Origin of the sequence: Neisseria sp., assembly GCF_030527965.1 — a bacterium.
GTDB lineage: Bacteria > Pseudomonadota > Gammaproteobacteria > Burkholderiales > Neisseriaceae > Neisseria.
Genome location: NZ_JAUMZU010000001.1, coordinates 57,672 through 113,447 on the forward strand (window position 1 = coordinate 57,672; position 55,776 = coordinate 113,447).

Consider the following 55,776-nt stretch of genomic DNA (forward strand, 5'->3'; position numbering starts at 1 on the left):
CGCATTCGCGTAGCATGTCGGCAAGCACTTGGTGGGCGATGCGTTCGCTATCAACCAAAACGCCGTCGCAGTCGAAAATAACAAGTTGGAAAGGGTGCATAGCTTATCCTTAGTAATTTCAATGAAAAGCCCAAAATGGCCGGCCGTATAACTGCTTAATATTGCCTTTTATGACGGTATTCTAACCTAAATCACGTTTTCTCACGATTAACTCAGTCTGATTCTTAGTTTTTGTTTCAAGATGATGATTAATAGGAAAAAATGTCGGCTGGTGTGCGTAACATACAATTGACTTAACAAAGGGTAACGGCAATGGTAGAGATTTTAGTTTTACTCGCTTTCGGGAGAATGCAAGAGCATTTTTATCAGGAAAATTCACATGCGTGGCATTGGGCACTGGCTTATGCCGCATGTGGTTTTTTATGGTCGTTAGTGAATAGTGGGGAATTTTTTGCGAATTTGATTTCTTCGGCTATTGCGGGGCTTTATGCATGGGTTTACTTTGTTTTGCTGCGCAGAGTGGCGGATAACTTGATGATATGGCTATTAGTTTGGATTATCGGTGCTTTGCTTCCTATTTTTATCGTCTTCCAATTAATATCGGCAATAAAGGTTGTTTGATAGGGCGTTGCTGCCGATTTAGTTACATCGCTTAGCTTAAAGGGTGGGGAAAACCCACCCTTTAACATGCCGAATATATTATGCAACGTCGTCTCTAAAATTATCCTGTTAATTTTTTCAATACGGCTTTTACGGTCTGAATCCGTGTTTCCACTTCTTCCATCACTGCGCTGACCCGCAGCTTGTCAGCACCAGCCATACGGTAGTTTTTATTACTTTGCATCAGCATAATAATGTCGGCCGGGTCGATATTGTGGTGTTTGCCGAAGGTCAGCGTCAACGCTTCCGAGGTGGCGTCCACCGCATCTATGCCCAGCTCTTTGGCCAACAGGCGGATGCGGTGGCTTTCTATCAAGGTTTTGGCAGGTTGCTCCGGTAAGCCGAAGCGGTCGACCAATTCTTCGTGCACCGCATTAATCTGCGCTTCGGTTTCACAAGTGGCGAGGCGTTTGTAAAGTACCAAGCGTTCGTGAATGTCGGGGCAATAGCTTTCAGGCAGCAAAGCAGGGCTGTGCAGTTTGATTTCGGTAGTAACGCCTAAAGGCGCATCCAAATCAGGCTGACGACCTTTTTTCAAATCGCGCACGGCTTGTTTGAGCATTTCGGTGTAAAGCGTGAAACCGACTTGTATCATTTCGCCGCTTTGTCCTTCACCGAGTATTTCGCCGGCGCCGCGTATTTCCAAATCCTGCATTGCCAACGTGAAACCTGCTCCAAGTTCATCGGCCGCCGCAATCGCATCAAGGCGTTTTTCGGCATCTTTGGTGATGTATTCGGGTGTGAGTAGGTAGGCATAGGCTTGGTGGTGGCTGCGTCCGACGCGTCCGCGTAGTTGGTGCAGCTGCGCCAAGCCGAATTTATCGGCGCGGTTGATGATAATGGTGTTGGCGTTCGGAATGTCGATGCCGGTTTCGATGATGGTGGAACACAGCAATACGTTGAATTTCTGTTGTAGGAAATCACGCATCACTTGCTCCAGCTCTCGTTCGCGCAATTGACCGTGCGCCACGCCGATGCGGGCTTCCGGCAACAAGGCTTCCAGCCGTTCGCGCGTGTTTTCGATGGTTTCTACTTCGTTGTGCAGGAAGAATACTTGGCCGCCGCGTTTTAATTCGCGCAGCACAGCTTCACGCACACTGCCTTCGCTGTATGGTTTGACGAAGGTTTTAACCGCTAGGCGACGGCTGGGTGCGGTAGTAATCAGCGAAAAATCGCGTAAACCTTCCAATGCCATGCTGAGCGTGCGCGGAATCGGGGTGGCGGTTAGGGTGAGAATGTCGACGTTGGCACGCAGGCGTTTGAGCTGTTCTTTTTGACGTACGCCGAAGCGGTGTTCTTCATCAATGATGACCAAGCCCAAATTTTTAAATTTGATGTCGTCTTGCACCAATTTGTGCGTGCCGATTACGATATCCACTGTGCCGTCAGCCATACCGGCCAGCGTGGCTTTGGTTTCTTTGCTGCTGTTGAAGCGCGAAAGTTGGGCGGTTTTAACCGGAAAATCGGCGAAGCGGTCGGCAAAATTTTGCGCATGCTGTTCTACCAGCAGAGTGGTGGGGGCAAGCACGGCAACCTGTTTGCCGCTCATGGCGGCAACGAATGCGGCGCGCAAAGCCACTTCGGTTTTGCCGAATCCGACATCACCGCACACCAATCTATCCATCGGTTTGGCTTGAATGAGATCTTGAATCACGGCGGCAATGGCGGCGGCTTGGTCTTCGGTTTCCTCGTAGCCGAAACCATCGGCAAAGGCTTGATAATCCAGCTCGTTGAAGCTGAACTTAAAGCCTTCTTGGGCGGCACGCTGGGCGTAGAGATTGAGCAGCTCGGCAGCCGTATCGCGTGCTTTTTCGGCGGCTTTGTGTTTGGCTTTGTTCCAAGCCGCGCTGCCGAGCTTGTGTAACTGCACGTTTTCATGTGCTTGCCCTGAATAACGGCTGATTAAATGCAGCTGCGAGACAGGTACATAGAGCTGGGCTTCGCCTGAATATTCCAAAAGCATCATCTCATTGACGCCTTCGCCTAAATCCATGCTGACCAAGCCCATATAGCGGCCGATGCCGTGTTCTTCATGCACCACGGGATCGCCGATGTTGATTTCTGCCAAGTCGCGCAGGAGGCCGTCTGAAACCTGAGAGTGTTTCTTGCGCCGTACATTGCGGCTTTTGGCAACGTATTGGTATAGCTCGGATTCGGTAATGACGGCAACAGGCTTTTCAGACAGGCATTGTACGGGTAGCCGAAAGCCGTAAGCCAGTGGCGTAACGGTAATCGCCAAGGGCGTATCGTTTGCCAAAAATACCTGCCAGCCGTCCACGCTTTTCGGTTTTAAGCCGTGCTGAGCGAAAAAACCGAGCATGGTTTCACGGCGGCCGGCGCTTTCAGCGCACAGCAGAATATTGCCGTTGAAGCCTGTCTGAAAACTTTGTAATGCGGCCAGCGGCGTTTCGGATTGGCGGTTGACGGCAACGTCGGGCAAGGTGTGGCTGCTGCCGTTTAAATCAGGCAGAATTTTTGGATAGGGTTTCAGTCCAGCGGCAAATTGGTCTTCATTGAGATACAAATGCTGTGGATGCAAAGGCGGGTAAGTTTCGTCGCCTTGTGCCATTTTGAAGCGGGTTTTGATGTCGGTATAAAAACGGCGTGCCTCGGCGTGGATGTCGCCAACGCAGACCATCAATGCTTCGTTGCCGATATAGTCGAATAATGTTGCCAATTCGTTTTCAAAAAACAACGGCAGATAATATTCAACTCCGGCGCCGAAATGACCGTTGCTGACGGCCTTGTATACGGCGGCAGGTGTGTGGTCGGCATCGATTTCTTCGCGGAAGCGGGTACGAAAGATTTTTTGCGCTTCATCGTCGGTGGGAAATTCGTGCGCCGGCAACAGGCGGATTTCGGATACGGGGGAAAGCGTGCGTTGGCTATCGGGATCGAATGTTTTAATGCTGTCTATTTCGTCGCCGAACAAATCCAAACGATAAGGCCATTCGCTGCCCATCGGGAAAATATCCAGAATACCGCCGCGCACAGCGAATTCGCCCGCTCTGATAACGTTGGATACATGGTCGTAACCGGCTTCAACCAGATTCTCCCGCAGCGCATCGATGTTTAAAGTTTGACCGGTTTTCAGCCAGAAAGTCCGCCCGAGCAGAAAAGAGACAGGAGTAAGGCGCTGCATGGCCGTGGCCACCGGTACGAATACGGCATCGGCCAGCCCTTGCTTGATTTGCCATAAGGCGGCAAGGCGTTCCGATACCAAATCCTGATGCGGAGAAAACCGCTCGTAGGGCAGCGTTTCCCAGTCGGGCAGGAATACGGCAGTATCTTGCGGTCGGAAAAATTGCCATGCGGTTTGCAGCCTCAGCGCCTGTTCGACATCTTGAGTAAGGATGACTTTTAAAGGTTGCTCCGGTAGGTTCTGGGTTAGTGCCCAAGGCAGGCTGCCGGGGCTCAGGTCTTCCCAACGGGATTTTTGCGAAGGAGCGGGAATAGGGTAGGAATTCATAATGTTCAATAACGTTTAGCTGCCGGAAAAAATTTCAGGCAGCTTGAGGAGTTTGGCGTAACTGATATTTTAACAGTAAACCGATTATTTGCTGCGTTGATATTTGAATAATAAAAAGCCTGTCTGAAACGTTCAGACAGGCTTTTTTGAAAAACGTTGCTTCGGAGGTTGGCTTTTATTGTCCGAATTCAAATGCCTGCGGTATAATTAAAAATTCACGCAAATTGTTCGGCAACCATTATGAATACCCAGAAAAAAGGTAATATTTTCATCATATCGGCCGCTTCCGGTACAGGGAAAACCACTTTGGTTTCCCGTTTGCTCCAACACAATCACGATATTCAAGTTTCCGTTTCCCATACCACGCGCCAACCTCGCGAAGGCGAAATTAATGGAAAACATTACCATTTTGTTGATACGGCGCAGTTTGAGCAATTGATTGGCGAAGCCGCGTTTCTGGAATATGCAAACGTATTCGGTAATTATTACGGCACCACTATCCAAGGTGTCAAAACTTTGCAGGAACAAGGCTATGACGTGATTTTAGAGATAGACGTGCAAGGCGCGGAGCAAGTTCGTCGGGCACTTCCCGACGCAGTGAGCATTTTTATTCTGCCGCCTTCTCTTCAGGTTTTGGCCGAACGTTTGCGGGGGCGGGCAACCGACAGCGCCGAAGTCGTGCAAAAACGGCTGAATGAAGCACGCAACGAAATTGAACAATCGCTTTTGTTTGACTATCTGGTTGTTAACGATAAGTTGGAAGAGGCGGAAGCAAATTTATTGCACATTATTAGATCTCATAGATTAAAACAATCGAATCAAAAGCAGTTTATTGAAAACCTATTGGAAAATTCTTGAAATTTAGCGAAAATACCAAGAAATACTATTTTAAACTTTAAATTAAGAAAGAATAAATAAAATGGCACGTATCACCGTAGAAGATTGCATCGGCAAAATCCCCAATCATTTCGACTTAACTTTGACCGCAGCTCTTCGCGCCCGTCAATTGGAAAACGGCACTATTCCGTTGGTTGACGATGTTCGACACAATAAAGCAACCGTAACGGCTTTGCGCGAAATCGCCGCAGGCCAGATTACCGTTGATATTCTGAAGCGTAACAAATAACAGGCCTTTGATCGCTATGCCCGCGCCACTACCTTCCGCTGACTACGATCCGTTAACCGTACAAGCGCGCAGCCTGCTTTTTCGTACCACAACCTATCTTAATCCAGATGAATTGATTCAGCTGGAAAAAGCCTGCGCCTATGCTTTTCATGCGCATGACGGACAAACCCGAAAAAGCGGCGAACCTTATATTACCCATCCGATTGCCGTAGCAACCGAATTGGCAAAATGGCATATGGATATCCAAACCCTGAGCGCGGGTTTGATGCATGATGTGTTAGAGGATACGGGTACCACTAAAGCTGAATTGGCCTCTGAATTCGGTGACACCATCGCCGATATGGTAGATGGCCTGTCTAAATTAGAAAAACTGGAATACGGCAGTGCGGCAGAGCATCAAGCGGAAAGTTTCCGCAAGCTGATTCTGGCTATGACCAAAGATGTGCGCGTGATTATCGTTAAGCTCTCGGATCGCTTGCACAATATGCGCACTTTAGGTTCCATGCGCTTGGAAAAACGCCGCCGTATCGCCAGTGAGACATTGGAAATCTACGCTCCGATTGCCAACCGTATTGGCTTGAATAACGCTTACCGCGAACTACAAGATTTATCTTTCCAGAATATTTATCCTAACCGTTATGAAGCGTTGCGCAAAGCAATGAGCACGTTTCGTCGTGAGCATCATGATGTAGTTGGCAAAGTGTTGGTTGCTTTCAGCCAATGTTTGGTCGGTGCGAGCATTGAAGCGCAAATTAAAGGTCGAGAAAAAAACCTGTACAGCATTTATCAAAAAATGCGCAATAAGAATATCCATTTCGATGAAGTCATGGATATTTATGGCTTCCGCGTGATTGTAAATAATATTCCCGCTTGTTATGCGGCATTGGGCGCACTGCACCAATTGTACAAACCCAAGCCGGGTAAAATCAAAGATTATATCGCCATCCCTAAAAGCAACGGCTACCAAAGCCTGCACACCACTTTAACAGGGCCGTACGGCTTGCCTATTGAAGTACAAATCAGAACGCGCGGCATGGAAGCGGTGGCTGAGGGCGGAGTGGCCAGTCATTGGGCATATAAGTCAGGTGATGACAAGCTGGATCAGGCAACGCTCAATACCAATAATTGGTTACAAAATATTTTGGATATACAGGCTCGTAGCGCCAGTGCGACTGAATTTTTAGAGCATGTTAAAGTCGATTTGTTTCCCAATGAAGTATATATCTTTACGCCTAAGGGTAAGATTTTTGTGTTGCCTAAAGGCGCTACGCCAATTGATTTCGCATACGCCGTCCATACTGATGTCGGGCATAGATGTATTGCCGCGCGTATCAATAAAATCGCCATGCCGTTGCGTACTCAATTGAAAACCGGCGATACGGTGGAAATCATCACTTCTGAACAAGCTCGCCCGAGTGCGGCGTGGCTCAATTTTGCCGTGTCCAGCCGTGCCAGAAGCGCCATCCGGAATTATATTAAGAATATGAACCGTCAAGATGCCATTGTTTTGGGTGAAAACCTGCTGCAAAAGGCATTATCCAGTTTGCTGCCGCAAAACATACTCTTGTCGGAAGAATTGAAAGAAGCTTATTTGGTTGATTTGAACAATCAGCAAACCACGTTTGAAGATGTGCTGTATAACGTAGGTATGGGGCATACATTGCCGGCATCTGTGGCCATGCATATCGCGGAATTGGCAGGCAAACATTTGGGCGATGAAGTTAAACTCAGCCCGATTAAAATCAACGGCAATGAAACAGGCCGCGTGCATTTGGGACAATGTTGCAATCCGATTCCGGGCGATGCCATTCGCGCCGTCATTATCAAAGACCAAGGTATGATTATCCACCGCGATAATTGCCCCAATATTTTGAAAGCTGCACCGGATCAGCAGCTTGATGCCGATTGGGATGCGATTCAGAATCGAACTTACCGTACCAATATTCTGGTGGCCTCAGAAGATACGCATGGATTGCTTGCCGCAATGGCGCAAGCTTTGTCGGGCGAAGGGGCGGATATTGAAGCTGTGGAGACACCATCGCAGAGTCAGGCGGGTAGCGAAGGGTTTATTGAATTTAAATTTTGTATCAAAACCAAAGATTTGGCGCAGCTTAACCGTATTACGCACGCTTTGCACCACATTCCGCAAGTGCGCAGGGTAACGCGGGTTTAATCGGCTGATCCGCTAACGTTTTAAAACGGCAGCCGAATGAGAAGGCTGCCTGAATTTTGTTACAACGCTTTTCAGCGTCATTTATTTGAGAAAAGACAGCTTATGATGTTAACGCATACCGATGCAATGGGTGTTCGCGAGTTAGCAGAGAAAATCCGTAAAATTCCGAATTGGCCGGAACCCGGGATTTTATTTCATGATATAACGCCGGTTTTGCAAAGCCCGCAGTATTTCCGTTTGCTGGTTGATTTGCTGGTCTATCGCTATATGGGGCAGAGAATTGATATTGTGGCAGGGCTGGATGCGCGCGGTTTCATTATCGGCGCAGCGCTGGCTTATCAGTTGAATGTCGGATTCGTGCCTATCCGTAAAAAAGGTAAATTGCCTTATGAAACGGTTTCACAAAGCTATTCTCTTGAATATGGCGAGGCAACGGTCGAGATTCATACGGATGCGATGCAGCCGGGTTCTAGGGTGCTGTTGGTAGATGATTTGGTTGCCACCGGCGGTACGATGTCGGCGGGCGTGGCATTGATTCGTAAATTGGGTGCGGAAGTGGTTGAAGCAACGGCTATTTTGGAATTTACCGATTTGCCCGGCGGGGCGAAAATCCGAGAGGCGGGAGTCTCCTTATTTACACTATGCCAGAATGAAGGATGTATGTAAGCTATTATGCGATAAACGTTGGCTGAATCATATGATGCAATGATCAAGAAATCGCAAGAATATTAGGTCTGCCTGGTTGTTAACCGGTTGTATATGTTATAAAAAATGCCTGTCTGAATTGTTTCAGACAGGCATTTTTATATGCCGATTAAGACGGACGTTGTTGGTGCATCCAGGATTCGATGCGGTGGGCATCGTTGACGCGGGTAGCCGAGGTGGGCGAATTGAGCAAAATGATGGTAACAGGTTGGTTCTGAACATTGGCTTTGACCACCATCGAACGGCCTGATTCACGGATGTATCCGGTTTTTTGTAATTCGATATTCCATGAGCCTTCGCGTACCAAGGCATTGGAATTTTTATAATTTTGTCTGCCGGAGCCTGTATAAACCGAACCGTAGGTAGAGGTGCTCAACTGGCGGATTTTAGGGTAGCGACTGGCCGCCGCAACCATTTTGCTCAAATCGCTGGCTGTGGAGACGTTGCGATAATCCAAGCCGGTCGGTTCGTAGAAGCGGCTATGAGTCATTCCTAATGATTGGGCTTTTTTGTTCATTTCGGCAACAAAGGCATTGATGCCGCCGGGGTAGCTGCGTCCAAGCGCATGGGTGGCGCGATTTTCGCTCGACATCAGGCTCAAGTGGAGCAGCTGGCCGCGGGTAAGGGTTGTGCCTACGGGAAGACGGCTGCTGGTACCTTTTTTGTGATCGATTTCATCCTCGGTAATGGTAATTTCGTCATTCATGCTTTGCCCGCCATCCAATACAACCATGGCAGACATCAGTTTGGAAATGGAAGCAATCGGCATCACGCGGTTAACATTTTTCTGAAACAGGATTTCTCCGGTTTTGTTATTCATGATTAAGGCGGACTGGGAAGCGAGCAACGGGCCTGCTGCTGCGGCTTGCATTTCGATTTGCTGGGCAGGATTTTCAGCAATGAAGTTGCCGATAGGGTCTTTTTCGGTGGGATAGTTTTGTTCGAGGAATTGGCCGAGTACGTCAAGGTCGTCTGCAGAGGCAGGGAAAGAAACAGCCAAACCAAGGCTTAGGCATAATGTCAGAATGTTTTTACGGGTATGTTTCATCAGCATAAGAAATTCCGCTTTGTTGATGTTCAAAATTAAGTTTGAATAATGAATTATAATAGTAGGAAATTTTAATTCTATAAATAATAGAATTGGTTACCGATGAAATGTGAAAATTTAAGTCGGTAACCGAACTCTATTTATTTTGAGCAGATTATGTCATTTTGTAAAGTACAGCTTGTGTAAATTAAGCTTTTTTTGACAAGATGTTGCGGCATATACGCTATGCCTGTCTAAAAAAAACGGAAAGGCAGTTTGAAAAAAAGGTGGATAATTATTATACTTAATATTTTATCAGGCGCTTTTGTGCCTGTTTTTTAGAATGAAGACTGGGGCCCATCATGACCACCGAGAGTGAAAACAGAACCTGTTCTTTTTGCGGAAAAGCCGAGCATGAGGTAAAAAATTTGATTGAAGGCGAGCATGCGTTTATTTGTAACGAATGTGTGGAAGCTTGTGGTGTGATGCTGGGAGAGGGGTCTGCGTCTGAACAAAGCAGCGGAGGAATGGAAAAGGGCAATGCTACTTTGTCGGGCAAACTTCCGACTCCGGCGGAGATTGTTGGCAATCTGAACGACCATGTTATCGGGCAGGAGCAGGCCAAAAAGGCGCTGGCGGTGGCCGTGTATAACCATTATAAGCGTTTGAACCATCCTAAAGAGGGCGGCAGTGTCGAATTGTCGAAAAGCAATATCTTGTTAATCGGCCCGACCGGTTCGGGTAAAACCCTATTGGCGCAATCGCTGGCACGGAAATTGGATGTGCCGTTTGTGATGGCGGATGCAACCACGCTGACTGAGGCGGGTTATGTGGGCGAAGACGTTGAGCAGATTATTACCAAACTCTTGGGTAAATGTGATTTTGATGTAGAAAAAGCGCAGCGCGGCATTGTTTATATTGACGAAATTGATAAGATTTCTCGTAAAAGCGACAACCCTTCCATTACCCGCGATGTATCGGGCGAAGGTGTTCAACAGGCTTTATTAAAATTAATTGAAGGTACCGTTGCAAGCGTGCCGCCACAAGGCGGGCGCAAACATCCGAATCAGGAGTTTATTCAGGTAGACACAACTAATATCCTGTTTATTTGCGGTGGCGCTTTTGCGGGTTTGGAGAAAGTGATTCGTCAGCGCACGGAAAAAGGCGGTATCGGCTTCGGAGCCGCGGTACATAGTAAAGATGATGATTCGAAAGTAACCGAACTGTTTCAAACGGTTGAACCGGAAGATTTGATTAAGTTCGGCCTGATTCCGGAATTGATTGGTCGTTTGCCGGTCATTGCAGCTTTGGCTGAATTGGATGAAGACGCGTTGATTAATATTCTAACCGAGCCGAAAAATGCCTTAGTGAAGCAATATCAAGCTTTATTTGCAATGGAAGGTGTTGAGCTGGAAATTGAACAGGCGGCCTTGCGAAGCATTGCCAAGCTGGCTTTAGAGCGGAAAACCGGTGCGCGTGGTTTGCGTTCGATTGTAGAGAAGACATTGTTGAATACTATGTATCTTTTACCAGATTTGAAAGATGTGCAGCGCGTATTAATTACGGCAGACGTTGTTGAAAAAGGAGGTCAGCCAAAGCTTTTTCTGGATAGTGGCAAAGAATATTTAATTGAAGCTTAGACTAACTTATTTTGTTCTGCACTCATAATTGAGCCTTTCTTAAGAATTTTGCCAAATAGGCTTTGTTGCCTTGTCGGTAGTTAGGTAAGTAGTTGTAGGTAGTAGTGGTTGTAGGTAAAATATCAACTAATATAAAATTTAGGATAAATTGATGAATGCAAGTAACCTGAAAGTGACCAAGCGTGACGGTCGCTTGGAAGACATTGACCTGGATAAGATTCACCGGGTGATTACATGGGCCGCAGAAGGTCTGGATAATGTCTCTGTTTCGCAGGTTGAGCTGAAGTCGCATATCCAGTTTTATAACGGTATCCGTACCGATGATATTCATGAAACCATCATTAAAGCCGCTGCGGATTTGATTTCCGAAGAATCGCCGGACTATCAATATTTGGCTGCGCGATTGGCTATTTTTCATTTGCGTAAAATTGCTTATGGCCAATATGAGCCCCCCCATTTGCTTGAGCATGTTACCAAGCTGGTAACAGCAGGCAAATATGATAAACACCTGTTGAACGATTATACCGAAGCTGAATTTAACGAGCTGAACGATTATATTGAACACGAACGCGATATGACGTTCTCTTATGCTGCAGTTAAACAGCTTGAGGGTAAATATTTGGTGCAAAACCGGGTAACCGGAGAAATTTATGAAACGCCGCAATTTTTATATATTTTGGTGGCGATGTGCTTGTTTGCCAAATATCCGAAAATCAATCGGCTAGACTATATCAAACGGTTTTACGATGCAACGAGCCAATTTAAGATTTCCCTGCCCACACCGATTATGAGCGGCGTGCGTACGCCGACGCGTCAATTCAGCTCGTGCGTCTTGATTGAGTGTGACGATAGCTTGGATAGCATTAATGCTACGACTAGCGCGATTGTAAAATATGTTTCTCAACGTGCCGGTATCGGTATCAATGCCGGGCGTATCCGCGGTTTGGGCAGTGCGATTCGTGGTGGAGAGGCACAACATACGGGCTGTATTCCTTTTTTCAAAATGTTTCAGGCAGCCGTGAAGTCTTGCTCGCAAGGCGGTGTGCGGGGCGGGGCAGCAACGCTTTTTTATCCGTTATGGCATATCGAAGTGGAAAGCTTGTTGGTGTTGAAAAATAACCGTGGCGTCGAAGACAACCGTGTAAGACATTTGGATTACGGCGTGCAAATTAATCGCTTGTTGTATACTCGTCTGATTAAGGGCGGAGATATTGCTTTGTTTTCACCGCATGAAGTACCCGGTTTATATGATGCTTTTTTTGCTGATCAAGATGAGTTTGAGCGCTTATATACGCAATATGAACAAGACAGCAATATTCGCAAACGTGTGATTCCGGCAACTGAGTTGTTTTCGCTCTTGATGCAAGAGCGTGCCGGTACCGGTAGGATTTATATACAAAACGTTGACCATTGCAATACTCATAGTCCGTTTGATCCGAAAGTGGCGCCGGTTCGCCAATCCAATTTGTGTTTGGAAATCGCGCTGCCCACAAAACCTTTGAACGACATTAATGATGGAAACGGTGAAATTGCGCTGTGTACCTTGTCTGCTTTTAATTTAGGCGCATTGGAAAGTCTGGATGAGTTGGAGAATTTAGCAGATTTGGCCGTACGTGCTTTGGACGCTTTGTTGGATTATCAGGATTATCCGGTTAAAGCAGCGCATAATGCGACGATGAACCGTCGGACATTAGGCATAGGCGTTATTAATTATGCTTATTATCTTGCAAAACATGGCGTACGTTACAGCGATGACTCTGCCATTAATCTGACTCATCAAACTTTTGAAGCAATTCAATATTATTTATTGAAAGCCTCTGTTGCCTTGGCCAAAGAATATGGAGCCTGTCCGTTGTTTAAGGAAACAGTTTACTCTCAGGGTAAATTGCCCATTGATACTTACAAAAAAGATTTGGATGCTATCTGCAAAGAGCCGTTGCATCTGGATTGGGAGGCACTGAGGGCTGAAATTCTGCAACACGGATTACGTAACTCCACCTTAACTGCTTTAATGCCTTCCGAAACCTCCAGTCAGATTGCCAATGCAACCAATGGTATTGAACCGCCGCGCGGATTGGTTACGGTGAAAGCCTCGAAAGACGGTATCTTGAAACAAGTTGTTCCGGAATTCAGGCGCTTGAAAAATGATTACGAGTTACTGTGGCAAATGAAAGGAAACGACGGCTATATCAAGCTGGTGGGAATTATGCAAAAGTTTGTTGATCAAGCCATTTCTGCCAATACCAGTTATGACCCGCAGCGTTTTGAGGGCGGGCGCGTACCAATGAAGCAAATGTTGAAAGATTTGCTGACTGCTTATAAATACGGCCTTAAAACTTTGTATTACCATAATACACGCGACGGTGCCGATGACACGCAAGTGGATTTGCAGGATGACGGTTGTGCAGGCGGAGCGTGTAAGATTTAAACGGGTAATTGAGATTTCTTGATATAAATGCCTGTCTGAAAATCTTTCAGACAGGCATTTTTTATTTCTGAGTTAATAAGGTTTTTACTAAAAAAAAGTTCCTGCTTTAACCAATCGTTTGGCGTAATAAGGTTTGTCTAGCCGTTCGGTGCGTACAGTGCTGCCGGTGGAAGGGGCGTGGATGAATTCGCCGTTGCCGATGTATAGGCCGACGTGGGAAATGCCGCGGCCGGAGGTGTTGAAAAATACTAAGTCGCCCGATTTGAGTTTGCTCGGGTTGATGCTTCTGCTGGCTTCGGCCATTTGGCGTGAGGTGCGGGGAAGGTTGACGTTGAGGGCGTTTTTGTAGAGGTATTGAATCATGCCGCTACAATCAAAGCCGGTATCGGTGGTGCCACCCCAGCGGTAGGGCGTGCCGACTAAATCCATGCTTTGCAGAATCAATTCGCGGCCGCCTTCTTGTTGGTTGATGTTTGTGATGCGTACGGGTTTGACTGCTTGGCTTGGTTTGCTGGCATGGGTTTTTGGTTTGGATGATGAGAATACGCCGCAGGAGGAAAGCGCCAATGCGATGGCGCTGAGGGCGGCGGCGCGGCAAAGCGGTTTCAAATCAAGCATAGAAGGTTCCTTTAATTTTTAGAATATCTGTTGTTAGTATCTATAAAGGCGTTTTGGTTCTCGTATTTTAAAATTTTTAATCGGGTTGGGGAACTTTATGTTGCACGGCGTAAACGGCGGCTTGTACCCGACTGCTCAATTCGAGCTTGCGCAAGATATTTTGCACGTGCACTTTGATGGTGGATTCGGCCAAATCAAGGCGGCGCGCGATGATTTTGTTGCTGTGGCCGGCGGCGAGGTAGCCGAGGATTTCCATTTCACGCGGGGTCAGCGTGGCGAGTTGGTCGTTTTTAGGCGCGGGCACGGGGGAAATCAGCGATTGAACCAGGCGGGCGGTCATTTCGGGGGAAAATACGTTGTCGCCGTCGACCGCGCGGCGTATGGAATCAAGCAGGAAATCGGCATTGATGTTTTTCAATAGGAAACCGCGGGCACCGAGGCGCATGCATTCGGTTAAGTCGTCGCTGTCTTCGGATACGGTGAGCATCACCACGGTTTGCTCGGGATTGGCATGCAAGATTTGCTCCAGTGCTTCTCTGCCGCTCATCACGGGCATATCCAAATCAAGCAATACGATGTCGGGATGCAGCTGTTCTACGGCTTTCACGCCTGCCAGGCCGTCTTCGGCTTCACCGATGACGTTGAAATCTTCTTGGCGCGAAAGCAGTGCTTTGATGCCGCTGCGGAAAAGGGTGTGGTCGTCAATTAGTACGATATTGATGCTCATGAGGCGGTTCTCTTATTGTGTGGTAGGGTTAGTGTAACGGTAGTGCCTTGTTGCGGTGCGGATTGGATAAGCAGTTGTGCGTGAATTCTGCTGGCTCTTTCCTGCATGATGCCGATGCCGACATGGTTGCTGCCTGCGGTGTTTAAGGTTTCTGGATTGAAACCTTCGCCGTTGTCGCGGATGAGAAGGGTAAAATCCTGATAGTTTTGCAGGCTCAGCTCTACATAGCTGGCGCGGGCGTGTTTGCGGATATTGGACAGGCTTTCTTGTAAGATGAAAATGACTTGGAGCTGCTCGGCCGCACTCAGCGGCAATCCGTGGCCAGACCATGCTACATCAACCGGAATGCGGGTTTGGCGGGAAAACCGGGCAACCAGCGTTTCTACCGCTTCGGTGAAGTCTTTTTTGCTGACTTTGGTGCGGAAGTTTAGCAGAAGTTCGCGCACATCATCATAGCACTCTTGCACGCCTTCTTTGATAAAATTCATGTTTTCCTGAATCTGCTCTTGCTCTTGGGATTGCAGGGCACATTCCAGCATTTGAACTTGAAGATTGAGGAAGGTAAGCGTTTGCGCAATGCTGTCGTGTAAGCCTTGGGCGAGCAGGTTGCGCTCTTGTAAAACGGCTAATTGGCGGCTTTCTTCATCGAGCCTGATATTGGAAATGGCGGCACCGAGCTGGTTGCAAAGAGCTTGCAGCAGCTCGGTTTCGGCTGCTTCTAAAACGCGTTTTTCATGAAAATAGAGTGTGAAAATGCCGATTTCCTGCTCTTTGTAGCTTATATGGAAAATGGCAATATCGCTGAAACCGATTCTACTGCACAGATTAAGGTCGTTTTTGGCGGTTTGTGTGGGGAAAAAATGCACGGTTTGCTCGCCGGTTTGGGCGGCGGCGCGGCCGCACAGGCATTCTTCCAGATGTTCGCATTGCTCGGCGGTGCGCAGGTTTTCGGGCAGGCCTGTGCTGGCGGCTAAATCCATACGGTTGCGTTTGAAATCCAAAAGGCGCACGCTGCCTGCCGTTGCGGAAATTTCGGGTAATACCTGATCTAGGAAATTCTGCGCGGCTTCGGCGGGCGTATGGGTTTGGTGCAGGTGGTGGGTAATCTGGTAAAGGGTTTCCAGCTCGTGGTTTTTACGGGCGAGGTCGTGTGTTTTGCGTTCAACTTCTTCTTCCAGATGGCCGTAAAGCTGCTGAAGGTGGGTGCTCATCTGGTTGAAGCCGCCGGCAAGCTGGGCAAATTCGCTTACATTGCCGATGGCAATCTGTTGGCCGAAACGGCCTTGGCGAATGGCGTCTACACCTTCGCGCAGGGTATTGATCGGGAGGATAACCCAGGCGTAGAGCAGAATCATCATGATGACCGCCCCCAGCAAAACCATAGCCATTAAGCCTGTCTGAAAAAGGCGCAGCCATTCGGTATGGCGGGCATTTTTGATTTCGGTCAGGTGGACGAGCCGGTCGATTTCGGCAACGAAGCTTTGCAAAACGTGCAACTCCGGTGCTTGCTGATTTTGCGCTGAATTGACCAGCATGGGGCGGGTTCGGGTTTGCCAGTGGCGCACAACCTGTTCCATCTGTTGATGTATTTCGGGCGAGTCGGGCAGAAATAAGGGGCGTTTGGGGTCGCCTTGCTTCAGGCTGTTAAGAATTTTGTCGAATTCTTGTATGCCCGGCTGTATATCCGAGGCTTGAGAGGGGTTGGCCAGTTTGAATGCCATGCGGTAGGTGCGCATTCGCAGACTGCCGGCATCATTGATGGCGGCGCCGGCGCCTTCCATACGCCATGAGAGCACGAGTGTGAAAGCAATCGAAAACAGTGCGGCGCTGACCCACAATGCAGTGAGCAGTTTCAGACGGGTTGAAAGGCTAATATGGTGGTTCATTCGATTGGCAATATTAGGTATTAGGTCGAAAGTATCATTCCCAAGGCGTATCTGCAATTCTACTAAAGGATAAGGCTGCTTCCCAGCTTGGACAATTCAGGTAGAATCCGGCTTGTTGTGATTTTTCAGACAGGCATTTTATGATACGCATATTGTATTTCGGCGTTTTGAAACAACAGTTGCAAATTGAGCAAGAATCGCTTACATGGCAGGGCGGCAGCGGTCATGATTTGCTTGAATTGCTGCGCGCGCGCGGCGCCGATTGGCAGCAGGCGCTTGATGAAGGCCGTGTTTTTCGGGTGGTGATTAATAAGAAAATCAGCTCGTTTGACACCGAGATTCCTGATGGTGCCGAGGTGGGTTTGCTGCCGCCGGTAACAGGGGGCTGAATATGAAGCCCGAAGTGCGCATACAAACTGAAGATTTCAATTTGCAGGCCGAATATGAGGCTTTATTGCAACGCAGTTGCAATACCGGTGCAATAGCGGCTTTTGTCGGGCGGGTGCGCGACCGCGATACCGATACGCCACTGACTCATCTTTTTTTGGAACATTACCCCGAGGTAACCGAGCAGGAAATCGAACGCATTGTGCAAGATGCTGCGATTCGTTGGCCTTTAACTGCCTGTAGCGTAGTTCATCGGGTGGGCTTGTTGGGTTCAAACGAGCAAATCGTATTGGTATTAACGGCCAGCGAGCACCGCAAGGCTGCTTTTTCTGCCGCGGAATATTTGATGGATTATCTCAAAACCGAAGCGCCGTTTTGGAAGCAGGAACGTTTTAGTGATGGGCGCGAGCATTGGGTTGAAGTCAAAGCGAGCGATAACGAGGCGGTGAATAAATGGCGCTGAAAGCCTTGATTATTTCGGGGGGGCAGGCCAGCCGAATGGGCGGGTGTGATAAAGGTTTGGCTCGATATCGGGAACATGCGCTGATTGATTGCGTGATTGAGCGCTTGAATTTGCCTGCTGCCAATCTAGCGATAAGCGCCAATCGTAATGAAGCCCTTTATGCCCAACGAGCTGCCTTGGTTTTTTCCGATTTGCCGTTGTATGCCGGTTGCGGGCCTTTGGCCGCGCTGGCCAGCGCGTCGGTTACGCCGTTAGCAGAGGAAAAATGGTTGCTGGTTGTGCCGTGCGATACGCCGCATTTGCCGCAAAATATGGCTCATCGCTTTCTTGCGGCAGTAGAGCAATCGTCTGGATGCGCTGCTTTTTATGCTTCTACGCAAGCGCGAAGCCATTATAGTGTGATGTTGCTTGGCCGAGGTTTATTGGAACGTGCGGCAAGTTATTTGGATGCAGGAAAGCGTTCGTTGCACGGCTGGCTTGAAGCAGAACATGCGCGGGCAGTTGTTTTCCCGCATGAGGCCGACTTTCGTAATTACAACACTTTGCAAGATTTGGAGTATCCGCCATGCTAGATTTTGAAACTGCACGTGCACAATTGCTTGCCGGCCATGTTTGCCGATTGGCCGATGAAACCGTATGCCTGTCTGAAAGTATCGGACGGGTTTTGGCGCAGCCGCTGGCGGCTCGGTATCCGAGCCCTTTGTTTGACAACAGTGCGATGGATGGTTATGCCGTATGCGATCAGAAGGGCGGATTACAGGAATTTACCGTGGTCGACCGTATTATGGCGGGTGATTTGGCCGAGACGCCGTTGCAGCATGGTCAGGCCGCGCGTATTTTTACCGGCGCTGCATTGCCGCCGCACACGACCTCGGTGGTGTTGCAGGAAGATTGCCATATCGACGGCGATCATTTATTGGTAAACAGCCCCATTCGTTCAGGCCAACACATGCGCATGAAAGCCGAAGAGATTGCCGAAGGCAGCGAATTGCTGCCGCAAGGCTTCCGGCTGGACGCTGCGGCAATCGGGCTGGCTGCGTCGCAGGGTTACCATGAATTGCCTGTTTATCGCAAACTCAGAGCCGTTGTGTTTTCCAGCGGAAACGAATTAACCGAACCGGGGCAGGCTTTGCAGGGCAGCAAGATTTATGATGCCAACCGTTATCAGTTGGTTGCATGGTTGCGAGCCTTGAACGTAGCGGTGAAAGAAGGCGGTATTTTGCCGGATGATTTGCCGCAAACGGAAGTGGCCTTAAAAAAAGCCGGACAAGAGTATGATATTATCATTACCAGCGGTGGCGCTTCGGTCGGCGATGCCGATTATTTAAAGCAGGCTTTGCAAAATATCGGTAATTTGATTGAACACAGCGTGGCCATCAAGCCGGGCAAGCCGTTTTCTTGGGGTAGGGTTGGCAACGCCGATGTATTCGTGTTGCCCGGAAACCCCGTATCGGCCTTTGTTACCGCGCGTATTTTGCTGCGGCCCGTGTTGAACAAATTGGCCGGTCGATGCGAATCGGATTGGTTGTTGCCTGAATTGGAAGCCAAAGCCGATTTTTCTACCGCTAAGGCGATTAAACGGCGCGAGTTTTTAAGGGTTAGGGTTGAAGCCGGAGCCGAGGGCGGTAGCATTGTGCGTTTGCTGGCCAACCAAGGTTCTGCCATGCTGGGAACATGCGTTGCCGCCAATGCGTTGTGCGAAGTGCCGCCGGGTGTGAAGGTTGAGAAAGGCGATAGCGTGCGTGTGTTGCTGTTGCCCGAATAATCCTAAATGCCTGTCTGAAAAATACTGAGAAGGAAAACAACCGAGCCATGCCTCACGATCATGCCCATCATCATGAACACAGCCGTCCGGCCAACAAGCAGGTGCTGCGCGTTTCGCTCGTGGTGATTGCCGCTTTTATGGTTGTGGAAATCATCGGCGGCTGGCTAACCAACAGTTTGGCCCTGCTTTCGGATGCCGGTCATATGTTTTCCGATGCGCTTTCTCTGGGCATCTCGTTGCTGGCACTGAAAATGGGCGAACGTGCGGTAAGTCGCCGCAATACTTTCGGTTACAAGCGTTTTGAAATTCTAGCTGCGGCGTTTAACGGTTTGACGCTGCTTTTTATTGCGCTCTTAATTGCTTATGAAGCAATCGACCGCTTTGTCGACCCGCCGCAGATAGCCACGACGGGCATGTTGATGACCAGTGTGCTGGGCTTGGCGGTTAATATCTGGGTGGCATGGTATATGCTGAAAAACAGCGATACCGAAGAAAACATCAATATGCGCAGCGCTTATTTGCATGTGTTGGGTGATTTGTTCGGTTCTCTCGGCGCGATTGCGGCCGCGATATTGATGATGGCGTTTGGCTGGCGCTGGGCCGATCCGCTGGCCAGCTTGCTGGTGGCAGGGCTGATTGCCGCGAGCGGTTGGGGTGTGATACGGAATGCTGCCCATATTTTAATGGAAGGCACACCGGCCGATATGGATTTGGATAGGATTTCGGCCGCCATTTTAGAAACGGAAGCAGTGGAAGCCGTGCACGACCTTCATATCTGGAGCATCAGCAGCGGCTTGCATGCTTTGTCGTGCCACATCGTGGTTGACGGCAATCTGAGCGTGGCGCAGGCGGAGCAAATTGTCGAAATGGTGGCACACCGATTGAAGCACGAAAACATCAGCCATATTACGGTGCAAACGGAAAGCCGCGCACACGGCCACAGCGAGGATTTGTTGTGTGATATGCCGCAGGACGAACACCATCATTAATGTTAAAATGCCTGTCTGAAATCGATTTCAGACAGGCATCTTTCAGAAAGAATATTCCAATGACCATCCAAGCCGTATTATTCGACCTCGACGGTACTTTAGCCGACACCGCCCTTGATCTGGGCGGCGCACTCAATTCTTTGCTGCGCAAACATGAGCTGCGCGAAAAAAGCATGGAAGAAATCAGGCCGGTTGCCAGCCACGGCGCCAGCGGCTTGATTATGCTGGGGGCGGGTATTTCCAGATTCCATCCCAACCATGACCAATGGCGGCAAAACTTTTTGGCAGAGTATGAGCAGTGTTTCGACAAAGACACTGTTTTGTTTGAAGGTATTAACGAATTAATCGATAATCTGGCCGAGCGCGGCATCAAGTGGGGCATCATTACCAACAAGCCGAAAACGTTTACCGAACGCCTGGTGCCCAAGCTGGGCTTTTCGACCGAACCGGCGGTGGTCGTTAGCGGCGACACTTGCGAAGAGCCGAAGCCCAGCATCAAACCGATGCGTTATGCTTATCAGGCTTTGGAGGTATCGCCGGAGGATTGCTTGTATGTGGGCGACGCCGAGCGCGATATGATTGCGGCGCGTAATGCCGGTATGGTTTCCGTATTGGCCGCGTGGGGTTATCTTTCTGAGAATGACCGGGTGGAAGACTGGCCGGTTGATTTCACAATCAACGAGCCGTTGGATTTGTTGAATCATTTGTAAAACATAAGTCATGTCCCGAAATACCGATGCTTTCAGCCAGCTTATCCATGCGTTGAAGGCTTTACCCAATGTTGGCCCCAAATCGGCCCAGCGCATCGCCTATCATCTTTTGCAACATAATCGGGCAGGTGCGCAGGAGTTGGCCGAAGCGCTGCAACTGGCATTGCGGCAGGTGCGACACTGCGCTTTATGCAATACCTTTTGTGAAAACGAGCTTTGCGATATTTGCGCCGATCAAACGCGCGATTCACGCCGCCTGATGATTGTGCATATGCCGGCGGATGTTGCCAGCATGGAGGCGGCACGTTGCCATGACGGTTTGTATTTTGTGTTGATGGGACAGGTTAATCCCGTTCAAGGCATGGATTTATCGCATATTGCATTGGAGCAACTGGTTGAGCGCTTGAAAAAAAGCGACGTGGAAGAAATCATTATTGCCACCAATTTTACTGCCGAAGGCGATGCGACGGCTTATGTGTTATCCGAATTATTTAAAAACCTGCCTTATAAAATAAGCCGTTTGTCTCGCGGCATTCCGTTGGGCGCGGAGCTGGAATATGTCGATGCGGGCACGCTGGCGCAAGCTGTTTACGAACGGCGGCAGCTGAAAGACTAATTGAAATAAAAAATGCCTGTCTGAAACTTTCAGACAGGCATTTCAAACAGAGGAAACTTCATGTATCAGAAAAAAAAGCGTTCGATGCAACCTTGGATAATTATGGCCGTGGTTTTGTCTTTTACTTTCTGGCTGGTTTACGCCTTGGGCGACGTACTCACCCCGTTTGCCGTAGCGGCGGTGTTGGCCTATATTCTGAACCCGTTGGTGGAGATTCTGCGTAATAAAGGTATTAAACGCGGGTTGGCATCTATGCTGGTCATGGTGTTTTCGCTAATCTTGATTTTAGCGCTGGTGCTGATTATCGTGCCGATGCTGGTTAATCAGTTCAACAATCTGGTCGAGAGGCTGCCGCAAATCATCAATTTCGCGCAAAACAAAGCCTTGCCGTGGCTAAACGGATTGGTTGGCGAACACATTACCATTAATGTTCCAACCGTTACCGCATGGTTGCAGGCGCATACCGGCGAATTCAGCAACGCGGCCAAACAGATTGCACCGACGCTGATGCGCCAGAGCGGCGCAGTAGTGTCCGGCTTGAGCAATTTGTTTTTACTGCCTTTCTTGCTTTATTACTTTTTGCTCGATTGGCAGCGCTGGTCGCACGGCATTCGGGCTTTGGTGCCGCGCCGCTTTATCGATACCTACACGCGCATCAGCGGTAATATGGACAAGGTATTGGGCGAATTTTTGCGCGGTCAGCTGATGGTTATGCTGATTATGGGTTTGATTTACGGCGTGGGCTTAATGTTGACCGGGCTGGATTCCGGTTTTGCCATCGGTATGATTGCCGGCATTCTGGTATTCGTGCCTTATTTGGGCGCTTTTACCGGCTTGTTATTGGCAACGGTTGCCGCCTTGCTTCAATTCGGTTCATGGCAAGGCTTGATAATGGTATGGGCGGTTTTTGGCGTCGGACAATTTTTGGAAAGCTTCTTGATTACGCCGAAAATCGTCGGCGACCGGATTGGGCTATCGCCTTTCTGGGTGATTTTCTCGTTGATGGCGTTTGGCCAGCTCATGGGCTTTATCGGTATGCTGGTCGGTTTACCGCTGGCCGCGGTAACGCTGGTATTGTTGCGCGAAGGTGCAAGCGCTTATTTCGGAAGCCGGTTTTATCAACATAAATAATTTTTCAGACAGGCATTCAAATTCAAACAGGCATTCAAATTCAAAAGGAATGACATATGAACCCGTTTGATACCCGAAGCGTTACTTTTGCCGAACCGATTGAAATGCTTTACGCTTGTCACGGAAAAGTAAGGCGGTTTTGTAGCCAAGTCGACATGCTGCCTGCCTATATTGCCGAGCATGGCCGAAATGAGATTGTGCAACAGGCGGTAAAACAGATCATCCAATATTTCGATATTGCCGCGCCGTTGCACCATCAGGATGAAGAAGACGATTTCTTCCCGCTATTATTGCAATATGCGCCACAAGCGCTTGCCAATATTGAAGAGCTGAAACGCCAACATGAAACACTGCATGCAAATTGGACGGCTCTGAAAATCGAATTTAACCAGATGTCATCTGATTCGAAACATCCGTTTAACGAAGAAACCGCCAAACGGTTTACCGAAGGATATGCCGTGCATCTTGCATTGGAAGAGCCTTTATTCGAAATGGGTAAGCAATTCATTCCACAAGAAAAACTGGCCGCTATCGGCCGCAATATGGCGCAAAGGCGTCAAAATTAAGCGTTTTAAGCAGGGTTTTCATATTAGACAAGCGTATATTGACAAGCAGTATTGCTGTTGATTATAGTTAATTCGATGGCTGAAATAGTTCTCATTACTGCTTGGTTTTTACTTTTTAAGATAAAAACAGGGCTGACTAAAACAATTTGATTTTTTTAACAAAGGAGTTTGTTATGGCTACATTTGAATTGAAAAAAAGTGATACCGGCGCCTTTCACTTCAATTTTTTGGGTGAGAATGGCAAAACCATTTTGCGCAGCGAGCAATACAACAGCAAAGCGTCTGCCCAGAATGGCATTGAATCGGTAAGAAAAAATGCCGATAATGAAGCGCGTTATGATTTAAAAGAAGGCAGTTCCGGTAAATTTTATTTCAATTTAAAAGCGGCCAACGGCCAAATTATCGGTACCAGCATGATGTATGGTGACCATGCTGCACGGGAGACTGTAATCGAAGAGTTGAAAAAACATGCCGCCAAAGCAGGCGTTGTAGAAAGCTGATCGTCAATGTTAAAAAAGCCTGTCTGAAATTCTCAGACAGGCTTTTTTAATATATGAATCGCTTATATAGATAGAGAAGTGTTAATGAGGTTTGTTTGCAATGAGGAGAAGAAGCAATCAGGCTTTGTTTTCGGGATCCGGCAGAAATAATTCGCCTCTGCAATTAAATCAGTTTATATAAATTTGTTGAAAGTCAAAAATTATTGAGATGGAAAAGCTTTAAAAATAGTTTGTAGTATAATTAAGTAATAATATTACAAAGGACTTTGGTATGACTAAGCATCAATTAAACGTTTTCGTAGGTTCCATCGGCGCACTTATCGGTGTTTTTGTTTTTCTTGCCTACATTCCGCAAATCATGGCTAACCTCGAAGGGGCGAAAAGTCAGCCTTGGCAGCCGCTTATCGCCGCGATTTCGTGCCTTATTTGGGTTATCTATGCTTGGACCAAACAGCCGAAACGAGATTACATTTTGATGATTCCGAACGTTATGGGCGTGCTGTTCGGCTTTTTAACCTTCCTTACTTCACTGTAAAAAAGATACTGCCGATTTCATAAAGCCTGTCTGAAAACATTTCAGACAGGCTTTATTTTGCGTATATCAAAAATAAAAATCCCAAGCTTTTGGCTTGGGATTAATATTTGGCGGAGTAGGAGGGATTCGAACCCTCGATCCAGGTTTTAGCCCAGATGCACCCTTAGCAGGGGTGTGCCTTCAGCCTCTCAGCCACTACTCCGTTCTTTTGAAGAAATGAGAATATAAAGGGTAGACAGGCGGGTGTCAAGCGTTTGGATTGGCTTGTTTTTTAACTGTTTGAAGTTACGATAAATAAAACCCATCGGCTTGCGCAGATGGGTTTACAGGCGTTTATCTTAAGGGTTACATACGTTCAATCATGGCTTTCCCAAAGGCAGAACAAGATACTTCATTGGCACCTTCCATCAGGCGGGCGAAGTCGTAAGTGACCTGTTTGTCGCCAATGGCTTTTTCCATAGATTCGATAACCAAATCGGCAGCTTCTTTCCAGCCAAGATGGCGCAACATCATTTCGGCCGAGAGGATAAGCGAGCCGGGGTTAACCTTATCCAGTCCGGCATATTTTGGTGCTGTACCGTGGGTTGCTTCGAATACGGCGTATTCATCAGAAATATTGGCACCCGGAGCGATACCGATACCGCCGACTTGAGCCGCTAGTGCATCAGAGATGTAATCACCGTTCAGGTTCAGCGTAGCGATAACGTCGTATTCGGCGGGGCGTAACACAATTTGCTGAAGGAACGCATCGGCGATAGCGTCTTTAATAACAATTTCTTTGCCGGTTTTCGGATTTTTGAATTTACACCACGGGCCGCCGTCAATCGGTGTTGCGCCGAATTCTTTTTGTGCTAATTCGTAGCCCCAATCGCGGAAACCACCCTCGGTAAATTTCATGATATTGCCTTTATGCACCAGCGTAACGCTGCTGCGATCATTATCAATGGCATACTGGATGGCAGCTCGTACTAAACGAGAGGTGCCTTCTTTGGATACAGGCTTGATGCCGATGCCGGAGGTTTCGGGGAAGCGGATTTTCTTCACGCCCATTTCGTTTTGCAGGAAAGCAATGATTTTTTTGGCGCTGTCGCTTCCTGCTTCCCATTCGATGCCGGCATAAATATCTTCGGTATTTTCACGGAAAATCACCATATTGGTTTTGCTCGGATCTTTCAGCGGAGAGGGGACTCCGTTGAAATAACGTACGGGGCGGACACATTGATATAAATCCAATTCTTGGCGCAATGCCACGTTGAGCGAACGGATACCGCCGCCAACAGGCGTGGTCATCGGGCCTTTAATAGATACGGAATATTCTTTCAATGCAGCAAGTGTTTCCTCGGGCAGCCAAACGTTGTCGCCATAAACTCGGGTGGCTTTTTCTCCTGCATAAACTTCCATCCAATGGATTTTTTTCTTACCACCATAAGCCTTTGCCACCGCCGCATCAATAACATCAATCATGACAGGCGTAATATCTATGCCGATGCCGTCACCTTCGATAAAGGGAATAATCGGATGATCGGGAATGGCTTGACCAGGAATGATTTTCTGGCCTTCGGCCGGTACTTTAATATGACTCATGGTGTCTCCTATTTGTCTGATTCTTTTCTTAAGGGATTGTAAATTTTAGTACATGTATCAATACATAATACCTGACGATTATGCTTGATTTTTGAGTGTTGCGCTAGTGCTCCTTAGGATTAAGAAATCAAAGAATGTGAATAGATACGCGTGTAATAGTGGAGTGAAGTGATTTATTGGGAAAAATTGAAATTAGGTTTGATGCGTTGGAAGTTAGCAAGGCGAATGTAAAAGTTTTTATTTAAATATCATAAAATTGGCAAAATTTTGCTTCTGGTTAAAAATATAAACTTAGGATAATATTATTTTATGACAAATTAATATTATATAATAAATATGATGATAGAATAAAAACCATGAAGTCATTAAGGCAGCTATGTCTTAATTTAAATCTATTGATTTTAAATAATTTGAACAAATTGTAGAGGAGTGGCTATTGATACGTATGGTTCTTATAGGATGCATGTATATTTTCATTATTTTTTATGCTGCCTCATTTATTTCCTGGATATATAGTATTTATTCAGTAGGATTTTCTTCATATGAAGGAAAAGTTTATGCTCAATCATCAATAATTTTTTTAGTTTTTAGTCTGTTTTCACATTGGATTATATCACGATATTATTCGTAATTTTTTCAATATTTAAGTTTTAATATATACTAAGTTTTAATATATACAAGGAGTAAGAGTATGTAAGATTTGACTTTTAATGAAATGCAACTAGTTAGTGGTGGAGGTGCCTGGGAAGATGCTATCGGTACTGCGGCTTCGGATGCAGGAGCAGGAGCGGCTGTTGGTAGTGCTATCGGTGGGGGTGCCGGTCTCTTAGGAGGGCCTTTGGCACCAGTCACTGTTAGTGGTGGAGCTACCGCAGGAGGTGTTATTGGCGGAGCAGTAGGTGCTGTTAGTGGTTTCATTGCTGGTTGGAATGACTTGTAATCTGCTTCGCGTTAAGCTAATAGTTTTTTGATTTTTATATAACCATTTGAAAACAGACAAAATGGAACCGTCGTCCAAGTTTTTGGGCGACGGTTTTCATATTGATTATTGTATAATGCATTGCTTACTATCTTATCGAATATTACCCGTAGTTGAACGGCGATACGCCTCAGCATAAATTTTTGGCGACCTTTTTTAAAACAAAAATGAATAATTTGATTATATTGAATAAACCTTACGGTGTGATTTGCCAGTTTTCTCCTCATGAAAAGCACCAGTCGTTAAAAGATTATATTGACGTACCAGGTTTTTATCCTGCGGGTAGGCTGGATACGGATAGTGAGGGTTTACTACTGTTAACTGATGACGGGCGTTTGCAAGCGCGCATTGCTGAGCCGAAGTTCAAACTGGAGAAAACTTATTGGGCCCAGGTTGAAGGGAAACCGGATGAGGCAAAGCTGGAAATTTTGCGCCGTGGTGTGGATTTGGGAGATTTTAAAGCTCAGCCTGCCAAAGTGCGTGTGATGGATGAAGAGGAAACGGCTGTTTTGTGGCCGCGCAATCCGCCGATTCGGGTGCGTAAGAGCGTACCCGATTTTTGGTTGGAGGTAAAAATCAGCGAGGGTAAAAACCGGCAGGTTCGCCGGATGACGGCTAAGGCTGGTTATCCTTGTTTGCGTTTGGTGCGTGTTGCAATTGGCAAAATCGATTTGTTTGACGAAAATCTGGAGCAGGGTGCTTGGAAGTTTTCAGACAGGCTGCCATAATTGGCCTTATCGGGAATATAGCCGACTAGGGTGTGTTGCTGTTTGATTGATAATATATTGAGGAATGCAAAACATGAGGCCTTTGCGAGCGGAAATTGATTTGAACCGGTTGCGCAACAATTATCGGGCGTTAAAGCAAATTCACGGTAATAAACTGTTGGCGGTGTTGAAAGCCGATGCTTACGGGCATGGTGCGGTGCGGTGCGCTATTGCATTATCGGATTTGGCCGACGGTTTCGGCGTGGCTTGTGTGGAAGAAGCGGTGGAGCTGCGCAAAGCGGGCATTGAAAATCCGATTGTGTTGTTGGAAGGTGTGTTTGAGGCGGCGGAATATGAGATGGTCGACCGATATGATTTGTGGCCGGCGGTAGGCAGCCAGTGGCAGCTTGAAGCATTGTTGAATTACGAATGGCAGAAGCCGACAACCGTTTGGTTGAAAATGGATTCGGGCATGCATCGCCTTGGTTTTTTTGCTCATAATTATGCGCCGGCTTATTATGCGTTGAAGCAGAGCCCGAAAGTCGCGGATATTGTTAAATTCAGCCATTTTGCGTGTGCAGATGAGGCGGAAAACGGCATGACGGAAATGCAGACCGAATCTTTCGATTTGGCTTGCCAAGATTTGGCGGGGCAGGAAAGTTTGGCCAATTCGGCAGCTATGCTGGCTTATCCGTCGGCAAGACGGGATTGGGGGCGTGCGGGGCTGGCTTTGTATGGTGTCGATCCGTTTTTAGAGCAGGATGTGCGGATTAAGCCGGTAATGCGTTTGGTTTCGAAAGTGTTCGGCGAGCGCGTGTTGAAGCCGCACGAGCCTATCGGCTACGGCGCTTCTTTTTATACCAAGCGTTCGACGCGGGTCGGTTTGGTGGCCTGTGGTTATGCCGACGGCTATCCGCGTTCGGCTTCTACCGGCAGCCCGGTATCAGTCAACGGCATGCGCAGCCGTGTTATCGGCAGGGTGTCGATGGATATGCTGACGGTGGATTTGAATGGTTCGGACGAGGGCATCGGCAGTGAAGTGGAATTGTGGGGCGATGAGGTAAGCGTGAATGAAGTGGCCCGGCAGGCGGGTACGATTGCTTATGAACTGCTGTGTAATGTGAAGCGCGCTCATTTTGTTTATATAGAATGATGTTTTTTGATTTGAAAGCAAAAAGCCTGTCTGAAAATTTTCAGACAGGCTTTTTTTCATGATTTGGTAAAAAATAGTGGCAGGTTTATTCATTATTTATTTTTCGACATCAACCACAATGCAGCATACTTGTTGAATGCGGATTGGGCGGATAACACGGATAACAAAAATCCGTGTTTACCATCCAGAAAGCCGGCTTTCAGAAAATACATTTTGACAAAACTGCTTAATCCATGAGAGATGGCTTGGGCTAACGTGGCGCTTTGGTTTTGAGATAATCGCTGCTCGGCCCAAATTTTACTGTAAAGGTTTTGTTTGGCGAGAAATTGCTCTAATGTGGCGTAGGTGTAGTGCAGGGCATCGCCGTTGAGTTTGGTGATGCGGGCACCTGATGGTATCAGCACTTTTTCATGGATTAAGTCGTCGCTGTAACGGGCGTGCCGAGTGGGATAGAGGCGTACTACCCAATCAGGATACCAACCGCAATGGCGGATGAATGCCCCGAAGGTATTGCTTAATCGGTTAAATTCAAACAATGTTTTTCCATCTGCAGGCGTGTTTTTCAATGCAGCTTGAATGCTTTCGCATAATTCGGGGGTAAGGCGCTCGTCGGCATCAAGCCAGAGTGTCCATTCGGTATCGATATACTGATGGGCGCGATTGCGTTGCGGGCCGAATCCGGGCCAGTCGGCATGAGTATAGAAGCGTGCGTTGAAACGGGCGGCAATGCTTGCCGTTTCGTCGCTGCTGCCTGAATCGATAATGATAATTTGATCGGTCAGGCTTTTTATGCTGTTCAGACAGGCTTCGAGGTTATTCGCTTCGTTTTTGGTAATCAGGGCAACGGTTAGGCCGGGTTGTAAAACGCATTCGGTCATAATGAATTTCTATATGGAAAACTTAAGGAAGTTGGCTGATGGATTCTGCTAATTCTCGAAACATGGTTTCCGCATCGACTTCTGTTATCCAATAGGCGTTTTTCGCTTTCCCCGTCGTACCCCACCAGTCGACAACGCATGCACCCATGGTGAGCTCGCTGCCGGTTTCTACCTCAACATGGCATTCTCGGCCGCTGAATAATTCGGGAAAAACAGCACAGGCAATGGCGCAAGGATCGTGCAGAGGGCCGCCTTCAGTGCCGAATTTTTGAATGTCGTAGCGCTCGTAACTTTGCAATATGCCTGCCAGACGGGGGCCGTTTTGGTTATTTTGACGCCTTAAAACATCCATTCTCGGTGTGGTGATGCAGGCTTTATGTGTTACATCAAGCGGCAGAATGGTAATCGGCGCACCGCTCTGCAACACGATTTGAGCGGCATGAGGGTCGCAGTAAAAATTGAATTCGGCCGCAGGCGTGATGTTGCCGGCTTCGAAGTAATTTCCGCCCATCAGCACAATACGCTTAATGGCTCGTATGCATTCGGGAGCTGCGGTCAAAACTTGTGCGATGTTGGTTAACGGGCCGATGGGGCAGATAACAATGCTTGCGTCTTCCGCGGTGCGCAAAGTATGGATGAGGTAATCTATCGCAGATTGTTTTTGCAGAGGGCACTCGGGCGAATGTCGTTCCACTCCGTTCAGGCCCGTGTTACCGTGCACTTCTTCTGCGGTAACTAGTTTTCTCAATAAAGGCTTGGCTGCACCCGCATAAACCGGAAAATCGTTTTGCCCCGCCCAATCGCAGATAATGCGGGCGTTTTCGGAGGTGTAGTCGATATTGACATTGCCGGCTACGGCGGTAATAGACATAAAGTCAACCAATCCTCGTTTGGCCAGACCGTGAGCCATCAAAATGGCTGCGGCATCGTCTTGGCCGGGGTCTGTATCAATAATCAGGCGGATTTTTTCTGTCATAACCGTAGCTTTCGATAGCAAATTCTGCGAGGTTTCAGAGTGTAACCCAGTCAAGATAACGATACAATACGCATTTCTTTTTTCAGACAGGCATTCTTGTTTATGCGCTTGGTTTTAGCTCCCATGCAGGGTTTGACAGATGATGTGATGCGCGATTTATTAACGCGAATCGGTGGATTTGACGAATGTGTAAGCGAATTCGTGCGCATCACGCATACGGTGCATTCCCGTGCGACTTGGTTTCGTTATGCACCGGAAATGGCTAACGGCAACAAAACTTTCGCGGGAACGCCCTGTACGGTTCAGCTTCTGGGCAGCGATGCCGAAAATATGGCGGTAAACGCATTGGGAGCGGTTCGTTTCGGAGCCGATAAAATCGATTTGAATTTCGGCTGCCCTGCGCCGACGGTCAACAAGCATCAAGGCGGTGCGGTTTTGTTGAAAGAGCCGGAGCGGGTTTTGCATATCGTAAAAACGTTGCGCGATGCCTTGCCCGAGCATATTCCGCTAACGGCCAAAATGCGTTTGGGTTTTGAAGACAAAACATTGGCCTTGGAAAACGCCTGCGCCATTGCAGAGGGCGGCGCATGCGCATTAACCGTGCATGCGCGCACTAAAGTAGAAGGCTATGAACCGCCGGCACACTGGGCCTGGGTTAGGAAAATTGCCGAAGCCATCGAAATTCCCGTTACAGCAAACGGCGATGTATTTACGCTGGAAGATTATATCGGCATCAAAAAAGAAAGCGGTTGCGATAGTGTGATGCTGGGTAGGGGCGCAGTGATGGTACCTGATTTGGCGCGGCAGATTAAGCGGTATGAAAACGGTGAACCAACCGAAGCCATGACATTTGCGGAAGTGATAGATTGGATTTTATTGTTTGTAGATTTATGCGTGAAAAAAGAAGGCGAAAATAAATATCCCGTTGCAAGATTGAAACAATGGCTGGGTATGATGAAGAAAGCATATTTTGATGCAAATGAGTTATTTGATGCTGTTCGGTCTGAAAAAGAGATAAACGGTATTAAAGCAATTTTATATCATTTTCAATTGAAGCTAAAAAACACTTTATAATCATAATAAATTTTAAAAGTTCATTTTAATATCACATCACAAGGGGAACAAAAATGAAAACTCAGCATCTTACCCTAGGTCTAGAAATCGGATTACAAGATCTCATACATATGCAAGAAATCATTAAACAATCACAAGAAATTTTCGTAGCAGACAAAGAAAATAACAGCCTGGTTGCTGAAGAATTGAATACGGAAGAGCCGTTGGCTTTAGAAGAACAAAATGCGTTTCAGATTTTTCCTGAAAATTGGGTGGCCTTAGACGATAAGGAGCAGCCGGCTCAGAATAGCATGGGTTATACCCATTTGGCCGAGAATACTTTTGTTGATGTAACCGACGTAAAAACCGCTTCGGATGCAACGGCTGCCGAAGAAGTAGAACCGGTTGCGGCTGAGGGTTCGAGCAAAATGCCTTGGATTCTAGGCGGCGCAGGGCTATTGCTGGCCGGTGTGGCCGCAGCGGCGGCAGGCGGCGGTTCCGGTGGTGGAGATTCGAATTCTTCCGCTCAATCATCAGCAGGGCAAACTAAAAATAATACGGCCGGCGCTAACTCGAATAGTCAAACTGGAGACAGCCAAAGTAGAGAAGAGGAAAACAAAGGCTCTTCAACGGCCAATCAAACCGCAAACAACAATACTTCCGCTTCTTCCAGCCAGACTGATGCCAACCAGAGCGCATCAACAACGGATAATCAAACAACCACCAATAACACAGAGCAGACCACCGATTCGCAAAACCAAGCGGCAAAGAATACCGATGCTGCTCAAACAACGGATACAGCCGCTTCAACTGATACGGCAAAGCAAAACACAAATACTAATAGCGCTTCTTCCCAATCTACCGAAACATCGGGTCAAAGCACCAGTTCGAATACAGCGTCGCAAAATTCTACGGAGACGAAGAATACGGATTCAAGCCAGAATAGCAAGGCATCTGATTCTGCCGCCAGCAACACCACAACCACCGATAATACGGCCGCCAAAGATACTGGGTCATCAAGCACGGGTTCGACGGCCACCAAGCAATCTAATGCCGATTCAAGCGCTTCCACGTCTGATAATACGTCTAATACGTCGGCAAACCAGAATACTTCATCCGACGCCACCAGCAAGCAAAGCGGCTTGACGCTGGATATTGCCAAGCATTTTTATTCTGCCGATGTGATTAAAAAATACATCGATACCATCAGCAAGGCGGGCGGTAATTTTCTGCAACTGCATTTGTCTGATGATGATAACTATGCTTTTGAGAGCACGGTGCTCAATCAGCGCGTGGAAAATGCCACGCTGAATGCCGACGGCACCTATACCAATCCGGTATCCGGCAAACAATTCTTGAGCTACACACAAATTGCCGATGTGGTTTCCTATGCCAAGGCCAAAGGGGTGGAACTGATTCCCGAAGTGGATACGCCCAACCATATGGATGCCATATTCACCTTGTTGGAGCAATATAAGGGGGCGGATTATGTGAAAAGCATTAAATCCGAAGTGGTGAATGATGAAGTTAAGATTACCGACAGCACGGCCATCAGCTTTGTGAAAAGCCTGTATAGCGAAGTGATCGGCTTGATGGATGGTAACAGCAAGCATTTCCATATCGGCGGTGATGAATTCGGCTACAGCGCTTCGAATAATCACGAATTCATCACTTATGCCAATACAATGTCGGAATTTCTGGCCAATCAGGGTTTGACTACCCGTATGTGGAACGACGGATTGCTGAAAACCAGTTTGTCGTCGTTAAACACCAATATTGAAATCACTTATTGGAGCTACGACGGCAATCCTACCGATGCGGCCACCGCAAGCGAACGGCGTGCCGAACGCGCCAGTATGCAAGATTTGCTTGACGACGGATTCGATGTTTTGAATTACAACTGGTATTACCTCTATTTCGTTCCTAAAGACGGGGTAACCAACGCCGAAAGCGGTGCACATATGGCCAGCGATATTCAAACCAAATGGGATTTAAGCGTTTGGGACGGCACCACCACCACCAATAAAGTTTCGGATACCGGCCATGTTATCGGCTCTTCCTTAACCATCTGGGGGGAAAATGCCGGCAACCTGACCGACGACAAGATTTACGAATGGAGTGCCAACGGTTTGTCTGCTTTAATCAGCAAAACGCATGCCGAGTCGGTGGATAAAAGCACCTTGACTAAAGTAACGGTGGAAATAAATGAATCGACACCGGCCAACAAGGTTGTGGATTTGGATGATTCGGCTTCTGAGCTGGTTTCCCTTTCTGCTACCGATGATTTTCTATCCAGCGGCAATGCGTTCGTATGGTTGAACGGCGGCACCGATGATATGGTGACTTTGTCGTCGGGCTGGACGGCAAGCGGAGCCAGCGAATTGAAAGGCGATGTCAGCTATTCGCTTTATAAAAACGGTCAAAACCATTTGTATGTTGATACGGATATTGCGGTGCAGATTGTTTGACCTGCTACACGCATAAACAAAGCCTGTCTGAAAAATCGTTCAGACAGGCATTTGTTTATGCTTCAAAGCCATGATTATCAAGCCTGTCTGAAAGCCCGAGCGTCATCAGTGTTCCGTTGGTCGGCTTTAACTTGCCGTTATTTGTGTTCAGACAGGCATTGGTTTCGGGTGTGTTAAACTCAAAATTCAGATATGTTCCAAGCCATTTCAAAAGGATCAATATGGTGATTTCTTGGACTCAGATATTGGTTTTCCTACACAGTATCGCCGCACTGGCCTGCATGGTGCGCGTGCTCTACAAGCAACGCAATACAGGCACGGCATTTGCCTGGCTGATTATCTTGTTTTTATTTCCGCTTTTTGGCGTGATTGCTTATATGCTGGTGGGCGAGCCGCGGCTGGGCATGGCACGGGCTAAACGCTCTGAAGAAATGAACCGTTTTTACAGCCGATTTGTAGAAAACCATATGGCGGATGCCGATATGGAAGTTACTGATTCGATAAGCCGCCGTTATCAAGGCATTGCACAGGTAGCAGCCGACACCACCGGTTTGGGCGTAACCAAAAACAACGCCATCAAGCTGCTTTCCACTACCGATGAAATCGTGGATGCAATGTTGGCCGACATTCGCGCGGCACAACAATCCTGCCTGTTGGCATTTTATATTATCGAGCCGCAGGGCAAAATCGAGGCCTTACTCAACGCGGTGATTGACGCTTCCCAACGCGGTTTGAATTGTGTCATTCTCGCCGATGCGGTGGGCAGCGCATCGTTTTTCCATAGCACATGGCCGGACAAATTGAAAATTGCCGGCGTGGAAGTGCGGATGGCGTTACCGGTCGGCCCTTTGCGCACTTTATTTACCCGCAGCGATCTGCGCAACCATCGAAAAATTCTGCTGGTCGATAAAAAAATCGGCTATACCGGCAGCTTCAATCTGGTTGATCCGCGTTTTTTCAAACAAGGTTCGGGCGTGGGCGAATGGGTGGACGTGATGATGCGCTGCACAGGGCCGATGGTGTTGGAAATGTTGGCCGTGTTTTATGCGGATGTGGCGGTGGAAGACGACGAAAGCCTGTCTGAAGTACAAAAATACCTGACCGACAGTTCCGGCATTATTACCGGTTTGTTGCCGCAGAAAAGGCAGGCGGGCAAAATTATGGCTCAGGTTATCCCTTCTGCGCCGGATCAGGCGCAACGGGTAATTTACGATACCATCGTCAGCATTATCTATGCGGCGACCCGGAAAATTGTGATTACGACGCCTTATTTTGTTCCCGACGATCCCTTGCTGACAGCGCTAACCGTGGCGGCTAAACGCGGCGTAGACGTTACGCTGGTGCTTCCGGCCAAAGTCGATTCGCTGATGGTTCGTTATGCTTCGCAGGCGTATTACCCCATGTTGATGAAAGCGGGTGTTAAAATCGCTCTGTTTGAAGGCGGATTGCTGCATGCCAAAACACTTACCGTAGACAGCCGTTATACTTTGTTTGGCACGGTCAACATGGATATGCGCAGTTTCTTTCTGAATTTGGAAATCAGCCTGGCTATTTATGATGAGAGTGTTACTGAAGAAGTTGCCGCTTTGCAGCAACGTTATTTGGATAATAGCCGCTATGTTACCGTCAGTGCTTGGCAGCAACGCAGCAAATGGTGGAGTTTGGTTGAAAACGGCGTCAGATTGCTTGCGCCTTTGTTGTAGCTTGGCGTGCTATATAAAAAAATCAGGTTTTTTGTATTCACACAAAAAACCTGATTTTTTTCCTTTCCGGCTGTAAGCGCCTTTGCCTTTTTTCGGCTTATGCGTTTTAGGTTGGAATAAATTGGATTTGACCAATGCTTTTAAGGCATTATCTTGGATTTTGCCTTTATTGATTTCTACTTTTCGAGCCATGATTTTCCTTTAAGTTTTTCCAGCAATGCCTGTTTGAAAAAGGTTCAGACAGGCATTGCCGTTGGAATCGGCATTATATGTAAAAAACGTTTGCTCGGCAAAAAGGCGGGGCTAAAAAAGAAAACGGATAAGTAAGAAGCGGCAAAAACGATACGTTTTATTACCGGTCGGCCTGATAAAGCAATTCCGCCATAGCCGATAGGCGGCGCGTGTCGTTGCCCAGCCATTGTGCTTTTAGTTTGCGCAACCATAAAGCGGAGCGGTAGTTGCGGCGCAACCCGCTTTGCAGCGGGGCAGGCAGGCTTCGAAAATGGGCTTGCCAAATTGCAACTGCAGGTGCCAGATTTCCAGAGCGTTCGAGCCAGGTGGCGGCCGATTGCAGATAACACAGGTAATCGCGGCATTGGCATTGTATGAGCGGCATATATTGGGCAGGATCATCTTCAAAATCGATGAAAGCAATGCCGCCGCCGTTTTCCTGTCGGATCATATTGCGTATAAAAGCCTGACTAAGATATTGCCCCGCATGATGTACCGCGGCGATGGCACGCAAACCTTCTGCAAATGCGTTAAGCTGGGACGATACTTTTTCTATTTCGTGCATGAAACCGTGTTCGCCGACGCTGCTGAACATAATGGCGTCATCCGTTTGCGCCAGAAGAATGGGTACGGGTACGCCGGCGGCACTCAATTCGCGCAGTCGCCTTGCTTCGGTAACCAGCGCCTCTTTCCCGCCAAGATTCGGTACGGGTTGCAAGGCGCCGAGACGGAAGATTTTGCTGAGCATGCCCAACAGAGCATAGCGCCATTGTGGCACGGTTTTGCCGGTTTTGCGCACCCAAACGGTTTCGCCGTTTTCTAAAATGTAGCGGGCAATGGTTTCGGTTTGTTCAGACAGGCATTGAGCCAATTGGTTTTGGTAGTCGGGCATCAGAACAGGTCTTTGATTTGGTGGAAAGCCGAAGCGGCTGCAAGGGCCGGTTTGCGCAACCACGGGCCGCCGGGGATATCCCGATGGAGGAGTTTTTCAAATTGTTGCAGGCGGGCGGGGTTGCCTAAAATCGCTTCGGCAACAGCCAAGCCCGCAATGCCGCTGAGCGCAACGCCGTGGCCGGAAAAGCCCTGCATAAAATAAATATTGCTGGGCAGTTGGCCGAAATTGGGAGCGAGGTTGGCGGAAACGTCGCATTCGCCGCCCCAAGCATAATCGATACGGGCATTTTCCAATTGGGGGAAAACCTTTAACATGTTTTTTCGTAGCGTGCGGATAATGTGCTTTTGGCTGCGAGGGAAACTGCTGTCTTTTCCGCCGAAAAGCAACCTGCCGTCGGCGCTGAGGCGGAAGTAATCAAGGATGTAGCAGTTGTCGCAGACGGCCATGTTGTTGCGTATCAATTCTTTTGCCTGCTGACCTAAAGGTTCCGTAGCGATGATGAAGCTGCCGACCGGGATGATTTTTCGGTCGACTTTGTGTAGGGCGGTGGCGCTGATTTCGCCGATGCGGCTGTTTACCGCCACAATAAGATGTTTACAATGAATATCGGCGGCAGGCGTGCTGACGATAAACCCTTTTTGCAGTCGTTGTATGCCGTTGCACGGAGTGTCTTCGTAGATTTTCAATCCGGCGGAAACAGCGGCATCGGCTAAGCCGAGCGTATACTTGAGCGGATTCAGATGGCCTGATTTCGGGTCGAACAGGGCGCCGATGTAGTGCTCGCTGGCAAGGGCTTGTTGTAGACGGGTTTTATTCCACAATTCATAATGCGTATAGCCGTAGCGCTTGGCGGCACGGTCGTGCCAGCTAACCAGCTCTTTGAAATGATGAGGGCGGATGGCAGCGGTGGCATAGCCGTATTGCCAATCGCAATCGATTTGAAATTGGTTGATTCTCTGCTCAACCAATGCCACCGCGTCCAAGGATTGCTGCCAAAACCATTGCGCTTGCGGCAGACCAACTTGTTTTTCGATTTCAATCATGCCACAGGCATAGTCGCTGATCACTTGTCCGCCGTTGCGGCCGGATGCGCCCGAGCCGATGCGACCTGCTTCAATCATTACTACTTCACGTCCGTGCTCAACCAAAGGCAGTGCCGCGCCCAAGCCAGCCAAGCCGCCGCCGATAATGCAGATTTCTACATTCATAGATGCTTGCAAAGAAGGGCGCGCGGGTGGAAGGGCGATGCTGGAAGTGTAATAAGAATCAGGGTGATGGAAAGGCTCGGTTTGCGGCATAGTGAGAAAATGGGGGTTGGTAGTGGGCTTTATTGTATCGCGTAATGAGAAAGAGGCAAAATTCTGTATTTAGGCAATGCCCAGCCAGAGATGCATAACGAATGCCAGAGTAAAAACGATGAGCACAACCCAGGCAATGATGCGTACTTTTTCATTCAGGGCACGTTTCTGCCGTTTGCCGAGCAGCCGTTTGGCGAGCAATGTGGCGAAACCAACCAGTAAAATAATCCGCAGAATCCGCCCGACCATGATGATGCCTGTCTGAAAAATGAAACCATGCCTGTCTTGAATCCCTCAATGCACAAAACCGGCGCAAGCCGTTATAATAACGGTTTTCCGAAAAATATGCCCACCTTATGAATAAAGCCGACAGCGTCGGGTTGGTCAGCCCGCAGAAAATTCCGTTCGAATCGCCTTTGCTTTTGCAAAACGGCCAGACCTTGCCCCGCTTTGATTTGATGGTGGAAACTTACGGCAAGCTCAACGAAGATAAAAGCAATGCCGTGCTGGTATGTCATGCCTTATCAGGCAACCATCATGTGGCGGGCTACCATAGTGAACATGATAAAGCGCCCGGCTGGTGGGATAATATGGTCGGCCCCGGCAAGCCGATAGATACTGAAAAATTTTTCGTTGTCGGGCTAAACAATCTGGGCGGCTGCCACGGCAGCACCGGCCCTTTGAGCATAAACCCGGAAACACAAGATGCTTACGGCGCCGATTTTCCGGTGGTTACGGTCAAAGATTGGGTGCAAAGCCAAGCCGCTTTGGCCGATCATTTCGGCATAAAGCAATGGGCGGCGATTGTGGGCGGCAGCTTGGGCGGCATGCAGGCTCTGCAATGGTCGATTGATTTTCCCGACCGGGTAAGACATGCTTTGGTGATTGCATCGGCCACCCGCCTATCGGCGCAAAATATTGCGTTTAACGATGTCGCCCGACAAGCCATCATTACCGATCCTGATTTCCACGACGGGCATTACATGCGCCACAACACCATTCCACGCCGCGGCTTACGCATCGCCCGCATGATGGGGCACATCACTTATCTGGCGGAAAAAGGCTTGGGGAAAAAATTCGGGCGTACTATGCGCACCGATGGCTATCAGTATGGGTATGGGGTTGAGTTTGAAATCGAATCTTATCTGCGCTATCAAGGCGATAAATTCGCCGAGCGCTTCGACGGCAATACATACCTGCGCATGACCAAAGCGCTTGATTATTTCGCTCCGGCCGCAGAGCATGGCAATGATTTGTTGGCCGCTTTGAAAAACGTTCAAGCCAAGTTTTTCGTGGCAAGTTTCAGCACCGACTGGCGTTTCGCCCCTACGCGCTCACGGGCGTTGGTTAAATATCTGGTTAGGGCGGGTAAAGATGTTCAATATATCGAAGTGGAATCTCACCATGGGCATGATGCTTTTCTGATGACCGACGAGCCTTATATTCGTGCCATGCGCGCCTATATGGCTAATATTTATAAGGAGTTGCAGGCATGAATCTGCGCGACGACTTACAATTGATTTACGATTGGGTGCCCGAGCGCAGCCATGTGCTGGATTTGGGCTGCGGAAAAGGCGAATTGCTGTCGGCTCTGGTGAGTAACAAACAATGCAGCGGCTACGGAGTGGAAATCGATACCGAAGGCGTGCTTGCTTCAATGGAGCGAGGCATTAATGTTATCCAAGCCGATTTGGAGCAAGGCCTGCAGGATTTTGACGATGATAGTTTCGACGTGCTGGTATTGAGCCAAACCATCCAAGCCATGCAAAATACAGAAAACATTCTGCGCGATTTAACCCGTGTAGCAAAGCAAGCGATTGTTTCTTTTCCTAATTTCGGCTATTGGCGCAACCGCGTACAACTCGGCTTGACCGGCCATATGCCGGTATCCGAGCGCATGCCTTACCAGTGGTATAACACTCCGAATATTCATTTCTGCACACTAATTGATTTTGAGCTGCTGTGCACGAAAAACGGCATCCGCATTCTTGAACGAGCCGTGATGACCGGAGGGAAAAGAGTCAATACCTTGCCCAACCTACTAGGCAGCCTTGCATTCTATCGCGTCGGCTGATTGAGATGAAATAAGGGAAGCCTGTCTGAAACACAGTTTTCAGACAGGCTTTATTTGGTTTTAATGTCCTTTTCGGATAATTGTTTAAAGCATGGTAAAAAGAAAGTAATTTTTTAATGATGGGATTTTCGCAAAGCTTTGCAGGCTGCGGGATTTATTGGCATAATGCTTCGGGTCTGGATAGGCGGATTTTACCCTTGTCTAAATTAATCGGAGACATATAAATGATGAAAAATCTATTGATTGCCGCAACCTTGTTAACTCTTGCTGCATGCTCTAACACTTGGCACGGAGCTAAAGAAGACAGCCAAAGTCTGAAAGATCGTGGAGAACAAAGCTTGGAACGCGGAGGCGAAGCAGTTGAAAAAGGTTGGGACAAAACCAAAGATTTAGGGCGTACCGCCGTGGATAAAACCGGCCGTGCCTTAGAAAAAAGCGGCCAATATCTGCAAGAAAAGGCAGAATAAACGCTTTATCCAATTAATCGGTTTCAATCAAAAGCCTGTCTGAAAATATTTAAGACAGGTTTTTTATAATCATTTGATTTTTAAATAAGAGCAATGTCTGCACAACCAGTCTGTTTGAAGGGCTAGCCTAGTTTTCCACGAAGTTGATTGAAGAATACGGAACAGAGTGTAAAGTAACTGCATAAGATGAATATTAGCTTAGGCTATATAAATAATAAATAGAGGTAATATTATGATAACTGTTGAGATAGTTAATACCATTTTTGGTCTTGTGGCTCTTGCCAACTCTGTTTTGGCCGGTATTATTCTTATTTTAAAAATGATGATTGGTAAATATTTAACAGAATATGAAAAGTTGACAGGATATCATGAGGGCTTTGACAGATTAGTAAGAGAGAAAAATCGAACAGCTCTAATAATGAATATGTTCATTAAGTTATGGATGGTAACGATGTTGATTATGGGAGCATATGCATTGTTTTACAAACCAGTGGTTGAATCAATTCAAGCGGGATGAATGTAAATAGGATTTATAAATAAAATTATATAAAGTAGCAAATTATATTGATGGTGCGGATTTTTAAAATAGGAAAACTCAGACTTTTAATAAAGCACAATTATTTTAATGATATTATCAACCATATCTTTGTTCATTTTTCTGCGCCTACCTAAAAGAGGAATAATCAAAAACCGCGAAAAATCCGAGATAAAAAAGGTGCTGCCAAATGGGAAGCACCTTTTTCTATTGATTTTTAAAATTTTAATGCAGCTCACGAATATCGTGCCAACCATTGTTGGTTTTGACCATGGTGGCGGTGTATTCTTGCGGTTCGGTCAGCTGTTTCTCAAAGTTTTCATTCGATTTCAGCAGTTTTTTCATCCATTTTTCCGGTACCAATTCTGCTTGGTAGGATACTTTTGATACGGTCATGCCGTTTGACGGGGTCGGCTCGGTAAACCAGTTGATTTTTTTCACTTTCAGGCTGCCTGTGCATACCACCGGGCCTTGAGAATTGAAACGCAACATAGCGGCGCCTTTTTCGGTAAGCTGATAGCTTACGGTTTTTATTTCGGTGTCGCCTTGCTCTACGGATTTTTTATCTGCTTTGCGATAAATGCCTGCGTCGGTCAGAATTTCCATTTGTTCCATGGCTTCTTTATTAATGCGTTTACCTTCTGAATTGCGGTCGGCAATAGACAGTTTAGGCTCGCCGACGAGGTTGTTACGCACCGGCTGGCCGGCAACATCTAAAATGGCGAGCGGCAGAGGCGTACATACGCCTTGCTCGGCGGCAAAGCTTTCGATGCCGTCTTTCAGGGCGGATTCGCTCGCTTGGTTTTCGTTGCCCGAGCAGGCAGCGAGCAAAAACACGGGTAGGGCGGCTAAAAGGGTTTTTTTCATGCATTTCTCCGGAAAATTTTTCAATTCAGGCGTAAGAATAGTTTTTTTGGCCGCTTTCGACAAGGTTTTTTGCTACAATCGATTTTTTGTAAACACATATTTAAAGATATTTTATGACCATATTATACGGTATTCCAAACTGCGATACAGTCAAAAAAGCCCGTGTTTGGCTGGCTGACAAGGGTATTGCTTTTGAATTTGTCGATTTCAAAAAACAGCCGCCGCAAGAAGCATTAATCCGGCAATGGTTGACACAGATTCCATTGGAAACCTTGTTGAACAAGCGGGGAACGACTTGGCGCAAGCTAAACCCTGAAGAGCAGGCTGCAGCGGCCAATCCGGATGATGCCGTTCGCTTGATGGCTGAGCAACCGAGTGTTATCAAACGGCCGGTTTTGTCGCATGAGGGTCGGTTTTACTGCGGATTTTCTGCTGATTCGTATCAGGCGGTTTTTAAGGATTAAGCATCTGGCATGCTGAATAATGCCTGTCTGAAAACCATCAAACCGGATGTTAAGCCGGGGAAGGGTTTTCAGACAAGCATTGATTATGCGGGCCTAATTCTGAATTATTCCTGCTCGCCTAAAAGTTGCTCGCGGGTCAGCAGTAAGACGAAGCCGTCGCCGCCGCTGGTTTCCAGCCAGGTGAACGGCAATTCAGGGTAGGCGCGCTCCAATTCTTCACGGTTGTGGCCGATTTCAACCAGTAAAACGCCTTTGGGATTAAGATAACGGGCGGCTTGCTGCAAGATTTGCCGAGTGGCGTCGAGCCCGTCGATGCCGCTGCCGAGCGCGAGCTCAGGCTCGTGCAAATACTCTTCGGGCAGGCTCTCAACCGATTCGGCATCGACATAGGGCGGGTTGGAAACGATTAAATCGTAGGTAGTATCGAGCCCTTCGAATAAATCGGTATGAATCAGGTTGATGCGCTCTTCCAGCCCGTAGCTTTCTACGTTTATGGCGGCTACCTCAAGGGCATCCAAGCTCAGGTCAACCGCATCAATGGCGGCATCGGGATAATAATGAGCCATTTGTATGGCGAGGCAGCCGCTGCCCGTGCATAAATCGAGTGCGCTGTGTACCAGCTCGTCATATTCGATCCATGGGCGCAGCCGGTCGCCTAAAAGTTCGTAAATAAAAGAGCGCGGCACGATAACTCGTTCGTCAACATAAAAATCAAATTCTCCCTGCCATGCTTGGTTGGTTAAATAAGCCACGGGCAAACGCTCTTTAACGCGCCGTTCGATAAGTTGCAAGACTTGTTCTTTTTCAGTTGGCAGCAATGCGGCGTCAAGATAGGGTTTCAACGTGTCTAGCGGCAGGTTGAGCGTATGCAAAATCAAATAAGCAGCCTCATCGTGCGCATTGTCGCTGCCGTGGCCGAAATAAAGACCGGCTTCGTTGAAACGGCTAACGGCAAAACGCAATAGGTCGCGCAAAGTGTTTAGATGGCGGGCGGCTTCTTTAAACATGGGTTGGTTCTCTGATATTAAGAAAAAGATTCGAGCGGATTATACAACAGCTCGGGTGTGCCGATGCCTGTCTGAAAATATTCAGACAGGCATTTTCGATGATAAACAGGGTTTTCGGCTATACTTCAGTGTCTTAATCTATTTGCTTATCAGGCGTTTTATATTCATTATGATTCAAATCCAATCGTTATCCCATCGCTATTCAGGTGCGGATTCTGCTGCGCTGGAAGACGTTTCGCTGAGTATTCGCCCCGGAGAATGCTGGGGGCTGCTCGGGCATAACGGCGCTGGTAAAACAACCTTGATGTCGTTGTTGGCCGGTTTGCAGGAAGTGCAACAAGGGCAGATTTTGTTTGACGGAACCGCCATCGGCAAATTGCCGCGCGCCAAGCGTCAGAAAATCGGTTTGGTTCCGCAGGATTTTGCGTTTTACCCTCAGCTGAGCGTATGGGATAACCTGTTGTTTTTTGCTTCTCTTTATCACGAGCGTGATAAAGACTATTTGCAATCTTTGCTAGAACAGGCCGGATTAACCGAATACCGCAACCGTATGGCGCGCCAGCTTTCAGGCGGCCTGAAACGCCGCCTGAATTTCGCTATCGGTTTGGTCAACCGGCCGGAATTGGTTTTTTTAGATGAAATCACCGTCGGCATCGACCCTCAATCGCGCCGCTTCATTCTGGAAAACGTTGCCGCGTTAACCCGTTCGGGTATTACAGTGGTCTATACTTCGCATTATCTGCCGGAAATCGAGCAACTTTGCAGCCATCTTGCTTTATTGAATCAAGGGAAATTGGTTTATCAGGGCGGCTTGGCCGATTTGCTGCAAACGCAGGCGCCGAGCGTACGCTTCGTTACCGAGCCGCCGTTGCCGGATTGCGATTTACAAAGCTTGCAAGCCAAGCATATCGGTAATGGGATGTGGGAGGTACCGGCCACGGCGCAAAGCGCGGCCGAGTTATATCAACGCTTGCAAAAAAGCGGTGTGGAAATCCGCTATTTCCAACAAGGCTGCGCTTCGTTGGAAAGCTTTTATCTCGATTTTTTAAGGCGGACAGCAACATGATAGGCGCATCATTAATCAAAGAATTGAAACTGTTACGGCGCGATTTGCATGGTTTGGCCGTATTGTTCATCATGCCGATAGCTTTTATGCTGATCATGTCTATGGCGCTGAGCCGAGGCGACGATCCGCATATCAACAGCCGCGTCGCTTTGGTGGGCGCTACCGAAAATCCGGTTAATCCGAGTTTCGCCAAAGCCTTGCGGGCAGAGAAAATCGATTTGACAAGCCTGTCTGAAAAGCAATTGGCCGAAGCGAAAAACAACTTGCACCAAGGGCGTTATCAATTAGTGGTTTTCAACCCCAATCCGGCCGAGCAAAATCTGGCAGACGAGCAGCCGTTGCAGTTGATTGTTCCTCCCGATACCGATCCGGCTTGGCTTTCTGCCGTTAAAGGCGTTTTGCAAAAGCATTACACCGAAATCCGGCTAAACCATTATTTTGACGGGCTGGGTAACGTAGAAATCCAAGAGGGCAAACTGCCCAATTCCATCAAAAAGAAAATCCAGAAAACAGTAAATAAAGAAAACGGCAAGCGATTCGACGCTGTAACGGATTATTTGAAAAAAAACCTGTTTAGCGAGCATTACCTTGCTCAAAACGGTGCAGTGGCCAAACCGAATGCCGTGCAGCATAGTGTTCCCGCTTGGCTGATTTTCGGTATGTTTTTCATCATGATACCGCTTTCCAACGTGATGGCGCTGGAGCGACAAACCAATACGATTACTCGCCTTCGGCTCGCGCGTGCGCCGGCCAGCGTATTGATAGCAGCCAAACTGCTGCCTTATTTTCTGATTAACCAATTACAGTTTGTCGGCATGCTGTTGCTGGGGCGTTATCTGCTGCCTCATCTGGGCGTGCCCGCACTGGAATTAACGGGCGCATGGTGGCCTTATGCCGCGCTTGCCGTTGCCGTTAGCGCGGCAGCGTTGGGCTATGCCTTATTAATCAGCGTATCGGCAAAAAGCACCGAGCATGCGGTGGTGCTTGGTGGCGGCGGAATTATCCTGATGGCTGCTCTCGGCGGAATTATGGTGCCCGATTACGTGATGCCCGAAACGATGCAGCAGCTAACCTGGATCTCCCCGATGGCTTGGGGGCTGAAAGCCTTTCAAGCCTTATTGCTGCGGCAGAGCGGAATAGCCAGCATCACATTTTATCTGCAATTATTGGCCGCTTTCTCCACCATCTGCATCGTCTTGGCTTTAGTGATTTACCGCAGGCAATTAAAAACGCAGGTGCGGTTTTGATTGGTCAGTTTATAATCAGGCTGTCTGAAAGCCTCGAACAGCGTGATTATCCATTCGTAAAGAAAGAACCTTTATGAAACCCTTTACTTCCCTTCTAACCGCCGCCTTATTATCCGCCGCCAGCCTGAGCGCCTGCGGCGGGTCGGAGAAACATATGAGCATTCAAGAGCAGACTGAAAAACGTTTCCAACTCAATCCTCACCCTACAAAAGCCTACCGCATTAAAATCAAAATAAATGATGCGCCCGGGCCTTTGAAACTTGTCAGTTCAAGGATTCAATATATAGCAGACAATTGTTCATACATTATTAACAATGTGGAAGGTGCAAGCGCTAATCCTGAAAAATTCATAAATGTTGAATTTCAACAAACTACTTTAAATGAATATAAAGCCATAATTTATTTAGATAGAATGCAAAATGAAGATTATTTCGGAACAGGAATTTGTCAATGGAAAGCAGGTGGATTCAATCTAGGTTTCCAAGCCACAGGCAAACCAGAAGAAACTACTTTTTCAATAGGGGGAATTCTAGATAGTTCTCTACTTGTAGATGAAAGAAGTAAAAAAAACTCTCTTTTATTCAAACTAACTGAAACTAGATTCTACTGGAAAAAAGGATATCCATATTATAGAAATGAAGATGGTTCAATATACGAAAGCAACACTATGGCCGACTCTGGCATACAATCTGAATCACTAAATAAATATTATACTGACCAACAACGTAAAAATTTATTCAATATAACTGTTACTCTTGAGGAAATGAAGTCATGACTACAAGACAACAAAATGCTCGCTTCCTATCAAAAGCCTTATTTATCGAACGGATTGATAATCAGGCTGTCTGAAAATCTCGAATAGCGTGATTATCCATTCGTAAAGAAAGAGCCTTTATGAAACCCTTTACTTCCCTTCTAACCGCAGCCTTATTATCCGCCGCTAGCCTAAGCGCCTGCGGCGGGTCGGAGAACCGTATGAGCATTCAAGAGCAGACTGAAAAGCGTTTCCAACTCAATCCACACCCCACAAAAGCCTACCGCATTAAAATCAAAATCAACGATGCACCCGGGCCTTTGAAGCCAGTAGGAAAGATGTCTGTAGGTTATATCGCTGAAAATTGCTCATATACTATTGCTAAGTTTGCCGGAGCAAAGGCTAAACCTGAAAAAGATGTTTATACCGAAGTCAAACAGATAGGGGCAGATGAATATGAAAGTACCATTTATCTTGATGCCATGCGAGATGAAGATTATTTTGGGCAAGGAGTATGCCACTGGCAGGCATATAGTTTTGCTGTAGGATTTAAAGCGACGGGAAAGCCAAATGAAACAAACTTTGGGATAGGAGAAATTTTAGAAGAGATTTTATCTAAGAAGACTCGAACAATATATTTTTGGAAAAGAGGTTACCCTTACTATAGAAATGATGATGGTTCCGTCTATAACAAGGATGATATGTATGACTCTGGATATGATTCTTTAAACGATTACATTGCTCAAAGACGTAATGAATTATTTACGATGACTGTTCAAATTGAGGAGATTGAATAATGTCCCAGCTAAATAGACAACAATACGCAGATCTTTCAGAAGATTCTTATGAAAAAAGAAATGCTGATGAACATAAAAAAATTCTTATTGGCAAGCATTATTATAAAGTTCTTGCTACTTGGGGTAATCCTAAGACAGATTATCAGGGTGCTGTTTATCAAGATGTCGAAACCAATACTATTGTCGCAGCACATAGAGGAACGGAATCGCTTAAAGATGGAATAATTGACCTGAAAATGGTGTTTCAACAGGTTAACAGTCAGTTGGAAGATGCAACCACACTAACACTGATGGCTTTAAGAAAAGCAGAGGAGTTTCATAAAAAGCGTCCTGATATGCCCAAACCCAAAGTAGAGCAAACCGGTCATTCACTAGGCGGTTCTCATACCGAAATACAGGTTCATCTTTTTGAAGAAAAAGGGATTTTGATGGAAGGGGTAACCTTTAACGGTTACGGAGCGGCAGGCCTTCACGGCGTTCCCGAAAAAGACAATGGTCGATTAACGGCTTATGTGAAGGCTTCCGATGTAGTATCCGCTGCAAACCCCCATTACGGCAGAGTGGTGGTGTTGGCTACAGAGAAAGACCTCGCTCCGTTGAAAGCATACGGCTATAACAATGAGCGCGATACTCCGACACCTACGGCAATCAGCGCCAGCTTGACCAATACATTGCCAGCCCACGGGATAAAAAATTTTACCGGCTCCGATTCAATCCTATCCCGACTCAACTACCGTCATGCCCGCTCACTGGCGGACGATAATGAAAAGATGATTCAAGATTTTCGCAGTGATATAAAAGCCCTCAAAAACGGCCTCTCTCATGGCGTTAATGAAGCCAATAAAGCTTACGACATCATGCGCTCTATCCCCACTTCTTCTGAAATATTTATGCGGGAAATCCAGAAAAGCGTTATTCCGCCATTGATGGAAAATAACACCCAAACCGCCCCTGCATTGGGCCTCGCCGATATGCCTGAAAAGGCACGGCAACTTTGCGAAGAGTGTAAGACGCATCTAGTTGATTTTCATAAAGGAAAAAACATTGCTGTCAGTGAAGACAAGCTGGATAGAATGGCGGCTGCGGCCGGTGTGCAGGCTTATCGGGAAGGCTTTCCGGGTATTCAGGCGCTTGCCATTCATGATGGCGAAGTCAGATTCGGATACCGCTATCCTCACGAGCAGGCACTTTACGGTTTGGTAAACGCCACCCAAGCAGCCGCGACACCGGTTGAAGAAAGCGTGGTTCAATCAAGGCAGGCAGAGCAGGAATTGGCACAGAAGGCGCAACAACGTGAAATGGCAATGGCCGAATACCATTCGCAATCGCGCGGGAGAAGTATTTCTTAGATCGGTTATCGGTTGGAAACATTATTAATGATGCCTGTCTGAAAATATTCAGGCAGGCTATTATCTAGTCTTAATTTATCAAACAATAAAATATTATGAGCACCCGTAATCAATTTATTATGACCATAATCATGCTGCTGGCAGCTGTTGTTGCCGGCTGCTATCTTTCGGGCTTTATTTTGCTGCAATGGCTGGGATTGAACAACACACCGTTAGGGTTAACCACTTATTTCCAATATTTCAGCAAGCTGCATCTCCCGCGGGTTGCCGCTTATGCTTTACAAATTAAAACGTCAGGTGCCGTCGGCTTTGGTTTGCCTTTGCTGCTCTGGCTGATTCTGCTGATTCCGTTGTGGAAAAACCGGGCACCCAGCTTGCACGGCGAGGCGCGTTTTTCCAATCTTGTCGATTTGACTAAGGCAGGCTTTTTGAAACAAAGCGACACCAGCCTTGTGGTAGGCAAGCAAAACGGCAAATTGCTGTATTACAACGGCCAGCAGTTTGCTCTTCTGGCAGCACCGACCCGTTCGGGGAAGGGCGTGGGGATTGTGGTGCCTAATTTATTGCATTATCAAGGTTCGGTTGTTGTGTTGGATATTAAACAGGAAAACTTCAATCTGACCAGCGGCTACCGCAAAGAAGTGTTGAGGCAGGAAGTTTACCTGTTTAATCCGTTTGCCGAAGACGGGCGCACCCATCGCTGGAACCCGTTTACCTATGTTTCAAAGGATAAAAACCAGCGCATATCGGATTTGATGTCGATTGCGGCGATGCTGTATCCGGACGGAGACAGTAAAGACAAGTTTTGGGTGGCTCAGGCAAGAAATGCGTTTTTGGCTTTTTCGCTTTATTTGTTTGAAGAGTATGAGCACAGGAAAGGCTTCATTCCTGAGCTAAATCAATCGACTAATGGTACGGCTCCTTGCACCTTAGGCAAGCTTTACCGGCTTTCATCCGGCAATGGCGAAGAATTGAAAAATTACTTCCAAGAGCTGGCTCAAGCAGAATTTCTAAGCGAAGCCTGTAAAACTGCTTTTTCGGGGCTGGTTTCTCAAGAGAAAGAAACTTTCGGCTCTATCATGGGTACATTCAAAGAGCCGTTGAATCCTTGGCTTAACCCTCTGGTTGATGCAGCCACTTCGGCAGACGATTTTTTCTTGACCGATGTCCGCAAAAAGAAAATGACCGTCTACATCGGTATTTTGCCGAACAAACTGGCTGAATCAAGGGTAATCGTTAACTTGTTTTTCTCCCAGCTGATTAACCAAAACACCAAACAACTTCCGCAAGACAATCCTGCTCTGAAGCACCAATGTCTGTTGCTGATGGACGAATTTACCAGCATCGGTAGGGTGGACATCATTGCCCATGCCGTGAGCTATATGGCAGGCTATAACATCCGATTATTTCCGATTATTCAATCGGTTGCGCAACTGGATGCGGTTTACGGCAAAGAATATGCCCGCACCATCATTACCAACCACGCCTTGCAGATACTGTATACCCCGCGAGAGCAGCAGGATGCGAACGAATACTCAGAAATGCTGGGCTATACGACGGTTCGGAAACAGAACGTGAGCAAAGGGCGGGAGCGCAGCGTATCGGAGAGTGAAGAGAGAAGAGCGCTGATGCTGCCGCAGGAATTGAAGGCAATGAGCCAAGATAACGAGATTATGATTTACGAGGGGATGGCATACCCTGCTAAGGTTGGTAAGATTCGTTATTACAATGATAAAACGTTTACTTCGAGGTTGAGGAAAGCGGTGATGGTAAAATCGTTGGCGGTGAGTAAAGAATAATTGAGCACAATAATAGAAAATTGCCACATGATCCGTCAAACCGATTTTTGTTAATTGAATAACGCTGTAAAAAAGCCTGCCTGAAAATATTCAGGCAGGCTTTCTTATTATTAAAAATGATTACGCTATTTGCGTTTGATGCTCGTCGCCGATGCGCTCGCGGATTGTGCCCAAGCGGTAAACCGTTTCGCCTTGTCCTGCTAAAAATGCTTGCAAGGCGTCGGCTTCTTCTGCTGATGCAATCAGCACCATGCCGATGCCGCAGTTGAAGGTGCGGTACATTTCTTGCGGCGCTACGTTGCCGGCTTCTTGCAGCCAACGGAACAATTTGGGCAATGCCCATGCGCCGGCGTCGATTTGTGCAACGGTGTTTTGCGGTAAAACACGCGGTACGTTTTCGGTGATGCCGCCGCCGGTGATGTGTGCCATGCCTTTGATGGTAAATTGTTTCAACGCGGCCAGAATGGGTTTCACATAAAGGCGTGTGGGGGCGATGACGGCTTGGCGCAGAGTTTTGTTGCCGTCAAACGGGGCGTCTAAATCGGGGTTGTCACGCTCGAGAATTTTGCGTATCAGAGAATAGCCGTTGGAGTGGGCGCCGTTGGAAGCCAAGCCGAGCACGATATCGCCGGCGGCGATGCTGCGGCCGTTGATGACTTTGTCTTTTTCCACCACGCCTACGGCGAAGCCTGCCAAATCATATTCGCCTTCGGGATACATGCCGGGCATTTCGGCGGTTTCACCGCCGATTAGGGCGCAAGCGGAAGCTTCGCAACCTTGCGCGATGCCTTTGATTACATCGGTGGCACGCGCTACATCGAGCTTGCCGCAGGCAAAATAATCCAAGAAAAATAACGGCTCTGCGCCTTGTACCAGGATGTCGTTCACACTCATGGCAACGAGGTCGATGCCGACGGTGTCGTGCAAGTCCCAATCAAAGGCCAGTTTTAATTTGGTGCCAACGCCGTCGGTGCCGCTGACCAGCACGGGATTTTGGTATTTTTTGCTGATTTCCACCAAGGCGCCGAAGCCGCCTAAGTCGCCCAGCACTTCGGGGCGCATGGTGCGTTTGGCAAACGGTTTGATGTTTTCGACCAATTGGTCGCCGGCATCGATATCGACTCCGGCATCGCGGTAGCTCAGGGATGGGTTGCTCATGGTAGCTTTCTCGGATAGACAAAAAACGCAGCTATTTTACCTGATTTTAGATAGGGCTTGGTTATTATCATCGCGCGGCAGTCAAACGGTTGCGCAACCAGCGTGCGGCAGGGGCGATTTCGCCGGCAAGCATGCCGCTTTCGCCGATTTGCGAATTGCGTAAAACATCGGCCGCGGCGCCGTGCAGCCAAACACCGCCGCACACGGCTTGATAAGGCGGTATGCCTTGCGCAAGCAGCGAGCCGATGATGCCGCTTAATACATCGCCGCTGCCTGCGGTGGCAAGCCCGGCATTGCCGCTGGTATTGGTGTGCAAGGGGGCGCCGGGTTGGGCAATCAGGCTGCGATGGCCTTTTAAAACCACAATGGCGTTGAAGTTTTCAGACAGGCTTTGGGCGGCCGAACGGCGATCGGCCTGCACGGAAGCGGTGTCGGTGTGCAGTAGGCGGGCGGCTTCGGCGGGGTGAGGCGTGAGCACCAGCCGGCCGTGTCGGCGACAGGCGTCGGCAAGGGTTTGATCGCGTGCAACCAGATTCAGTGCGTCGGCATCCAGCAGTAGCGGTTTATCGGCGGGCTGGTTAAGCTGCCGGTGCAGCAGCTCGGCTGCGGTGTTGTCAGTGCCCATGCCGCAGCCGAGTACCCATGCGCTGATGTCGCTGCGCTGTTGCAATACGTTAGCGGTGGCGAGCATGATTTCAGGGCGTTCGGGAATCAGCGGCAGGGGTAGGTTCGGCTGGTTGAAGCCTGCCCATACTTTGCCGCAACCGTTGTAAATCGCGGCGGTGGCGGCCAATACCAGTGCGCCGCTCATGCCTGCCGCACCACCGATAATGCCCAGCGTGCCGTAGCTACCTTTGTGGCTGTCGGCCTTGCGCGGTTGGAACAGTAAAGGGAAGTGCTGTATGGCATCGGCAAAACGGGATAGGTCGGTTTGATACAATGCGAACATGGCGGCTCCTATGGAAAATCGGTACAATAAATAAACGTATCGCTATACTTTATTCAGACAGGCATCAATGCCTGCGGACACAAACCAAAACGGATATTTTATTATGAAACAGAGATTAAAAGTATGGGATTTGCCAACGCGCCTGTTTCACTGGACGCTAGTGGCAGGCGTGGCGTTTATGTGGTACAGCGCGAATCAGGGCGGCGATTGGATGGCTTGGCATTTGCGTTGCGGATTGCTGATGCTCGGAATGATGGTGTTCCGCTTGTGTTGGGGAGCGTGGGGCAGCGATACCGCTCGGTTTGCCCGTTTTTTCAAACCTTCGCAAATCGGCCGTTATCTGAAAGGAGAGCTTACCGAGAATGAGCAGCCCGGCCACAATCCATTGGGCGCGCTGATGGTGGTGGCGCTGATTGGTGCCGTATTGTTTCAGGTGGTAACGGGGCTGCTGGCCAGCGATGAAAATACGTTTATGTATAACGGCTATTTGAACGGATTGGCGGAAGGTGCGGGCGGAAAATTTCGTGAAATCCATGTGGTCTTTTTTAACTTGCTGGCCGGCTTGGCTGCTTTGCATGTGGTAACGGTGCTGTTGTATCGGTTTGTTAAAAAACACGATTTAATCAGGCCGATGATTACCGGATATAAAGAATTGGAAGGTAAATTGCCGGATTTGTGGTTTGCGGGCGCCGGCCGGCTGGTTGCCGCTTTGGCGGTTGCGATTGCGGCGATTGCAGCGGTATTGGGTGTTAAATAATAATCCGATAATATGGATTTGATAAAAGCCTGTCTGAAAAAATTCAGGCAGGCTTTTATCATTGTGCTGCGTTCCGCATCATGCTTGTGTTTCAAAGCCGGTTACTTCCAAACCGAAACCGGTCAGGCCGTTCATTGATGATGGTTTTCCCATCACGCGCATTTTTTTAACATTCAGCCCGGCCAGAATTTGCGCGCCGATACCGTAGGTTTTCCTATCCCATTTTTTCACTTGGAAGGTGTTTTTCGGCATGGTGCGGTCTAACAGTGCATCGCCGTCTTCGGTTCGGTGCAGCAAGATGATAACGCCGTTACCGGCTTTCTGGATGTGCTCCAGCGCGGCAGGAAGCGACCATGAATGGTTGGGGTCTGCTTGCAGAAAGTCGATGGCGCTGAAAGGTTCGTGTACCCGAACAAGGGTTTCGCTATCGGGCGACAGCTTGCCTTTAACCAAGGCCAGATGGGTTTCTCCCGAGAGCTTGTCAACATAAACGTGCTGTTGAAACTCGCCCCAAGGTGTTTGCACCGTAGTGTCGCCCATTTCTTCGAGCAGGCTTTCGGTGCGGCTGCGGTATTCGATGAGATCGGCGATGGTGCCGATTTTGAGCTGGTGCGTTTCGGCAAATTTCATTAATTCGGGCATGCGCGCCATGGTGCCGTCGTCGTTGAGGATTTCGCAAATTACGCCGGCAGGCGAAAGGCCGCTCATTTCAGCCAAGTCTACGGCGGCTTCGGTATGGCCCGCACGTACCAATACGCCGCCTTTTTGCGAGCGGAGCGGGAAGATATGGCCGGGTTGCACGATATCTTCGGGTTTTACGTTGGGCGAAACGGCGGTTTGGATGGTCAGCGCACGGTCGGCGGCAGATATGCCGGTGGAAATGCCGTGTGCGGCTTCGATGGAAACGGTAAAGTTGGTGCCGTATTGGGCGCCGTTTTTCTGCGTCATCTGCGGCAGGTTCAGGCGGTCGACCATGTTGTCGTTCATGGGCAGGCAAACCAGACCGCGTGCGTGCTTAATCATGAAATTAATGGCTTGCGGGGTGATGAATTGAGCGGCCATTACGAGGTCGCCTTCGTTTTCGCGGTCTTCGGCATCGGTGATGATGACCATTTTGCCGGCTTTGATGTCGGCGAGAATTTCGGGAATGGGTGTAATGTTCATGATAAACCTTAAGTCAGTTCAGATTTTTGTAGTTTGGTCCAATTGTAATAGCCGTATAAGGAATTGAATAGATAAGCCGTATACATCAGATATATGCAGGAATGCAAAAAGCCAGATTAGTTCGACCGGTTTCCAACCGTCAAACAATTCGGCTTTGATTTGTCGGGTTATGTTTTGTAGTCCATCAATCTATTTCTCTCATTGTTTTGCGTTTTTTATTTTAATGTTTATTGGCCTGCATGATGCGCTCGACCGTATCGACGATGGCTTGTGTTTGCGGGTCGATTTCGATATTGACGCTGTCGCCCGCTTGTTTGACGCCGAAAAGGGTGAGTCGCAAGGTTTCGGGAATTAGATGCACATTGAATTCTTGTGCGTTGACTTCGCCTATGGTCAGGCTGCAACCGTCTAGCCCGGCAAAGCCTTTGGGCAATATATAGGGGCGCAGTTCGGCGGGCAGGGCAAACCAGACGGTTTTATTTAGGCCGCTCGATTCGATGCGCGTGATGCGGGTAACGGCACTGATATGGCCGCTCATCAGATGGCCGCCGATTTCATCGCCGATGCGGGCTGCTCGCTCCAAATTAACGCGGCTGCCGGTTTTTAGCTGGCCAAGATTGGTTTTTTTCAGAGTTTCGGCCATTAAATCGAATTGAACTTGGCGGCCGTTGATACGGGTAATGGTTAGGCAGCAGCCGTTGTTGGCAATCGAGGCACCGGTTTGCAGATTGTCTGCCATATGCTCGGGCAACTCGACCGTTAGGGTGCAAAAATCGGCAGAGGGATTTTCAATGGCGACAATGGTGCCGGTGCCTTGTACGATGCCTGTAAACATGGATGTGCTTTCGGTTGGAAACGGTGTGTATTGTAGCACTATTGTTTATACGGAGAATGCCTGTCTGAAAACGACGGCGGTTTTCAGACAGGCATTCGCAAGGCTGGTAATTTTCAACGGATGCTGCCGGGTTGGTTCTACTGTTTATCTGGCAACCGGCCGGATTGCTTTGGGATTAGGCGCATGTATCGCAACCGTGTTGTTTGCTTTCCTGTAAACGTTGTTTTTTACGCTCTTCGGCTGCCATAAAGCGGCATCGCTGGATGTCGGTGCTGATACACAGAGGCGGCACGGGTACGGGCTTGCCGTTTTCAACGGCAACCATAGTGAAATAGCAGCTGTTGGTATGGCGGACGGTTTGTTCGCGGATGTTTTGCGCTTCCACCCGTATGCCCACTTCCATTGAGGTGCGGCCGACATGGTTGACGCAAGCGAGAAAGG

General features: G+C 48.0%; 56 protein-coding genes and 1 tRNA gene (2 of these 57 running past the window's edge). 35 read left to right on the forward strand and 22 right to left on the reverse strand.

Going from position 1 to position 55,776, the window contains the following annotated elements; genetic code table 11:
• Positions 1-100, reverse strand: the start of a protein-coding gene (locus Q4A84_RS00260) for an HAD family phosphatase (protein WP_303086923.1). Its footprint begins 560 nt before the window's first position; only the first 100 of its 660 coding nucleotides appear in the window; the start codon lies at positions 98-100; the stop codon falls past the left edge of the window.
• Positions 101-312: 212 nt separating this feature from the next.
• On the opposite strand from Q4A84_RS00260, the gene Q4A84_RS00265 reads away from it, so the two are divergent.
• A complete protein-coding gene (locus Q4A84_RS00265; protein ID WP_303086924.1) occupies positions 313-621 on the forward strand; it encodes a hypothetical protein in 309 nt (102 codons plus the stop codon).
• 100 nt (positions 622-721) lie between these two features.
• Here Q4A84_RS00265 and mfd read toward each other — a convergent pair whose 3' ends face one another.
• On the reverse strand, positions 722-4,129 hold the full coding sequence (gene mfd, locus Q4A84_RS00270; protein ID WP_303086925.1) for a transcription-repair coupling factor: 3,408 nt from the start codon (positions 4,127-4,129) through the stop codon (positions 722-724).
• A 240-nt stretch (positions 4,130-4,369) separates the two neighbouring features.
• Here mfd and gmk point away from each other — a divergent pair, with 240 nt between their 5' ends.
• From gmk to Q4A84_RS00290, 4 genes are all read left to right on the forward strand, one after another.
• A complete protein-coding gene (gmk, locus tag Q4A84_RS00275) occupies positions 4,370-4,987 on the forward strand; it encodes a guanylate kinase (protein ID WP_303086926.1) in 618 nt (205 codons plus the stop codon).
• Positions 4,988-5,048: 61 nt separating this feature from the next.
• Positions 5,049-5,255 (forward strand): DNA-directed RNA polymerase subunit omega, encoded by a 207-nt coding sequence (rpoZ, locus tag Q4A84_RS00280; protein WP_303086927.1) that lies wholly within the window; start codon positions 5,049-5,051, stop codon positions 5,253-5,255.
• A gap of 16 nt (positions 5,256-5,271) precedes the next feature.
• Positions 5,272-7,428 carry a bifunctional (p)ppGpp synthetase/guanosine-3',5'-bis(diphosphate) 3'-pyrophosphohydrolase gene (locus Q4A84_RS00285; protein WP_303086928.1) on the forward strand — a complete coding sequence of 719 codons (2,157 nt, stop codon included), beginning with the start codon at positions 5,272-5,274 and terminating at the stop codon, positions 7,426-7,428.
• A 105-nt stretch (positions 7,429-7,533) separates the two neighbouring features.
• Complete coding sequence (locus Q4A84_RS00290) at positions 7,534-8,094, forward strand: adenine phosphoribosyltransferase (RefSeq protein WP_303087064.1); 561 nt, start codon at positions 7,534-7,536, stop codon at positions 8,092-8,094.
• A gap of 148 nt (positions 8,095-8,242) precedes the next feature.
• Here Q4A84_RS00290 and Q4A84_RS00295 read toward each other — a convergent pair whose 3' ends face one another.
• Positions 8,243-9,187 (reverse strand): D-alanyl-D-alanine carboxypeptidase family protein, encoded by a 945-nt coding sequence (locus tag Q4A84_RS00295; RefSeq protein ID WP_303086929.1) that lies wholly within the window; start codon positions 9,185-9,187, stop codon positions 8,243-8,245.
• 335 nt (positions 9,188-9,522) lie between these two features.
• Here Q4A84_RS00295 and clpX point away from each other — a divergent pair, with 335 nt between their 5' ends.
• Positions 9,523-10,800 carry an ATP-dependent Clp protease ATP-binding subunit ClpX gene (gene clpX / locus Q4A84_RS00300; protein ID WP_303086930.1) on the forward strand — a complete coding sequence of 426 codons (1,278 nt, stop codon included), beginning with the start codon at positions 9,523-9,525 and terminating at the stop codon, positions 10,798-10,800.
• A 148-nt stretch (positions 10,801-10,948) separates the two neighbouring features.
• The gene (gene nrdA / locus Q4A84_RS00305) at positions 10,949-13,228 is read left to right on the forward strand and encodes a class 1a ribonucleoside-diphosphate reductase subunit alpha (RefSeq protein ID WP_303086931.1); all 2,280 of its coding nucleotides are present in this window, start codon (positions 10,949-10,951) and stop codon (positions 13,226-13,228) included.
• Positions 13,229-13,315: 87 nt separating this feature from the next.
• On the opposite strand, the gene Q4A84_RS00310 is transcribed toward nrdA, so the two are convergent.
• The 3 genes from Q4A84_RS00310 to Q4A84_RS00320 all read right to left on the reverse strand — a co-directional run bounded on the left by Q4A84_RS00310 (position 13,316) and on the right by Q4A84_RS00320 (position 16,459).
• The gene (locus Q4A84_RS00310; RefSeq protein WP_303086932.1) at positions 13,316-13,846 is read right to left on the reverse strand and encodes a C40 family peptidase; all 531 of its coding nucleotides are present in this window, start codon (positions 13,844-13,846) and stop codon (positions 13,316-13,318) included.
• 76 nt (positions 13,847-13,922) lie between these two features.
• Positions 13,923-14,573: a response regulator transcription factor gene (locus tag Q4A84_RS00315; RefSeq protein WP_303086933.1), complete on the reverse strand. Its 651-nt coding sequence runs from the start codon at positions 14,571-14,573 to the stop codon at positions 13,923-13,925.
• Positions 14,570-16,459 carry a type IV pili methyl-accepting chemotaxis transducer N-terminal domain-containing protein gene (locus Q4A84_RS00320; RefSeq protein WP_303086934.1) on the reverse strand — a complete coding sequence of 630 codons (1,890 nt, stop codon included), beginning with the start codon at positions 16,457-16,459 and terminating at the stop codon, positions 14,570-14,572. Before Q4A84_RS00320 ends, Q4A84_RS00315 begins: the two co-directional genes overlap by 4 nt.
• A 140-nt stretch (positions 16,460-16,599) precedes the next feature.
• Between Q4A84_RS00320 and Q4A84_RS00325 the strand changes: the two genes are divergently transcribed.
• The 11 genes from Q4A84_RS00325 to Q4A84_RS00375 all read left to right on the forward strand — a co-directional run bounded on the left by Q4A84_RS00325 (position 16,600) and on the right by Q4A84_RS00375 (position 24,121).
• Entirely contained in the window at positions 16,600-16,848 is a 249-nt protein-coding gene (locus Q4A84_RS00325; RefSeq protein ID WP_303086935.1) for a MoaD/ThiS family protein, read from the forward strand.
• 2 nt (positions 16,849-16,850) lie between these two features.
• Positions 16,851-17,309: a molybdenum cofactor biosynthesis protein MoaE gene (locus Q4A84_RS00330; RefSeq protein ID WP_303086936.1), complete on the forward strand. Its 459-nt coding sequence runs from the start codon at positions 16,851-16,853 to the stop codon at positions 17,307-17,309.
• A complete protein-coding gene (locus Q4A84_RS00335; RefSeq protein WP_303086937.1) occupies positions 17,300-17,881 on the forward strand; it encodes a molybdenum cofactor guanylyltransferase in 582 nt (193 codons plus the stop codon). The genes Q4A84_RS00330 and Q4A84_RS00335 overlap by 10 nt, the downstream gene beginning before the upstream one ends.
• Entirely contained in the window at positions 17,875-19,074 is a 1,200-nt protein-coding gene (gene glp / locus Q4A84_RS00340; protein ID WP_303086938.1) for a gephyrin-like molybdotransferase Glp, read from the forward strand. Before Q4A84_RS00335 ends, glp begins: the two co-directional genes overlap by 7 nt.
• 47 nt (positions 19,075-19,121) lie before the next feature.
• Complete coding sequence (locus tag Q4A84_RS00345; RefSeq protein WP_303086939.1) at positions 19,122-20,063, forward strand: cation diffusion facilitator family transporter; 942 nt, start codon at positions 19,122-19,124, stop codon at positions 20,061-20,063.
• Between the two features lie 59 nt (positions 20,064-20,122).
• Positions 20,123-20,773, forward strand: a complete 651-nt coding sequence (locus Q4A84_RS00350; protein WP_303086940.1) for an HAD family hydrolase — start codon at positions 20,123-20,125, stop codon at positions 20,771-20,773.
• A gap of 10 nt (positions 20,774-20,783) precedes the next feature.
• The gene (recR, locus tag Q4A84_RS00355) at positions 20,784-21,389 is read left to right on the forward strand and encodes a recombination mediator RecR (protein ID WP_303086941.1); all 606 of its coding nucleotides are present in this window, start codon (positions 20,784-20,786) and stop codon (positions 21,387-21,389) included.
• Between the two features lie 60 nt (positions 21,390-21,449).
• Positions 21,450-22,520 carry an AI-2E family transporter gene (locus tag Q4A84_RS00360; protein WP_303086942.1) on the forward strand — a complete coding sequence of 357 codons (1,071 nt, stop codon included), beginning with the start codon at positions 21,450-21,452 and terminating at the stop codon, positions 22,518-22,520.
• Between the two features lie 56 nt (positions 22,521-22,576).
• On the forward strand, positions 22,577-23,086 hold the full coding sequence (locus Q4A84_RS00365) for a hemerythrin domain-containing protein (RefSeq protein WP_303086943.1): 510 nt from the start codon (positions 22,577-22,579) through the stop codon (positions 23,084-23,086).
• A gap of 173 nt (positions 23,087-23,259) precedes the next feature.
• Complete coding sequence (locus Q4A84_RS00370; RefSeq protein ID WP_303086944.1) at positions 23,260-23,586, forward strand: YegP family protein; 327 nt, start codon at positions 23,260-23,262, stop codon at positions 23,584-23,586.
• Positions 23,587-23,857: 271 nt separating this feature from the next.
• Positions 23,858-24,121, forward strand: a complete 264-nt coding sequence (locus tag Q4A84_RS00375; protein ID WP_303086945.1) for a SemiSWEET family transporter — start codon at positions 23,858-23,860, stop codon at positions 24,119-24,121.
• Between the two features lie 108 nt (positions 24,122-24,229).
• Here Q4A84_RS00375 and Q4A84_RS00380 read toward each other — a convergent pair.
• Together Q4A84_RS00380 and icd are read right to left on the reverse strand one after the other, a co-directional pair.
• Positions 24,230-24,323: transfer RNA gene (locus tag Q4A84_RS00380), tRNA-Ser, on the reverse strand.
• A 143-nt stretch (positions 24,324-24,466) separates the two neighbouring features.
• Positions 24,467-25,705, reverse strand: a complete 1,239-nt coding sequence (gene icd, locus Q4A84_RS00385; RefSeq protein WP_303086946.1) for an NADP-dependent isocitrate dehydrogenase — start codon at positions 25,703-25,705, stop codon at positions 24,467-24,469.
• A gap of 1,146 nt (positions 25,706-26,851) precedes the next feature.
• On the opposite strand from icd, the gene Q4A84_RS00390 reads away from it, so the two are divergent.
• Both Q4A84_RS00390 and alr read left to right on the forward strand, forming a co-directional pair.
• Entirely contained in the window at positions 26,852-27,412 is a 561-nt protein-coding gene (locus Q4A84_RS00390) for a pseudouridine synthase (RefSeq protein WP_303086947.1), read from the forward strand.
• A 73-nt stretch (positions 27,413-27,485) separates the two neighbouring features.
• Positions 27,486-28,544, forward strand: a complete 1,059-nt coding sequence (gene alr, locus Q4A84_RS00395) for an alanine racemase (protein ID WP_303086948.1) — start codon at positions 27,486-27,488, stop codon at positions 28,542-28,544.
• Positions 28,545-28,636: 92 nt separating this feature from the next.
• Here the strand turns inward: alr and Q4A84_RS00400 are convergent, their stop codons facing one another.
• A complete protein-coding gene (locus Q4A84_RS00400) occupies positions 28,637-29,422 on the reverse strand; it encodes a glycosyltransferase family 2 protein (RefSeq protein WP_303086949.1) in 786 nt (261 codons plus the stop codon).
• A gap of 22 nt (positions 29,423-29,444) precedes the next feature.
• Positions 29,445-30,398, reverse strand: a complete 954-nt coding sequence (locus Q4A84_RS00405; RefSeq protein WP_303086950.1) for a nucleoside hydrolase — start codon at positions 30,396-30,398, stop codon at positions 29,445-29,447.
• A gap of 102 nt (positions 30,399-30,500) precedes the next feature.
• Here Q4A84_RS00405 and Q4A84_RS00410 point away from each other — a divergent pair, with 102 nt between their 5' ends.
• Both Q4A84_RS00410 and Q4A84_RS00415 read left to right on the forward strand, forming a co-directional pair.
• The gene (locus Q4A84_RS00410; RefSeq protein WP_303086951.1) at positions 30,501-31,472 is read left to right on the forward strand and encodes a tRNA-dihydrouridine synthase; all 972 of its coding nucleotides are present in this window, start codon (positions 30,501-30,503) and stop codon (positions 31,470-31,472) included.
• Between the two features lie 53 nt (positions 31,473-31,525).
• Complete coding sequence (locus tag Q4A84_RS00415) at positions 31,526-33,919, forward strand: family 20 glycosylhydrolase (protein WP_303086952.1); 2,394 nt, start codon at positions 31,526-31,528, stop codon at positions 33,917-33,919.
• A gap of 55 nt (positions 33,920-33,974) precedes the next feature.
• Here Q4A84_RS00415 and Q4A84_RS00420 read toward each other — a convergent pair whose 3' ends face one another.
• Positions 33,975-34,139 carry a hypothetical protein gene (locus tag Q4A84_RS00420; protein ID WP_303086953.1) on the reverse strand — a complete coding sequence of 55 codons (165 nt, stop codon included), beginning with the start codon at positions 34,137-34,139 and terminating at the stop codon, positions 33,975-33,977.
• 1 nt (position 34,140) lies between these two features.
• Here Q4A84_RS00420 and cls point away from each other — a divergent pair, with 1 nt between their 5' ends.
• On the forward strand, positions 34,141-35,622 hold the full coding sequence (cls, locus tag Q4A84_RS00425) for a cardiolipin synthase (RefSeq protein ID WP_303086954.1): 1,482 nt from the start codon (positions 34,141-34,143) through the stop codon (positions 35,620-35,622).
• 9 nt (positions 35,623-35,631) lie between these two features.
• On the opposite strand, the gene arfA is transcribed toward cls, so the two are convergent.
• From arfA to Q4A84_RS00445, 4 genes are all read right to left on the reverse strand, one after another.
• A complete protein-coding gene (arfA, locus tag Q4A84_RS00430) occupies positions 35,632-35,814 on the reverse strand; it encodes an alternative ribosome rescue factor ArfA (RefSeq protein WP_303086955.1) in 183 nt (60 codons plus the stop codon).
• A gap of 160 nt (positions 35,815-35,974) precedes the next feature.
• Positions 35,975-36,745 carry a hypothetical protein gene (locus Q4A84_RS00435; protein WP_303086956.1) on the reverse strand — a complete coding sequence of 257 codons (771 nt, stop codon included), beginning with the start codon at positions 36,743-36,745 and terminating at the stop codon, positions 35,975-35,977.
• Complete coding sequence (locus tag Q4A84_RS00440) at positions 36,745-38,046, reverse strand: FAD-binding oxidoreductase (protein ID WP_303086957.1); 1,302 nt, start codon at positions 38,044-38,046, stop codon at positions 36,745-36,747. Before Q4A84_RS00440 ends, Q4A84_RS00435 begins: the two co-directional genes overlap by 1 nt.
• A 69-nt stretch (positions 38,047-38,115) precedes the next feature.
• A complete protein-coding gene (locus Q4A84_RS00445) occupies positions 38,116-38,295 on the reverse strand; it encodes a hypothetical protein (protein WP_303086958.1) in 180 nt (59 codons plus the stop codon).
• A 107-nt stretch (positions 38,296-38,402) separates the two neighbouring features.
• Here Q4A84_RS00445 and Q4A84_RS00450 point away from each other — a divergent pair, with 107 nt between their 5' ends.
• The 4 genes from Q4A84_RS00450 to Q4A84_RS00465 all read left to right on the forward strand — a co-directional run bounded on the left by Q4A84_RS00450 (position 38,403) and on the right by Q4A84_RS00465 (position 41,104).
• Complete coding sequence (locus Q4A84_RS00450) at positions 38,403-39,542, forward strand: homoserine O-acetyltransferase (RefSeq protein ID WP_303086959.1); 1,140 nt, start codon at positions 38,403-38,405, stop codon at positions 39,540-39,542.
• Positions 39,539-40,120, forward strand: coding sequence for a methionine biosynthesis protein MetW (gene metW, locus Q4A84_RS00455; protein ID WP_303086960.1), 582 nt, complete (start codon positions 39,539-39,541; stop codon positions 40,118-40,120). Before Q4A84_RS00450 ends, metW begins: the two co-directional genes overlap by 4 nt.
• 224 nt (positions 40,121-40,344) lie before the next feature.
• A complete protein-coding gene (locus Q4A84_RS00460) occupies positions 40,345-40,587 on the forward strand; it encodes a hypothetical protein (RefSeq protein ID WP_303086961.1) in 243 nt (80 codons plus the stop codon).
• Between the two features lie 232 nt (positions 40,588-40,819).
• Positions 40,820-41,104 (forward strand): hypothetical protein, encoded by a 285-nt coding sequence (locus tag Q4A84_RS00465; protein ID WP_303086962.1) that lies wholly within the window; start codon positions 40,820-40,822, stop codon positions 41,102-41,104.
• 243 nt (positions 41,105-41,347) lie between these two features.
• Here Q4A84_RS00465 and Q4A84_RS00470 read toward each other — a convergent pair whose 3' ends face one another.
• Positions 41,348-41,989: a hypothetical protein gene (locus Q4A84_RS00470; protein ID WP_303086963.1), complete on the reverse strand. Its 642-nt coding sequence runs from the start codon at positions 41,987-41,989 to the stop codon at positions 41,348-41,350.
• Positions 41,990-42,102: 113 nt separating this feature from the next.
• Here Q4A84_RS00470 and Q4A84_RS00475 point away from each other — a divergent pair, with 113 nt between their 5' ends.
• Positions 42,103-42,453 (forward strand): arsenate reductase, encoded by a 351-nt coding sequence (locus tag Q4A84_RS00475; RefSeq protein WP_303086964.1) that lies wholly within the window; start codon positions 42,103-42,105, stop codon positions 42,451-42,453.
• Between the two features lie 104 nt (positions 42,454-42,557).
• On the opposite strand, the gene prmB is transcribed toward Q4A84_RS00475, so the two are convergent.
• A complete protein-coding gene (prmB, locus tag Q4A84_RS00480) occupies positions 42,558-43,460 on the reverse strand; it encodes a 50S ribosomal protein L3 N(5)-glutamine methyltransferase (protein WP_303086965.1) in 903 nt (300 codons plus the stop codon).
• Between the two features lie 169 nt (positions 43,461-43,629).
• Between prmB and Q4A84_RS00485 the strand changes: the two genes are divergently transcribed.
• The 6 genes from Q4A84_RS00485 (at position 43,630) to Q4A84_RS00510 (ending at position 50,472) form a co-directional block, all read left to right on the forward strand.
• Positions 43,630-44,526, forward strand: a complete 897-nt coding sequence (locus Q4A84_RS00485; protein ID WP_303086966.1) for an ABC transporter ATP-binding protein — start codon at positions 43,630-43,632, stop codon at positions 44,524-44,526.
• The gene (locus tag Q4A84_RS00490) at positions 44,523-45,773 is read left to right on the forward strand and encodes an ABC transporter permease (RefSeq protein ID WP_303086967.1); all 1,251 of its coding nucleotides are present in this window, start codon (positions 44,523-44,525) and stop codon (positions 45,771-45,773) included. The genes Q4A84_RS00485 and Q4A84_RS00490 overlap by 4 nt, the downstream gene beginning before the upstream one ends.
• A 73-nt stretch (positions 45,774-45,846) precedes the next feature.
• On the forward strand, positions 45,847-46,548 hold the full coding sequence (locus Q4A84_RS00495; RefSeq protein WP_303086968.1) for a hypothetical protein: 702 nt from the start codon (positions 45,847-45,849) through the stop codon (positions 46,546-46,548).
• Between the two features lie 119 nt (positions 46,549-46,667).
• Positions 46,668-47,324 (forward strand): hypothetical protein, encoded by a 657-nt coding sequence (locus tag Q4A84_RS00500; protein WP_303086969.1) that lies wholly within the window; start codon positions 46,668-46,670, stop codon positions 47,322-47,324.
• Positions 47,324-48,673 carry a lipase gene (locus Q4A84_RS00505; RefSeq protein WP_303086970.1) on the forward strand — a complete coding sequence of 450 codons (1,350 nt, stop codon included), beginning with the start codon at positions 47,324-47,326 and terminating at the stop codon, positions 48,671-48,673. Before Q4A84_RS00500 ends, Q4A84_RS00505 begins: the two co-directional genes overlap by 1 nt.
• Before the next feature lie 95 nt (positions 48,674-48,768).
• Entirely contained in the window at positions 48,769-50,472 is a 1,704-nt protein-coding gene (locus Q4A84_RS00510) for a type IV secretory system conjugative DNA transfer family protein (protein WP_303086971.1), read from the forward strand.
• A 120-nt stretch (positions 50,473-50,592) separates the two neighbouring features.
• Here the strand turns inward: Q4A84_RS00510 and purM are convergent, their stop codons facing one another.
• Both purM and Q4A84_RS00520 read right to left on the reverse strand, forming a co-directional pair.
• Positions 50,593-51,630, reverse strand: coding sequence for a phosphoribosylformylglycinamidine cyclo-ligase (gene purM, locus Q4A84_RS00515; RefSeq protein ID WP_303086972.1), 1,038 nt, complete (start codon positions 51,628-51,630; stop codon positions 50,593-50,595).
• Positions 51,631-51,697: 67 nt separating this feature from the next.
• Positions 51,698-52,579, reverse strand: a complete 882-nt coding sequence (locus Q4A84_RS00520; protein ID WP_303086973.1) for an NAD(P)H-hydrate dehydratase — start codon at positions 52,577-52,579, stop codon at positions 51,698-51,700.
• A 103-nt stretch (positions 52,580-52,682) separates the two neighbouring features.
• On the opposite strand from Q4A84_RS00520, the gene Q4A84_RS00525 reads away from it, so the two are divergent.
• Complete coding sequence (locus Q4A84_RS00525) at positions 52,683-53,336, forward strand: cytochrome b/b6 domain-containing protein (protein ID WP_303086974.1); 654 nt, start codon at positions 52,683-52,685, stop codon at positions 53,334-53,336.
• A gap of 78 nt (positions 53,337-53,414) precedes the next feature.
• Here the strand turns inward: Q4A84_RS00525 and ribBA are convergent, their stop codons facing one another.
• The 3 genes from ribBA to Q4A84_RS00540 all read right to left on the reverse strand — a co-directional run.
• Entirely contained in the window at positions 53,415-54,500 is a 1,086-nt protein-coding gene (gene ribBA / locus Q4A84_RS00530) for a bifunctional 3,4-dihydroxy-2-butanone-4-phosphate synthase/GTP cyclohydrolase II (protein WP_303086975.1), read from the reverse strand.
• Positions 54,501-54,720: 220 nt separating this feature from the next.
• Positions 54,721-55,335 (reverse strand): riboflavin synthase subunit alpha, encoded by a 615-nt coding sequence (locus tag Q4A84_RS00535; RefSeq protein ID WP_303086976.1) that lies wholly within the window; start codon positions 55,333-55,335, stop codon positions 54,721-54,723.
• Positions 55,336-55,510: 175 nt separating this feature from the next.
• A protein-coding gene (locus Q4A84_RS00540; protein WP_303086977.1) for an acyl-CoA thioesterase crosses the window boundary here: on the reverse strand, positions 55,511-55,776 show its 3' portion. It continues 229 nt past the right edge of the window; 266 of the gene's 495 nt are visible here — the last part of the coding sequence; the start codon falls outside the window, past its right edge; it ends in the stop codon at positions 55,511-55,513.

Excerpts from the sequence above, each read along its gene's own strand:
- Q4A84_RS00265 (WP_303086924.1), top strand. The coding sequence starts at position 313 with ATGGTAGAGATTTTAGTTTTACTCGCTTTCGGGAGAATGCAAGAGCAT.
- mfd (WP_303086925.1), bottom strand. The coding sequence starts at position 4,129 with ATGAATTCCTACCCTATTCCCGCTCCTTCGCAAAAATCCCGTTGGGAA.
- gmk (WP_303086926.1), top strand. The coding sequence starts at position 4,370 with ATGAATACCCAGAAAAAAGGTAATATTTTCATCATATCGGCCGCTTCC.
- rpoZ (WP_303086927.1), top strand. The coding sequence starts at position 5,049 with ATGGCACGTATCACCGTAGAAGATTGCATCGGCAAAATCCCCAATCAT.
- Q4A84_RS00285 (WP_303086928.1), top strand. The coding sequence starts at position 5,272 with ATGCCCGCGCCACTACCTTCCGCTGACTACGATCCGTTAACCGTACAA.
- Q4A84_RS00290 (WP_303087064.1), top strand. The coding sequence starts at position 7,534 with ATGTTAACGCATACCGATGCAATGGGTGTTCGCGAGTTAGCAGAGAAA.
- Q4A84_RS00295 (WP_303086929.1), bottom strand. The coding sequence starts at position 9,187 with ATGCTGATGAAACATACCCGTAAAAACATTCTGACATTATGCCTAAGC.
- clpX (WP_303086930.1), top strand. The coding sequence starts at position 9,523 with ATGACCACCGAGAGTGAAAACAGAACCTGTTCTTTTTGCGGAAAAGCC.
- Q4A84_RS00310 (WP_303086932.1), bottom strand. The coding sequence starts at position 13,846 with ATGCTTGATTTGAAACCGCTTTGCCGCGCCGCCGCCCTCAGCGCCATC.
- Q4A84_RS00315 (WP_303086933.1), bottom strand. The coding sequence starts at position 14,573 with ATGAGCATCAATATCGTACTAATTGACGACCACACCCTTTTCCGCAGC.
- Q4A84_RS00320 (WP_303086934.1), bottom strand. The coding sequence starts at position 16,459 with ATGAACCACCATATTAGCCTTTCAACCCGTCTGAAACTGCTCACTGCA.
- Q4A84_RS00325 (WP_303086935.1), top strand. The coding sequence starts at position 16,600 with ATGATACGCATATTGTATTTCGGCGTTTTGAAACAACAGTTGCAAATT.
- Q4A84_RS00330 (WP_303086936.1), top strand. The coding sequence starts at position 16,851 with ATGAAGCCCGAAGTGCGCATACAAACTGAAGATTTCAATTTGCAGGCC.
- Q4A84_RS00335 (WP_303086937.1), top strand. The coding sequence starts at position 17,300 with ATGGCGCTGAAAGCCTTGATTATTTCGGGGGGGCAGGCCAGCCGAATG.
- glp (WP_303086938.1), top strand. The coding sequence starts at position 17,875 with ATGCTAGATTTTGAAACTGCACGTGCACAATTGCTTGCCGGCCATGTT.
- Q4A84_RS00345 (WP_303086939.1), top strand. The coding sequence starts at position 19,122 with ATGCCTCACGATCATGCCCATCATCATGAACACAGCCGTCCGGCCAAC.
- Q4A84_RS00350 (WP_303086940.1), top strand. The coding sequence starts at position 20,123 with ATGACCATCCAAGCCGTATTATTCGACCTCGACGGTACTTTAGCCGAC.
- recR (WP_303086941.1), top strand. The coding sequence starts at position 20,784 with ATGTCCCGAAATACCGATGCTTTCAGCCAGCTTATCCATGCGTTGAAG.
- Q4A84_RS00360 (WP_303086942.1), top strand. The coding sequence starts at position 21,450 with ATGTATCAGAAAAAAAAGCGTTCGATGCAACCTTGGATAATTATGGCC.
- Q4A84_RS00365 (WP_303086943.1), top strand. The coding sequence starts at position 22,577 with ATGAACCCGTTTGATACCCGAAGCGTTACTTTTGCCGAACCGATTGAA.
- Q4A84_RS00370 (WP_303086944.1), top strand. The coding sequence starts at position 23,260 with ATGGCTACATTTGAATTGAAAAAAAGTGATACCGGCGCCTTTCACTTC.
- Q4A84_RS00375 (WP_303086945.1), top strand. The coding sequence starts at position 23,858 with ATGACTAAGCATCAATTAAACGTTTTCGTAGGTTCCATCGGCGCACTT.
- icd (WP_303086946.1), bottom strand. The coding sequence starts at position 25,705 with ATGAGTCATATTAAAGTACCGGCCGAAGGCCAGAAAATCATTCCTGGT.
- Q4A84_RS00390 (WP_303086947.1), top strand. The coding sequence starts at position 26,852 with ATGAATAATTTGATTATATTGAATAAACCTTACGGTGTGATTTGCCAG.
- alr (WP_303086948.1), top strand. The coding sequence starts at position 27,486 with ATGAGGCCTTTGCGAGCGGAAATTGATTTGAACCGGTTGCGCAACAAT.
- Q4A84_RS00400 (WP_303086949.1), bottom strand. The coding sequence starts at position 29,422 with ATGACCGAATGCGTTTTACAACCCGGCCTAACCGTTGCCCTGATTACC.
- Q4A84_RS00405 (WP_303086950.1), bottom strand. The coding sequence starts at position 30,398 with ATGACAGAAAAAATCCGCCTGATTATTGATACAGACCCCGGCCAAGAC.
- Q4A84_RS00410 (WP_303086951.1), top strand. The coding sequence starts at position 30,501 with ATGCGCTTGGTTTTAGCTCCCATGCAGGGTTTGACAGATGATGTGATG.
- Q4A84_RS00415 (WP_303086952.1), top strand. The coding sequence starts at position 31,526 with ATGAAAACTCAGCATCTTACCCTAGGTCTAGAAATCGGATTACAAGAT.
- cls (WP_303086954.1), top strand. The coding sequence starts at position 34,141 with ATGGTGATTTCTTGGACTCAGATATTGGTTTTCCTACACAGTATCGCC.
- arfA (WP_303086955.1), bottom strand. The coding sequence starts at position 35,814 with ATGGCTCGAAAAGTAGAAATCAATAAAGGCAAAATCCAAGATAATGCC.
- Q4A84_RS00435 (WP_303086956.1), bottom strand. The coding sequence starts at position 36,745 with ATGCCCGACTACCAAAACCAATTGGCTCAATGCCTGTCTGAACAAACC.
- Q4A84_RS00440 (WP_303086957.1), bottom strand. The coding sequence starts at position 38,046 with ATGCCGCAAACCGAGCCTTTCCATCACCCTGATTCTTATTACACTTCC.
- Q4A84_RS00445 (WP_303086958.1), bottom strand. The coding sequence starts at position 38,295 with ATGGTCGGGCGGATTCTGCGGATTATTTTACTGGTTGGTTTCGCCACA.
- Q4A84_RS00450 (WP_303086959.1), top strand. The coding sequence starts at position 38,403 with ATGAATAAAGCCGACAGCGTCGGGTTGGTCAGCCCGCAGAAAATTCCG.
- metW (WP_303086960.1), top strand. The coding sequence starts at position 39,539 with ATGAATCTGCGCGACGACTTACAATTGATTTACGATTGGGTGCCCGAG.
- Q4A84_RS00460 (WP_303086961.1), top strand. The coding sequence starts at position 40,345 with ATGATGAAAAATCTATTGATTGCCGCAACCTTGTTAACTCTTGCTGCA.
- Q4A84_RS00465 (WP_303086962.1), top strand. The coding sequence starts at position 40,820 with ATGATAACTGTTGAGATAGTTAATACCATTTTTGGTCTTGTGGCTCTT.
- Q4A84_RS00470 (WP_303086963.1), bottom strand. The coding sequence starts at position 41,989 with ATGAAAAAAACCCTTTTAGCCGCCCTACCCGTGTTTTTGCTCGCTGCC.
- Q4A84_RS00475 (WP_303086964.1), top strand. The coding sequence starts at position 42,103 with ATGACCATATTATACGGTATTCCAAACTGCGATACAGTCAAAAAAGCC.
- prmB (WP_303086965.1), bottom strand. The coding sequence starts at position 43,460 with ATGTTTAAAGAAGCCGCCCGCCATCTAAACACTTTGCGCGACCTATTG.
- Q4A84_RS00485 (WP_303086966.1), top strand. The coding sequence starts at position 43,630 with ATGATTCAAATCCAATCGTTATCCCATCGCTATTCAGGTGCGGATTCT.
- Q4A84_RS00490 (WP_303086967.1), top strand. The coding sequence starts at position 44,523 with ATGATAGGCGCATCATTAATCAAAGAATTGAAACTGTTACGGCGCGAT.
- Q4A84_RS00495 (WP_303086968.1), top strand. The coding sequence starts at position 45,847 with ATGAAACCCTTTACTTCCCTTCTAACCGCCGCCTTATTATCCGCCGCC.
- Q4A84_RS00500 (WP_303086969.1), top strand. The coding sequence starts at position 46,668 with ATGAAACCCTTTACTTCCCTTCTAACCGCAGCCTTATTATCCGCCGCT.
- Q4A84_RS00505 (WP_303086970.1), top strand. The coding sequence starts at position 47,324 with ATGTCCCAGCTAAATAGACAACAATACGCAGATCTTTCAGAAGATTCT.
- Q4A84_RS00510 (WP_303086971.1), top strand. The coding sequence starts at position 48,769 with ATGAGCACCCGTAATCAATTTATTATGACCATAATCATGCTGCTGGCA.
- purM (WP_303086972.1), bottom strand. The coding sequence starts at position 51,630 with ATGAGCAACCCATCCCTGAGCTACCGCGATGCCGGAGTCGATATCGAT.
- Q4A84_RS00520 (WP_303086973.1), bottom strand. The coding sequence starts at position 52,579 with ATGTTCGCATTGTATCAAACCGACCTATCCCGTTTTGCCGATGCCATA.
- Q4A84_RS00525 (WP_303086974.1), top strand. The coding sequence starts at position 52,683 with ATGAAACAGAGATTAAAAGTATGGGATTTGCCAACGCGCCTGTTTCAC.
- ribBA (WP_303086975.1), bottom strand. The coding sequence starts at position 54,500 with ATGAACATTACACCCATTCCCGAAATTCTCGCCGACATCAAAGCCGGC.
- Q4A84_RS00535 (WP_303086976.1), bottom strand. The coding sequence starts at position 55,335 with ATGTTTACAGGCATCGTACAAGGCACCGGCACCATTGTCGCCATTGAA.